This is a genomic window from Rhizobium sp. 01N424 (genome assembly GCF_056399485.1).
Window position 1 is genome coordinate 1 of record NZ_JBFTRK010000002.1, and the last position, 53,629, is coordinate 53,629.

The 53,629-nt window shown below is 59.3% G+C and carries 71 protein-coding genes; 26 read left to right on the forward strand and 45 right to left on the reverse strand.

What is annotated here, in order from left to right; genetic code table 11:
* Both AC1DNK_RS05625 and AC1DNK_RS05630 read left to right on the forward strand, forming a co-directional pair.
* On the forward strand, positions 1 to 536 hold a 536-nt coding region (locus AC1DNK_RS05625; protein ID WP_477939905.1), incomplete at its 5' end, for a hypothetical protein.
* A 274-nt stretch (positions 537 to 810) separates the two neighbouring features.
* Entirely contained in the window at positions 811 to 2,781 is a 1,971-nt protein-coding gene (locus AC1DNK_RS05630; RefSeq protein WP_477939907.1) for an acyltransferase family protein, read from the forward strand.
* A 12-nt stretch (positions 2,782 to 2,793) separates the two neighbouring features.
* Here AC1DNK_RS05630 and AC1DNK_RS05635 read toward each other — a convergent pair whose 3' ends face one another.
* The 37 genes from AC1DNK_RS05635 to AC1DNK_RS05815 form a co-directional block, all read right to left on the reverse strand.
* A complete protein-coding gene (locus AC1DNK_RS05635) occupies positions 2,794 to 3,186 on the reverse strand; it encodes a hypothetical protein (RefSeq protein WP_477939909.1) in 393 nt (130 codons plus the stop codon).
* Complete coding sequence (locus tag AC1DNK_RS05640) at positions 3,186 to 4,061, reverse strand: hypothetical protein (RefSeq protein ID WP_477939911.1); 876 nt, start codon at positions 4,059 to 4,061, stop codon at positions 3,186 to 3,188. Before AC1DNK_RS05640 ends, AC1DNK_RS05635 begins: the two co-directional genes overlap by 1 nt.
* 3 nt (positions 4,062 to 4,064) lie before the next feature.
* A complete protein-coding gene (locus AC1DNK_RS05645) occupies positions 4,065 to 4,880 on the reverse strand; it encodes a hypothetical protein (RefSeq protein WP_477939913.1) in 816 nt (271 codons plus the stop codon).
* A 14-nt stretch (positions 4,881 to 4,894) separates the two neighbouring features.
* A complete protein-coding gene (locus tag AC1DNK_RS05650) occupies positions 4,895 to 5,683 on the reverse strand; it encodes a hypothetical protein (protein ID WP_477939914.1) in 789 nt (262 codons plus the stop codon).
* A complete protein-coding gene (locus tag AC1DNK_RS05655; protein ID WP_477939916.1) occupies positions 5,676 to 6,755 on the reverse strand; it encodes a baseplate J/gp47 family protein in 1,080 nt (359 codons plus the stop codon). The genes AC1DNK_RS05650 and AC1DNK_RS05655 overlap by 8 nt, the downstream gene beginning before the upstream one ends.
* Positions 6,727 to 7,263: a phage GP46 family protein gene (locus tag AC1DNK_RS05660; protein ID WP_477939918.1), complete on the reverse strand. Its 537-nt coding sequence runs from the start codon at positions 7,261 to 7,263 to the stop codon at positions 6,727 to 6,729. Before AC1DNK_RS05660 ends, AC1DNK_RS05655 begins: the two co-directional genes overlap by 29 nt.
* A gap of 27 nt (positions 7,264 to 7,290) precedes the next feature.
* On the reverse strand, positions 7,291 to 7,734 hold the full coding sequence (locus AC1DNK_RS05665) for a phage baseplate assembly protein domain-containing protein (protein WP_477939920.1): 444 nt from the start codon (positions 7,732 to 7,734) through the stop codon (positions 7,291 to 7,293).
* On the reverse strand, positions 7,731 to 8,774 hold the full coding sequence (locus tag AC1DNK_RS05670; protein ID WP_477939922.1) for a phage baseplate assembly protein: 1,044 nt from the start codon (positions 8,772 to 8,774) through the stop codon (positions 7,731 to 7,733). The genes AC1DNK_RS05665 and AC1DNK_RS05670 overlap by 4 nt, the downstream gene beginning before the upstream one ends.
* A gap of 1 nt (position 8,775) precedes the next feature.
* Positions 8,776 to 9,399: a hypothetical protein gene (locus AC1DNK_RS05675; protein ID WP_477939923.1), complete on the reverse strand. Its 624-nt coding sequence runs from the start codon at positions 9,397 to 9,399 to the stop codon at positions 8,776 to 8,778.
* Entirely contained in the window at positions 9,399 to 9,857 is a 459-nt protein-coding gene (locus AC1DNK_RS05680; RefSeq protein WP_477939925.1) for a DNA circularization N-terminal domain-containing protein, read from the reverse strand. Before AC1DNK_RS05680 ends, AC1DNK_RS05675 begins: the two co-directional genes overlap by 1 nt.
* Positions 9,858 to 9,865: 8 nt before the next feature.
* The gene (locus AC1DNK_RS05685) at positions 9,866 to 11,755 is read right to left on the reverse strand and encodes a phage tail tape measure protein (protein WP_477939927.1); all 1,890 of its coding nucleotides are present in this window, start codon (positions 11,753 to 11,755) and stop codon (positions 9,866 to 9,868) included.
* A 59-nt stretch (positions 11,756 to 11,814) separates the two neighbouring features.
* Complete coding sequence (locus AC1DNK_RS05690) at positions 11,815 to 12,189, reverse strand: hypothetical protein (protein WP_477939930.1); 375 nt, start codon at positions 12,187 to 12,189, stop codon at positions 11,815 to 11,817.
* A gap of 2 nt (positions 12,190 to 12,191) precedes the next feature.
* Positions 12,192 to 12,563: a phage tail tube protein gene (locus AC1DNK_RS05695; protein ID WP_477939931.1), complete on the reverse strand. Its 372-nt coding sequence runs from the start codon at positions 12,561 to 12,563 to the stop codon at positions 12,192 to 12,194.
* A gap of 59 nt (positions 12,564 to 12,622) precedes the next feature.
* Positions 12,623 to 14,101 carry a hypothetical protein gene (locus AC1DNK_RS05700; protein WP_477939934.1) on the reverse strand — a complete coding sequence of 493 codons (1,479 nt, stop codon included), beginning with the start codon at positions 14,099 to 14,101 and terminating at the stop codon, positions 12,623 to 12,625.
* 4 nt (positions 14,102 to 14,105) lie between these two features.
* Positions 14,106 to 14,282 (reverse strand): hypothetical protein, encoded by a 177-nt coding sequence (locus AC1DNK_RS05705; protein WP_477939936.1) that lies wholly within the window; start codon positions 14,280 to 14,282, stop codon positions 14,106 to 14,108.
* A 45-nt stretch (positions 14,283 to 14,327) separates the two neighbouring features.
* Positions 14,328 to 15,038 carry a hypothetical protein gene (locus AC1DNK_RS05710; protein WP_477939938.1) on the reverse strand — a complete coding sequence of 237 codons (711 nt, stop codon included), beginning with the start codon at positions 15,036 to 15,038 and terminating at the stop codon, positions 14,328 to 14,330.
* A complete protein-coding gene (locus AC1DNK_RS05715) occupies positions 15,038 to 15,430 on the reverse strand; it encodes a hypothetical protein (protein WP_477939940.1) in 393 nt (130 codons plus the stop codon). Before AC1DNK_RS05715 ends, AC1DNK_RS05710 begins: the two co-directional genes overlap by 1 nt.
* A gap of 4 nt (positions 15,431 to 15,434) precedes the next feature.
* Positions 15,435 to 15,818, reverse strand: coding sequence for a hypothetical protein (locus AC1DNK_RS05720; RefSeq protein ID WP_477939942.1), 384 nt, complete (start codon positions 15,816 to 15,818; stop codon positions 15,435 to 15,437).
* A 100-nt stretch (positions 15,819 to 15,918) separates the two neighbouring features.
* On the reverse strand, positions 15,919 to 16,929 hold the full coding sequence (locus AC1DNK_RS05725) for a major capsid protein (protein WP_477939944.1): 1,011 nt from the start codon (positions 16,927 to 16,929) through the stop codon (positions 15,919 to 15,921).
* Positions 16,930 to 16,939: 10 nt separating this feature from the next.
* Positions 16,940 to 17,323: a head decoration protein gene (locus AC1DNK_RS05730; RefSeq protein WP_132668048.1), complete on the reverse strand. Its 384-nt coding sequence runs from the start codon at positions 17,321 to 17,323 to the stop codon at positions 16,940 to 16,942.
* 2 nt (positions 17,324 to 17,325) lie between these two features.
* Positions 17,326 to 17,916 carry a hypothetical protein gene (locus AC1DNK_RS05735; protein WP_477939945.1) on the reverse strand — a complete coding sequence of 197 codons (591 nt, stop codon included), beginning with the start codon at positions 17,914 to 17,916 and terminating at the stop codon, positions 17,326 to 17,328.
* Positions 17,917 to 17,931: 15 nt separating this feature from the next.
* Positions 17,932 to 18,852, reverse strand: coding sequence for a S49 family peptidase (locus AC1DNK_RS05740; protein WP_477939947.1), 921 nt, complete (start codon positions 18,850 to 18,852; stop codon positions 17,932 to 17,934).
* A 9-nt stretch (positions 18,853 to 18,861) separates the two neighbouring features.
* On the reverse strand, positions 18,862 to 19,131 hold the full coding sequence (locus AC1DNK_RS05745) for a hypothetical protein (RefSeq protein WP_477939949.1): 270 nt from the start codon (positions 19,129 to 19,131) through the stop codon (positions 18,862 to 18,864).
* A complete protein-coding gene (locus tag AC1DNK_RS05750; protein WP_477939951.1) occupies positions 19,128 to 20,750 on the reverse strand; it encodes a phage portal protein in 1,623 nt (540 codons plus the stop codon). The genes AC1DNK_RS05745 and AC1DNK_RS05750 overlap by 4 nt, the downstream gene beginning before the upstream one ends.
* Positions 20,747 to 22,735, reverse strand: a complete 1,989-nt coding sequence (locus tag AC1DNK_RS05755; protein WP_477939952.1) for a terminase gpA endonuclease subunit — start codon at positions 22,733 to 22,735, stop codon at positions 20,747 to 20,749. Before AC1DNK_RS05755 ends, AC1DNK_RS05750 begins: the two co-directional genes overlap by 4 nt.
* Positions 22,732 to 23,343, reverse strand: a complete 612-nt coding sequence (locus AC1DNK_RS05760) for a hypothetical protein (protein ID WP_477939953.1) — start codon at positions 23,341 to 23,343, stop codon at positions 22,732 to 22,734. Before AC1DNK_RS05760 ends, AC1DNK_RS05755 begins: the two co-directional genes overlap by 4 nt.
* 172 nt (positions 23,344 to 23,515) lie before the next feature.
* Entirely contained in the window at positions 23,516 to 24,175 is a 660-nt protein-coding gene (locus AC1DNK_RS05765) for a phage tail protein (RefSeq protein ID WP_477939955.1), read from the reverse strand.
* A gap of 49 nt (positions 24,176 to 24,224) precedes the next feature.
* Positions 24,225 to 25,028, reverse strand: coding sequence for a hypothetical protein (locus AC1DNK_RS05770; protein ID WP_477939957.1), 804 nt, complete (start codon positions 25,026 to 25,028; stop codon positions 24,225 to 24,227).
* Between the two features lie 310 nt (positions 25,029 to 25,338).
* Positions 25,339 to 27,162, reverse strand: a complete 1,824-nt coding sequence (locus AC1DNK_RS05775; protein ID WP_477939959.1) for a DNA primase family protein — start codon at positions 27,160 to 27,162, stop codon at positions 25,339 to 25,341.
* 5 nt (positions 27,163 to 27,167) lie between these two features.
* A complete protein-coding gene (locus AC1DNK_RS05780; RefSeq protein WP_477939961.1) occupies positions 27,168 to 28,361 on the reverse strand; it encodes a DUF7146 domain-containing protein in 1,194 nt (397 codons plus the stop codon).
* A 50-nt stretch (positions 28,362 to 28,411) separates the two neighbouring features.
* On the reverse strand, positions 28,412 to 28,747 hold the full coding sequence (locus tag AC1DNK_RS05785) for a hypothetical protein (RefSeq protein WP_477939963.1): 336 nt from the start codon (positions 28,745 to 28,747) through the stop codon (positions 28,412 to 28,414).
* Positions 28,744 to 29,241 (reverse strand): hypothetical protein, encoded by a 498-nt coding sequence (locus tag AC1DNK_RS05790; protein ID WP_477939965.1) that lies wholly within the window; start codon positions 29,239 to 29,241, stop codon positions 28,744 to 28,746. The genes AC1DNK_RS05785 and AC1DNK_RS05790 overlap by 4 nt, the downstream gene beginning before the upstream one ends.
* On the reverse strand, positions 29,241 to 29,687 hold the full coding sequence (locus AC1DNK_RS05795) for a hypothetical protein (protein WP_477939967.1): 447 nt from the start codon (positions 29,685 to 29,687) through the stop codon (positions 29,241 to 29,243). The genes AC1DNK_RS05790 and AC1DNK_RS05795 overlap by 1 nt, the downstream gene beginning before the upstream one ends.
* Complete coding sequence (locus AC1DNK_RS05800) at positions 29,684 to 30,964, reverse strand: DNA methyltransferase (protein WP_477939968.1); 1,281 nt, start codon at positions 30,962 to 30,964, stop codon at positions 29,684 to 29,686. Before AC1DNK_RS05800 ends, AC1DNK_RS05795 begins: the two co-directional genes overlap by 4 nt.
* Positions 30,964 to 31,167 carry a hypothetical protein gene (locus tag AC1DNK_RS05805; protein WP_477939969.1) on the reverse strand — a complete coding sequence of 68 codons (204 nt, stop codon included), beginning with the start codon at positions 31,165 to 31,167 and terminating at the stop codon, positions 30,964 to 30,966. The genes AC1DNK_RS05800 and AC1DNK_RS05805 overlap by 1 nt, the downstream gene beginning before the upstream one ends.
* Positions 31,164 to 31,661, reverse strand: coding sequence for a hypothetical protein (locus AC1DNK_RS05810; protein WP_477939970.1), 498 nt, complete (start codon positions 31,659 to 31,661; stop codon positions 31,164 to 31,166). The genes AC1DNK_RS05805 and AC1DNK_RS05810 overlap by 4 nt, the downstream gene beginning before the upstream one ends.
* A 127-nt stretch (positions 31,662 to 31,788) precedes the next feature.
* Positions 31,789 to 32,043 carry a hypothetical protein gene (locus tag AC1DNK_RS05815; protein ID WP_477939972.1) on the reverse strand — a complete coding sequence of 85 codons (255 nt, stop codon included), beginning with the start codon at positions 32,041 to 32,043 and terminating at the stop codon, positions 31,789 to 31,791.
* 86 nt (positions 32,044 to 32,129) lie between these two features.
* On the opposite strand from AC1DNK_RS05815, the gene AC1DNK_RS05820 reads away from it, so the two are divergent.
* From AC1DNK_RS05820 to AC1DNK_RS05910, 19 genes are all read left to right on the forward strand, one after another.
* Entirely contained in the window at positions 32,130 to 32,837 is a 708-nt protein-coding gene (locus AC1DNK_RS05820) for a S24 family peptidase (protein WP_477939973.1), read from the forward strand.
* 546 nt (positions 32,838 to 33,383) lie between these two features.
* Positions 33,384 to 33,602, forward strand: a complete 219-nt coding sequence (locus tag AC1DNK_RS05825) for a hypothetical protein (protein ID WP_477939974.1) — start codon at positions 33,384 to 33,386, stop codon at positions 33,600 to 33,602.
* Between the two features lie 63 nt (positions 33,603 to 33,665).
* Positions 33,666 to 33,881, forward strand: a complete 216-nt coding sequence (locus tag AC1DNK_RS05830) for a hypothetical protein (protein WP_477939975.1) — start codon at positions 33,666 to 33,668, stop codon at positions 33,879 to 33,881.
* A complete protein-coding gene (locus AC1DNK_RS05835; RefSeq protein ID WP_477939976.1) occupies positions 33,878 to 34,507 on the forward strand; it encodes a hypothetical protein in 630 nt (209 codons plus the stop codon). Before AC1DNK_RS05830 ends, AC1DNK_RS05835 begins: the two co-directional genes overlap by 4 nt.
* Before the next feature lie 6 nt (positions 34,508 to 34,513).
* Positions 34,514 to 34,882 carry a winged helix-turn-helix domain-containing protein gene (locus AC1DNK_RS05840; RefSeq protein WP_477939977.1) on the forward strand — a complete coding sequence of 123 codons (369 nt, stop codon included), beginning with the start codon at positions 34,514 to 34,516 and terminating at the stop codon, positions 34,880 to 34,882.
* On the forward strand, positions 34,872 to 35,126 hold the full coding sequence (locus AC1DNK_RS05845; RefSeq protein WP_477939978.1) for a hypothetical protein: 255 nt from the start codon (positions 34,872 to 34,874) through the stop codon (positions 35,124 to 35,126). Before AC1DNK_RS05840 ends, AC1DNK_RS05845 begins: the two co-directional genes overlap by 11 nt.
* Complete coding sequence (locus AC1DNK_RS05850) at positions 35,126 to 35,638, forward strand: single-stranded DNA-binding protein (RefSeq protein WP_477939979.1); 513 nt, start codon at positions 35,126 to 35,128, stop codon at positions 35,636 to 35,638. The genes AC1DNK_RS05845 and AC1DNK_RS05850 overlap by 1 nt, the downstream gene beginning before the upstream one ends.
* A 20-nt stretch (positions 35,639 to 35,658) precedes the next feature.
* Entirely contained in the window at positions 35,659 to 35,997 is a 339-nt protein-coding gene (locus AC1DNK_RS05855; RefSeq protein WP_477939980.1) for a hypothetical protein, read from the forward strand.
* A 33-nt stretch (positions 35,998 to 36,030) separates the two neighbouring features.
* The gene (locus AC1DNK_RS05860; protein WP_477939981.1) at positions 36,031 to 36,945 is read left to right on the forward strand and encodes a DUF2303 family protein; all 915 of its coding nucleotides are present in this window, start codon (positions 36,031 to 36,033) and stop codon (positions 36,943 to 36,945) included.
* Between the two features lie 55 nt (positions 36,946 to 37,000).
* Positions 37,001 to 38,131, forward strand: a complete 1,131-nt coding sequence (gene dnaN, locus AC1DNK_RS05865; RefSeq protein ID WP_477939982.1) for a DNA polymerase III subunit beta — start codon at positions 37,001 to 37,003, stop codon at positions 38,129 to 38,131.
* Between the two features lie 10 nt (positions 38,132 to 38,141).
* Positions 38,142 to 38,543, forward strand: a complete 402-nt coding sequence (locus AC1DNK_RS05870) for a hypothetical protein (protein ID WP_477939983.1) — start codon at positions 38,142 to 38,144, stop codon at positions 38,541 to 38,543.
* Complete coding sequence (locus AC1DNK_RS05875) at positions 38,540 to 39,040, forward strand: hypothetical protein (RefSeq protein WP_477939984.1); 501 nt, start codon at positions 38,540 to 38,542, stop codon at positions 39,038 to 39,040. Before AC1DNK_RS05870 ends, AC1DNK_RS05875 begins: the two co-directional genes overlap by 4 nt.
* Positions 39,037 to 39,612, forward strand: a complete 576-nt coding sequence (locus AC1DNK_RS05880; RefSeq protein ID WP_477939986.1) for a hypothetical protein — start codon at positions 39,037 to 39,039, stop codon at positions 39,610 to 39,612. The genes AC1DNK_RS05875 and AC1DNK_RS05880 overlap by 4 nt, the downstream gene beginning before the upstream one ends.
* Entirely contained in the window at positions 39,609 to 40,319 is a 711-nt protein-coding gene (locus tag AC1DNK_RS05885) for a hypothetical protein (RefSeq protein ID WP_477939987.1), read from the forward strand. Before AC1DNK_RS05880 ends, AC1DNK_RS05885 begins: the two co-directional genes overlap by 4 nt.
* Positions 40,316 to 40,684: a hypothetical protein gene (locus AC1DNK_RS05890; RefSeq protein WP_477939989.1), complete on the forward strand. Its 369-nt coding sequence runs from the start codon at positions 40,316 to 40,318 to the stop codon at positions 40,682 to 40,684. The genes AC1DNK_RS05885 and AC1DNK_RS05890 overlap by 4 nt, the downstream gene beginning before the upstream one ends.
* 2 nt (positions 40,685 to 40,686) lie before the next feature.
* Positions 40,687 to 40,971: a pyocin activator PrtN family protein gene (locus AC1DNK_RS05895; RefSeq protein WP_477939991.1), complete on the forward strand. Its 285-nt coding sequence runs from the start codon at positions 40,687 to 40,689 to the stop codon at positions 40,969 to 40,971.
* A 235-nt stretch (positions 40,972 to 41,206) separates the two neighbouring features.
* Positions 41,207 to 42,202, forward strand: coding sequence for a hypothetical protein (locus tag AC1DNK_RS05900; protein ID WP_477939993.1), 996 nt, complete (start codon positions 41,207 to 41,209; stop codon positions 42,200 to 42,202).
* Positions 42,203 to 42,211: 9 nt separating this feature from the next.
* Positions 42,212 to 42,565, forward strand: a complete 354-nt coding sequence (locus AC1DNK_RS05905; protein ID WP_477939995.1) for an STAS-like domain-containing protein — start codon at positions 42,212 to 42,214, stop codon at positions 42,563 to 42,565.
* 3 nt (positions 42,566 to 42,568) lie between these two features.
* Entirely contained in the window at positions 42,569 to 43,081 is a 513-nt protein-coding gene (locus tag AC1DNK_RS05910) for a hypothetical protein (RefSeq protein WP_477939996.1), read from the forward strand.
* Here the strand turns inward: AC1DNK_RS05910 and AC1DNK_RS05915 are convergent.
* The gene (locus AC1DNK_RS05915) at positions 43,078 to 44,202 is read right to left on the reverse strand and encodes a tyrosine-type recombinase/integrase (protein WP_477939998.1); all 1,125 of its coding nucleotides are present in this window, start codon (positions 44,200 to 44,202) and stop codon (positions 43,078 to 43,080) included. The two genes, AC1DNK_RS05910 and AC1DNK_RS05915, sit on opposite strands and share 4 nt — an antisense overlap.
* Positions 44,203 to 44,335: 133 nt before the next feature.
* Here AC1DNK_RS05915 and dusA point away from each other — a divergent pair, with 133 nt between their 5' ends.
* Positions 44,336 to 45,337: a tRNA dihydrouridine(20/20a) synthase DusA gene (gene dusA / locus AC1DNK_RS05920; RefSeq protein ID WP_477940889.1), complete on the forward strand. Its 1,002-nt coding sequence runs from the start codon at positions 44,336 to 44,338 to the stop codon at positions 45,335 to 45,337.
* A gap of 75 nt (positions 45,338 to 45,412) precedes the next feature.
* Here dusA and AC1DNK_RS05925 read toward each other — a convergent pair whose 3' ends face one another.
* The gene (locus AC1DNK_RS05925; protein ID WP_007533154.1) at positions 45,413 to 45,625 is read right to left on the reverse strand and encodes a cold-shock protein; all 213 of its coding nucleotides are present in this window, start codon (positions 45,623 to 45,625) and stop codon (positions 45,413 to 45,415) included.
* A 607-nt stretch (positions 45,626 to 46,232) separates the two neighbouring features.
* On the opposite strand from AC1DNK_RS05925, the gene AC1DNK_RS05930 reads away from it, so the two are divergent.
* Together AC1DNK_RS05930 and AC1DNK_RS05935 are read left to right on the forward strand one after the other, a co-directional pair.
* A complete protein-coding gene (locus tag AC1DNK_RS05930) occupies positions 46,233 to 46,931 on the forward strand; it encodes a fumarylacetoacetate hydrolase family protein (protein ID WP_477940000.1) in 699 nt (232 codons plus the stop codon).
* Positions 46,932 to 46,939: 8 nt separating this feature from the next.
* Positions 46,940 to 47,470 carry a gamma carbonic anhydrase family protein gene (locus AC1DNK_RS05935; RefSeq protein ID WP_477940002.1) on the forward strand — a complete coding sequence of 177 codons (531 nt, stop codon included), beginning with the start codon at positions 46,940 to 46,942 and terminating at the stop codon, positions 47,468 to 47,470.
* Here the strand turns inward: AC1DNK_RS05935 and AC1DNK_RS05940 are convergent, their stop codons facing one another.
* The 5 genes from AC1DNK_RS05940 to AC1DNK_RS05960 all read right to left on the reverse strand — a co-directional run bounded on the left by AC1DNK_RS05940 (position 47,471) and on the right by AC1DNK_RS05960 (position 50,478).
* Positions 47,471 to 47,827: a hypothetical protein gene (locus tag AC1DNK_RS05940; protein WP_477940003.1), complete on the reverse strand. Its 357-nt coding sequence runs from the start codon at positions 47,825 to 47,827 to the stop codon at positions 47,471 to 47,473.
* 13 nt (positions 47,828 to 47,840) lie between these two features.
* A complete protein-coding gene (locus AC1DNK_RS05945) occupies positions 47,841 to 48,290 on the reverse strand; it encodes a hypothetical protein (protein ID WP_477940005.1) in 450 nt (149 codons plus the stop codon).
* Positions 48,291 to 48,396: 106 nt separating this feature from the next.
* Positions 48,397 to 48,795 (reverse strand): Fur family transcriptional regulator, encoded by a 399-nt coding sequence (locus AC1DNK_RS05950; RefSeq protein ID WP_112387139.1) that lies wholly within the window; start codon positions 48,793 to 48,795, stop codon positions 48,397 to 48,399.
* The gene (gene znuB, locus AC1DNK_RS05955) at positions 48,792 to 49,604 is read right to left on the reverse strand and encodes a zinc ABC transporter permease subunit ZnuB (RefSeq protein ID WP_112387138.1); all 813 of its coding nucleotides are present in this window, start codon (positions 49,602 to 49,604) and stop codon (positions 48,792 to 48,794) included. Before znuB ends, AC1DNK_RS05950 begins: the two co-directional genes overlap by 4 nt.
* The gene (locus AC1DNK_RS05960; RefSeq protein WP_477940891.1) at positions 49,597 to 50,478 is read right to left on the reverse strand and encodes an ATP-binding cassette domain-containing protein; all 882 of its coding nucleotides are present in this window, start codon (positions 50,476 to 50,478) and stop codon (positions 49,597 to 49,599) included. The genes znuB and AC1DNK_RS05960 overlap by 8 nt, the downstream gene beginning before the upstream one ends.
* A gap of 101 nt (positions 50,479 to 50,579) precedes the next feature.
* On the opposite strand from AC1DNK_RS05960, the gene znuA reads away from it, so the two are divergent.
* Both znuA and AC1DNK_RS05970 read left to right on the forward strand, forming a co-directional pair.
* Entirely contained in the window at positions 50,580 to 51,584 is a 1,005-nt protein-coding gene (gene znuA, locus AC1DNK_RS05965; RefSeq protein ID WP_477940006.1) for a zinc ABC transporter substrate-binding protein ZnuA, read from the forward strand.
* A 95-nt stretch (positions 51,585 to 51,679) separates the two neighbouring features.
* Positions 51,680 to 52,885, forward strand: coding sequence for a GTP-binding protein (locus AC1DNK_RS05970; protein WP_477940007.1), 1,206 nt, complete (start codon positions 51,680 to 51,682; stop codon positions 52,883 to 52,885).
* 213 nt (positions 52,886 to 53,098) lie between these two features.
* Here the strand turns inward: AC1DNK_RS05970 and AC1DNK_RS05975 are convergent, their stop codons facing one another.
* Complete coding sequence (locus AC1DNK_RS05975) at positions 53,099 to 53,422, reverse strand: RcnB family protein (protein WP_477940009.1); 324 nt, start codon at positions 53,420 to 53,422, stop codon at positions 53,099 to 53,101.
* Between the last annotated feature and the right edge of the window lie 207 nt (positions 53,423 to 53,629).

The window sequence follows — 53,629 nt, forward strand, 5'->3', positions numbered from 1 at the left end:
TTGGGACGGCGGTAACGACCGTCGGGAAGGTAGTCGGTCTCGATCCTCATCTTGACCTAGGACTTATGGATTTCCGTAAACTTCGGTGTGGGTATTGCAGCGAGCGGTCACTTGCCGCCACGCATGTGCTCAACGAAAATGGCGTCAACGCAATTACCTACGGCATCATTGGACATGTCGTGACCAAAGTTACTATCGAGGGAAAGACCTATTTCACCGACCCTGATTACGGTGTCGGCCCCTATCTCGCCGACACGCCACGAGATAAAGTTCGCGATATCTATCTTCATAGCTCCGTCCCCAAACTTGCCGAAGCCGTTGCAGATATTGTCGCCGATAAGACGAACGATCAGCCTTACTTCAACCCTGAGTTTTTCGATCAAGTTCGCAAGGACCGGCGAATCCTGATCCGTGCAGCGGATGCGGCGGGCGCAATACTGGTCCTTGCTGGGCCCGCCCTTATGATCGCCGGGACTGCCAGACGGCGGCGGCCAAGCGGTCTCGAGATGGCTCTATTTGCGAGAACGCAGGCCTGAGAGCCATACTACACGGACGAATAGATGGCTCTCCGTATGTTGGGACGTTGGTGTGGAGCAGCGCGCCAGTTGCTGACGAGCATGGAAGCCTCCAATGCTATACGGGGGGTTACCGGCGCTTCAGGCCGGATTAGTCTAGCGCCTGGCCGTCGCGCCAGCATGCTGTCCCATGGTGGGCGTCCTTCTTGCCAAATGTAAAAACAGTTCGGCGGGGTCGATTGGCTAGGCAACATGAGGATGCTACTAGTCCGGCCACGAACTGCGGGTGATGCGGATGACAATGGTGCCGAGGAAATATCAGCCTCATATCGATGGGCTGCGGGCGATCGCTGTCATGGCGGTCATCGCCTTCCACTACGGTGCGACTTGGCTTCCTGGAGGTTTTACCGGGGTAGACGTATTCTTCGTTATTTCCGGATTTCTTATAACCGGGAACGTTTGGACAGCAATTCAGCAGCAGCGCTTTTCCATGACGGCTTTTTACGCGGGTCGCATTCGGAGGATTTTGCCAGCGCTATTGCTTTTGGTAATCTCTACTATGGCTGTTGCAAGTTTCGTTCTTACTCCGGGCGACATGAGCTCGCTGGCCACAAGTGCGAAGTATTCTTCCTTCGGATTCGGCAATTTCTTTTTCTACGGGAACACTGGATACTTCGATAGAGAAGCAGATCTCCAGCCCTTGTTGCACCTTTGGAGCCTTGGCGTTGAGGAGCAATTTTATCTGATCTGGCCCATCGTGCTGATCGCCTTGGGCGGATTAAGACCGACACGTCATACCGCATGCGTGTTGTTTGCAGTCCTTTCGTTCGTCGGCCTCGTTTATAGTCAGTACGCCATCGGCACCGACCCAAAAGCGGCTTTCTATCTGCCGGCGTCCAGAGCGTGGGAGCTGTTGCTCGGCGCGACAATGGCCGTGGCGCCGAAAATCACCTCACCCACAATGTCCCGTCTCGCCAACATTAGTGGCGCAGGCCTCGTGGCGACCAGCCTGCTTCTCATCTCGCACGATCAACCGTTTCCCGGTATCTTCGCTCTTCCGGCAGTCGCGGGAGCCGGCCTGCTCGTCGCGGCCAAGAGGGACGACATCTTAGCGACCTTGCTGTCCTTCGGACCACTCGTATGGGTTGGGAAGATTTCATACTCACTCTACCTATGGCATTGGCCGGTTTTGGTCGTCTTTCGCCATTACGCCAACGGAGGCGAGCCGACCAAGATTGAGGCTGCGATGCTGGTCGCGATTGCGTTTATCTGCGCGTGTGCCTCATGGGCTTTCGTCGAAACTCCCCTCCGTAGAACAACGCAGTTTAAACTGCCCTCGTTACTGCTAGGCGCGTTGGCCATGATTGTGACAAGCCTGTCGGCAAACTATGTCACGGCGGCCGTCGGTGGACTTGTCAGCGCACCCAGCGATGAGGCCCGATCAGTCGAAAGTTTAGGCGCGATGTGGGAGTGGCAATGTCCTCAGCGCGTTAGCGTACCCGGCATTAACGATCCGCAATGCGCGTTTGGTTCCAAATGGGAGACATCACCACAAAAGCTGATTTTGTGGGGCGACAGCCACGCGGACCACTTGGCACCGCTCGTCGAATCCTCGCTACCTCCGAATGTCTCGGTATTACTTGTTGATAATTGCCCTGCGGCATTGGGAGGCAGTATAACACGTCACCGCCTCGATATGCCCGACTACGAGAATGAGTGCGCTCGACGTCGCCAGGCTGTGTTCGATATCAGCGCACATGACGCCGCCGTCAAAGGGGTCATACTTGCCGGCAGTTGGGGACCTCTTTTGCCTGATCTTTCGGGTGGGCCTAGTGGGTCAACAGGGCTATCCCGTTTAGAGGTCGGTATTGAAGAAGCTGTGGCGGGAGTTCCGTCCAAAGTTGTTCTTGTTGGTCAAGTCCCGCGCACCGATCTCACGTTTGTTGAGTGCAGAATAGCAGAAGCGTTCAACCGAATTCGGCGCACTTGTCCTGATCCACAACCTGTTTTCGATGCAACACTTCGGAAGTATGGACTCGCTCTGGACTCTCTATTTCAATCGATTGCAGTCAAGAGCCCGCACAGGGTCAGCGCCATTTCCGTCAAGCAGGGACTGTGTGGCGACGGCAGATGCCTTGTGGAGATCAATGGAGAGATGATCTACCGCGATAGCATCCACCTTCGCAGGAACTTGACACAAAAAACCAAAGTGGAACTCGCCCATCGTATTGGCCTTCCGGACGCACTGGATTGGTTATTGCGTTAGCTCAGGCCGAAACTATCGGACCGATGCCGCCCGGAAAAATTCATCCACCTGCTGTTCTGCGAAGCCTAGTGCCTGAAAGCCCATGGCCATCATCGGCTCAGAACGGACAAACAAGCCAGAATATTCGTAGGCAATCTGAACTTCCCTACTCTGCTGTGACACCCATTTATCCACTTGGTCTAATATTCCAAGCGAGAGCAGTTGAAGCTTAAACTGACGAGAGGTCACGCTTGCTGGACCAGGGATTTGCTCAGCAGGAGCCTCCGGTGGCATAAACACGCTTCCACTTTTTTCAAAACCGGCAAAGATGGTGTCGGCAACCGGTACCCACCCTTCCTGATCAGATTGATCTTCGAAGGAAATCGTATCAACTTTCCCGTTGACGATGAATGCCCACTTAGTCACTAGAGCCTCCTCAATTGTACCCAGCTGTAAACATCGATGCTGCCGGAATTTGCCGTGACGCCGAGACCAGTCAATGCCTGAGCGGAGGCAGCGTAGCTTTCTAAGCGGTACGTCTTGCCAGCTGCTAACCGGCAAAAACCGTTCGAACGCGTGCTGGGAGTGTTTGTCGAGCCACCACTGCTAGCCCAAACAGCTTCGCCTACTTGGACCAAACTGCCGTCAGTGACGTTCCAGATGCGACTACTCGACTGGTTCACATTGAAGACCGGCGCGCTCCATTGGCACTCACAATCGGCGGCTAGCGTAAACTGGTTACCGGACAGCGTCACGAGACTGTCAGGATCGTAAACTTCGGTATTGAGTGCGCGGGTCTGCCACCCTGCAACACTCGCCCCACCGTTCGTTCCCGATGCCTTCTGGTCCTGCAACAGGGCTGTCGCCAGCCGAGTCGAGATATTCTGATCGTCTATGATCTGTCGAGTGACGCTCGATTTCCGGAACATCAGCCCGCCGGTCGCATCGTTTCGCCATATAGCCCCATCTACCGGGGCTGACGGGGCAACGCCACTCGGAATATTGAGCGGAGAAAAGGAAGTCGTTGAGGCGGCTAGCTTCAGAAGGCCAGTGAGAGTTCCACCGGAAAGCGCAAGCTTCTGTGCCAGCGCGGCAGTGACTGTCGCGCCGAAATTGGCGTCATCGTTGATGGCGTCAGCGAGCTCTTGAAGGGTGTCGAGAGTTCCCGGCGCACTTCCGATTAGCAGATCTAGGATCTGCCCGACCGAGAGCCTGACCGTTTGACCCGAGAGCATAGCCGGTATCACGTAGTTTCGCGCTGCGCCCGCTGACGGGTTGAGATCTTCAATCGTAATTCCCATGACTTACAAGCTCCGGCCTGCGAGCTGCGCAAGAATACTATAGCGCGGCGCCCAGTATTGATTCCCGCCGGTCAGCATCGAGCTCGTCACAACGACGCCATATCGATCCTGAGCCTGATAATTAAAGAGGGTCTCTTGACTATCCGTCGATCCTCCGGTCACGTTCTCATCAACATATTGAAGGGAATTCGAAGGCTTGCGACTGAAATTATAGATGTGTGTTTCGGTGTTTGAGAGCGCCCCACCGCCGCTACTACCAAGCAATAAGCCCGAAGATCTGCCAACCACCTTAGACGCCTTGTCAACATTTGCCAGATTGGTGATTGTTGCAACATTCGCCGCACTTGTTACCACCCTGGCGACCAGCATATCGTCGTAGCTGCTATCGAACGCCACATTCGCTTCGGGAAGCGAACCGGGATTGTAGCCGACATCTGAAAGATCTTTCAGCACGAAGCCGCCTGAGGGTACCCAACGCAGATGATAGGTTTTGCTTGCGGCCGTGGCGAAGTCGGTCTGCACGGTAGTGACCGTGAATATCCCGCGATGAAGGAAATCGACCCCGGCCGGCACACGCACCTGWCCRGYGGASGGCGAGACGACAGGAATCATTCCGTCAGTCCTGAGAACCTCAGGATAGATGGGCAGGCGCGCGCGGGCCTGCGGCATCAGCACAAAATTGCTCGTATCGCCGCCACCGGTCGCCGCGGATATCAGCTGCTGAATTGCTTGCAGAAGCTGGGCAGTTGCGCCAGGCGTACTACGATCGACGTAAGGGCCATTGGGATCAGCGCTGCCGAAGGGAGGATTGTATTGCATTGATGCCTCGATTTTTAAGGTGTGACGGTGATTAGCAGCTCGTTGCCGTATTCATCGACGATCGGCGTTCCGTCTTCGGTCACCAGATTGTCGAGGTAGATCCATGGGGAGAGGAAGGGGATCGTCCATGCCGGCATTTCGCGCCGGAAGAAGCACAGGATTTGTTCCGCCTCACCGAGCGAGAAGAGAGGATCCAGACCGCATTCGGACACACCAACCTCGAAATACGTTTCCGATGTGTCCCGCACGCGAACGATGACGTAGGCTTCTTCCGCCGCAGCGCCCGTCTCGTGGTACCCACCACATTCCGAAAAGCCGCATTCGAAGATACAAGGCTCCTCGATCTCGACGATGAAACCGAACTCGTAGGCGATCCTTACAAAATCTTCCGGGTGGTTAAGGGGCTCTGCCGCGACCTTGCGGCGAAGCGCGGTCAGGCGCTGCACCGTTGACTGCTCGCCGGTAAAGCATGTCTCCGGAAGGCCGTAATCAGCCTCCCATTCGTCGAGTGTCTCATTCACAGTTTGAGCGCTGGATTCTCCAACCAGCTGCCATGCGCAGGCATAGGCAAAGGCGAATGGCGCCAGGAGCACACGCGTGAAGCGGCCTAATAGTCCATCCAGCGACACCGCCTCGGCGTCAGGGCTTCCCCATGCTGCCCCCGTGGGCCAGAACGAGAGCCCTGCCGAAATTAGATCGTCGCTGGATGGCTGCGAAAGAACATCCGCGGGAAGAGTGAACGCCGCCTGGGATCGTGGCGTAAAGCTGTTCGTCAGCGTATGCGCATATGGTGATTTAGACATAGTCCACGGTTCCCAGGACCGGATACCGGCCGTCTGTGTAGGCGATGTCTTCGATCGGCCAGTTCAGAACGTGGCTTGCCTCACCGGCTACACCGGAGATCGCTTCAGTTATCCAGCTGCGCGAGAGCACGAAGACGTCAGCTGCAACGCCAGGCCGCGCCTTGTCGAACAGCATCTTGGTCAATGCTGCCTCGATCAACTCGCGCACGCCCTGCGTATCATTCGTAAGGTTGGCGATGATGGGGTTCAAAGCCTGCGGGGTCGGCGCTTCCGCCACACTGTCGTTGACACGGATCATTCTCCTGGCATCGACGGCAGCCTGAATAGCCACCACGTCGCCCGAGGTTGGAATGTTATCCGGCCGGTCCTTGAACAGAAAAAATACGACGATGAATGAAGGCGTGATCACGTCTCGATATGCCCACGCCTTCAGGACTCCAGGCACATCGAGGACGGCCTGCTCGTAATCCGTCAGTTTGCCGGCGCCTGGCGGGTTTGCTTTTCGGAACAGGTATCGGGCGCGGAACGCTTCGATATCCTCGATATCGGCGCCGCCACCTAAGCCCGCGTCACCGACGACAAGATCACCCCCCAATGTCGGGTAAAGGCCAGGATCGGACAACGACAATGCGCCCCCGGCATCGCGATTGGTCGCCGCCCCTTTTCCCTCAGATACTACCTCGAAACTGACAGACCCGATAGGCGTGGTCTGCGCAGGCCGCGTCGAGATATAGATCTGTGACCCCGATCCGAAACGGATACCGGCCGGATAGACCCGGTTAGGCTCGCCGCTTCCGACAATCTCACCGGACGACGATGTAGGCTGCTTCTGGAAAATGTTCACGTCGCCGGCGTGCAGCTTCAGCATTGCAAGGTTTGCCGTTCTGCCGAACAGCTGCCGAGCCAGATAGGCCAGGCGCAATTCAACTTCATGCCCGAGACCGGCAAGCACCTTCGCCACCACCGTCACGAAATTGTTCTTCAGGCTGGTATCGGTGCCAGGCGTATATTGGCGGAAGTAACCGCGCGCCCGCGACGAAAGCTCATCCAGCGAGCGGACTGTCCACGCCATCGATCTGTCTCCATAAGTTTTCGAATTTACGCTGGTAGACGCGAGCGCCGTCGCGCCCGTAAAGATTGACGACGCAATCAAGCCGATTGGCCTGCCGGTCGGCTGTCGCAATTGCCTCGATCCGCGACACGGCACCCTGATCGATCAACGGCTGGAGAGCCTCGATCGCATAGTCCTGCGCATCGATCTCGATCCCCTCATAAAGCGAGCGCTTGCGCAGCAACCACCAGCGTGAGCCGAGCGGCCCCTCGCCTTCCATCTGGTCAAAGCTGTCGCCGAACCAGCCCCGGTTTTCTTCGCCGTCACGCAGCTCGCTTTCCTCGACGCGGCGGTCTGTCATCAGATGAATGAGAACTTGTGTTGCCAGCCCCTGCTCGGCACGAAAATCGCCGGGTGCGGTAGGGTGCTCTGGCGAATTCAGCAGGAGATCGCCGACAACCCCATCCCAGCCGATATCCGGCGCGCGATAGGGTTCGGCGCTATCATCCTTGGGAATGATGCGAACCACGGATATCCTCGTTTTCGTAAATCGGGATCAGGCCCCGTTATTGCCGTCGCTGTCGGTGATCACGCCGGAGGCCGTGATGTTGCCGTTCACCTGAAGATCGCCGTTGATGGTCGCCGCGCCGTTAAGAACCCAACCACCGGCCGTCGTCGTGATCGTCCGCCCGGCAACATCGACAATGATCCCTTCCGAGACGAACTTCTGGATATTGCCGAATGCATCGTAGATGGCAGCACCACCAATCGGCAGAACCGGCCGCTTGGCTGGATGCTCGCCACCGATCGCTAACGCGAAGTCGGGCGTTCCGGGCTTGGGCAGAACGTAACCCTTGCCACCCGCTATCGGGCTTGAAGCGAAACCGTGAGGCTCTGGACGATAGATCCGCGTCCAGGCATCGCCGTAGGCGCCGCGGCCGGAGACGAACTGCTGCCCGTCCTTTTCCTCGACCCGGCCATCGAAATCGAGCCGGATCATTCTTCGCTGTACTCCGCATCAACGAGACCGGGAGCCGCGTAGTTGCTGGCATTCTTGCCGCGTGGATTGTCGCCACCCAGCGCCCGGGGATCTGCAAGAGACAGTGTCGCAACGGTCATATCCGCCTGCGAAAAGCTGATGCTTTTGATGATCATCAAACCCTCGATCCCCAGCCAGTCATCCTCGACGTGAACAAGCCAGTTCGGCTGCCAGATCATTCCAGCCTCATCGCGCCAACCGGTGACGGGAAGGTTCGCTGTCACGCTGTTTCCGGCTGCTCGTCGCGCCGACCAAGCGGCCCGCTTCTTCATGCGGTCGATCGTAGTCTCACCCTCATGCGACAGAATGAGAGGTCGGCGACGCTTCACACCCTTGTCTTGAACCGAAGTCTGCGGTCGGAGCTGCTGCTTTCCGCTGCCAATAGTCGCCTGTCCACGCACCTTGGTGTGACTGTAGCGGTTCGATTCCGTGAAGTTCGCAGTAGCCCCCGGGAGGATATTGACGCCGCGCTTCAGTGTTCCCGTATGCATCCCGCCAGGCTTGCTGGCAATCATGATCTGGCCCTTGGGCGTATCGTGGATCAGCGCACCCCGGCCACGAGCCCGACGCTCGATCGAGCTGAAAGCACTTTCGCCGAGCGCGAGCTTGTGGCGCGGCTCCTTCGGAAAGCGCGTCCCGTCTGATTTGATGCCGATACCCAGGCTATCCAGTTCCTTGGCGATCGCCACGATATCCTCGTCGAAAATCTCTCCTGTCGGATGCTCGGCTGAGCACTCGATGAAATCGACGGTCCTCGACACGAGGCTGCAGCCGAGGCTGCGATCATTAGCCTCGTAACCGGTAGCAATGTCGCGGACATAGCCCGTCAGCATCCGCGTTCCGGTGGCATCGACCGCGGCTTCCTGACCGACGGTGATGGGCAAGCCAGGCCCGCTGATCACCAGGTCGAGATTGGCAGAACGCGCCGCCTCTTCGGCGGAGACGTCAATCGTTATGGTCTTGATCGGAGGGAAGCCTGCGATCGTGATCGTCTCGAACATGTCAGCCTTCCAGGGCGTCGAAACCGACAGGCATCAGCATTGGGGTGGACGAACCGGCGATATCGACAAGGCCGCCGGCGCGTAACGCGTCGCCATAGAGTTTGTAGGCAAGGACCGTGGAAGGCATCGAGATACCAGTCGCGATCCAGACCACGGGGACCAGATCGGCAGCAACGTCAGAAATCAGACGAACCGAAAGCTGAACAAGGTTCGAAAGCCATCCATAAAGATCGGCCGCATCAGCGCCGATGGTCGAGACAACGGCGAGGGCTGCATTGCCAGCAGAGGAGACACGCTCCCTGCCTGACCGCGCCTGAGGCCGGGAGATCCACGACACCCGCGCGCCCGCGAGCGCCAGACCCGCCGCAAGTAGGATGCTTCCGGCATCCACCGTTTCGGAATGGGCAAAGACACCAGCTTTTAAGCTATCGAATTCCGCAGGCAACGAAACGCTTTCGCCGATCACCCGCATCAACGATAGGCACTCCGCAGCAAATCCGCTTGCGTCCAGTGCTGGCGCTGCATCGACCCGCGTCCGGAAGTCGGCAGCATCGTCCTCGTCGAGGACAAGGACCGTTGCCAGGTCGGCAAGCCAGGCGCAGATTGCGACGCGATCGACGCCCATCAGAACAACCTCGAAAATCCGGACACAGCTCCGGCAAGCGCATTAACGAAAGCGATTGTCACGTCACCAACCCGAAGGATGGTGCCAGCCTCATTGCTGAGCGGAATTGCCGACAGGTCGAAGGCGATATAGCCCTGCCGATCCTTCTCGCGGGACCGGCGGAAATTCTCCACGTAAGCCATGAACCCGCCATCGATCGGCAAGACGAGACGGCCAGGTCCAATCGCGAGGCAAACCGTCGCGAGGGACAGTGCCTGCCGATCGCTTTCATTGCCGAGCAGATAGGCCGTGACATCGTAGTTCGCCGTCGCAAGTCCCGCCTCTTCAAGGATCGTCCGGCGGCCACCCGCATATTCATGCCGAGCAATTCGCTTGCCAGCGGCGAGAGTTTCCTGATCAACCCAGAAGCGCTCGCCGCGGAAACTCGCCGGCCGCAGATCTCGTGCCCAGTTGCGCATCTCGCTCCCTACTCCATCCCGGCATTCATCGGCCGATTGATCGAAGGCGACATCGAGCGGCCGGTGTCGGCGTTAACGCGGCCAGGGCCTGCAGCACCAAACGATCCACCCCATCGGCTTGCCGCAGCTGCCAGTTCTTTTGCCGCGTTCGAGATCGCTGTACTGACGTCGTAGCCCGCCACCTTAATGAATGCCGCGGAGTCTTCGATATGCTTCCCGGCTTCCTTCCCGCCGTCCGCAACCTTTTGCGCCGCCTCATCCCCGCCGAGATCGATCTTCAGGGCATCCTTGAATTCGTCTTTCGAGGGCATCCGGAAGAGGTCGGACGAGATACCAGGAGCACCGGGCATGCCCGCAGCCTTGGCCTTCTCCAGCGATATCTGGTTTCCGCTGGTCCGGCTATCGGCGTATTGTCCATAGATCTGTGCGAGGCTTGCCCGCGGAGCGCTGACTGCACTCGGCCGGGAACTTGGAGTTGGAACACCGCCACCCGGCAACTTGCGTGGATCGATGTGACTGTCACCACCCGGAAACTCGGGGAGCTGCGGTCCCTGCGGCATGTTCGGACCCTGGCGCATGCGCTTGATGAGTTCAGGGTCGCGATAGCCGCCGGCGAGAGCGAGCTTGTCCGCTTCATCGCTATGCGAAAACGAACCAAACGGCAGGTTCTTCGCCATCCAGGTCTCTGTCGCCCAATATCCGTTGCCCTGCTTGCCGAGCGCGTCCCTGATAGCGCTGCCGTAATCGACGTCTTTCGAGATCGCATCCATGACCGGCACGGCAGGAACGGCTACACCACGGCCGATGCTGTTCATCAGCTTGTCAAAGCTGCTCGACAACCGGTCAACGCTCGCCTGCGTGTCACCAGTCACCCGAGCGAGGTCGCGGAAAACCGTTCCATCGACGTCTGTTTCATTGACCGTCTTCAGGAACTTTTCATAGCTGTCCGCGCTGGTCATCAGCGACTGCATGCCGAGGCGGAACTGCTCGTCTGTGAACAGCAACGGCAGCTTGCTAAGGTCGCCCTTCACCGCCTCTTTCGAGATCCGAACGAATGCAGAAACGGTATCCTCGCCGCTCTTGCGGGCAGCATCCATCTCCTTGCGCAGATCGATGCCCATCTTCGAAAACTTCGTCGCAGTGTCGGCAGAGTAGATCTTGCCGAACACATTCTGCGCATAGGTCGCAGCAGAGGATGCCGAACCGGTGTCTTCGCGGATGGTCTGCAGAATTGCCACCAGCTTTTTGAGACCATCCTCGCCAGTGTACCCGAGCGACGAAAAAGAGTTCGCCAGATCGGGAATATAGGTTGCCATGTCCTTTAGCTCGAACTGACCAGCCTTGCCCCCGGCGACCATGATGTCGAAGGCATGCTGCATCTGGCTGGTTTCCAGCTTCAGCGCCGAAGCCGCCTTGATCGCTGTGTTGGCGATATCGTCGGTGGCAGCGCCAGAAGCCTGCGCCGTGGCTAGAACGGACGGCAGGAAAGCCATAGCCTCCTTCAGGTCCATGCCTGAGGCAACCAACGTATCGAGCGCAGTGACGCCGTCGCCGACGCCCATGGCGAGCTGCTTCGTGACATTCTGGATGTCACCGAAGGCCTCCTTCGTCTCAGCAGCGCTGGCGTTCGCCGTGATGCCAATCCGGTTCATTTCGCGCTCTATCGCCGCAAAGTCCTTGAGGGCCTTGGCTGCTCCGAAAGCCAGAGCCGCGGGTGCCGCGTACCGAGCCATTGCGCCGAAGGCCGCCTGACTTCCTTTCGCCAACATCCCTTGCGATCGGTTGAGTGCCGTCGCACGCTTGTTGATGTCCGCCATCTTGTCGGAGACACCCTTCAGCACACGGCCGGTCTTGTCGACCGCCGAGATCTTCAAGCGTGCTTCGACTTCGCGCGTCATGGCTTACCCTTTCGCAAAGATCATCGCGCGGCGGACCCACCACGCAAGTTCCGATAGCGTCATCCGTTGGACTGATGCGGCATCCCATCGGAGAATGAAGACGAGCTGGTCTGCGGCGCTGGCGAAGCTGCCGACGCCGCCGGCAGGAAAAAATCGCAGATGGCATCCTGCAGTGCCTTTGTATCGGCAAAGTTCAGAGCGGTGAGATCCTTGTATTCCGGACGCCGCACGAGCCGTTGGGCATACTCGTCGATGATTGGCCAGAAGGTGAGGATCACTTTCCCGCCATGGCCGTTCGGTTGGGCTTCCTGCGGGAACCCAAGGCCGGACATGACGATGTCCTGATAGTTCGGCTCGCGAAGCGTGATGCTATCGAAAGGCGTTTCACCGGGCGGCTCATATCGCTGCGAGAGCTTTATCGTCTTGTCAGCCATGATCAGCCGCCCGTCTTACGATAGGCTTCGCCGACGATCGTCAGGCCGGACGCTTCACCGTTCATCCGGTTAGCCTCGTGAGTACCAGTGAAGGCTGCATCAATGAAGTGATGCGTAACGCCGGTGTGCTCCTCGTTGATGACGATGTTCTGCCGAGGAGCTTCCAGCAGCTCGTCAGCGTCGACATCATCGCGGAAGGTGACGGTTGCGCTGGGTGACCGCGGCGTGAACACACGATCCATCGAGCCATCCTGGTTGGTGGTGGCCTCCGACGACGATCGGCCTGCCGACGTCGTGAAAGTGCCACGCAGAGCAAGCATCTTGCCGCTCGCAAGGCGGACATTCATCCGTCCGCCGAAATCCTTACCAGCCATCGCTGTTTCTCCTGAAGACTATAAGAGGTGAAGTAGGCGCCGAACGGCACCCACTTTTGTTATGCGCGGACGCGCGCTAGGCCGGCGAAGATGTCGAGCGGATTGGCCCGGTCGATCGGAAGGACGATGTTCACCCGGTTGCGATTGTCGAGATCCCGTGTAACGGCGATCTCATCGAGCAGAGCTTGCGAGGCCTCGACAACACCACGCGTCTGAAGCTGAACCGTAGAATTCACCAGCGTCGCCTTGATGTCCCGCACCGTGCGAAGGTTCGGATTGCTTGCCGGATTGTCATCGACGATCGCCTTGTTCGAATGCTCGTTCGCCAGCGCCGCTCGGTGGAACTTCAAGCTATAGGTCAGCTGGTAGACCGCCTGAATATCCCGGAAGACGGTGTCCGGAACGCCATTGGTTGTTTGCTGCTGTGTGATGACCTTGTCGATCAGCACGTCCCCGCTGCTGTTGACCTTCCACGCCGAGACGCCGTTCTTCAGAAGAACGTCGCGGGTCGTGTAGCCCGGCCAGTAATTCCGGTCGCGAGGCGCCAGGACGCCCTCAACCTTGAGACCAGACTGGTTCACCGAAACGCGGCCATCGCTGCCGCCACCCAAGAAGGGAGCGATCCGGGCAACGCAAGCCGCGAGAAACTCATAATCGGGCGTGGCCATGCCGGCGTTGCTGAACATCGGCCACATGGAGAGATGCCACGTATCCTTCGCCAGGGCCGAAGCCGTGAGCTCGGAAGTCGTTCCCGTCTTCGGATAGAAAACATGACCGTAGAGCTGCTGGGCATAGGACCAGCGGCCCGACGTGTTGTTGTGGAAATCGTCGAGTTTCGTGCGATTGCTATCGTCCCCGAACGCCGACGTGACGATCTCGAACGGGTTATCCCCCATCGCAGCAAGGATGATCGCAACATCAGGCACGCCTGCACCAGGCGTGCTGGTCGCGAAGGTCAGAATGTTGGCGAAGGCATTACCACCGTCGATAACAGGCACGTTGATGTCGAGCTTCGACGCGTAGATACCTTTGTGGCGCGCGGTAATGGTCACGACATTGGTAGCCGCCGTCGCTGTGAAAGGCAGGCTCTTTTTGGTCGCGGCGTTGAAATAAGCGTTGATCGCCGCTGCGAGGGCAGTGGCTACGGCATTTGCCGAGGTGCCTGCCGCGATGTCTATCGAGACATCCTCGCCGGCGATGGACAGGACGCCCTGCCCCCCGTTGGCCGGAATAGCACCAACAGTCACCGTGCGGATCTCGGCCGTGCCCGTGTCGGCAACGCGGCCCAGATAGAGTTCCTGCGTCGGTGCATTCTGGAAGGTGCGGATCGCCATGCTTTCCAGCATAGAACCGCGGCCAGCCAGAAGACGGGCTTCGTTGACGCTGGAGCAGAGCGCGATCCCGCCCTCAGCAAGCGTACCGGCCGGCAAGCCGTGTCCGAGAAGAATTTCCTTCGTCTCAGAAGAAAACTGGCCAGCCGATTCGACATCGAAGGCAAGGAGCGGTGCGACGATGTCGCTGGGGATGTTGGCTACCATGTCGTCAGTCCTTCTTCTTCGCGGCCTTGTCGGCCTGCTCGTCCGCAGCCTTCGCATCGATCAGGTCGCCATCTCTCACGAGATTGCGTTCGAACTGATCGAGTTCGTTGATCGGCCGACCGTCCTCGGGCCAGCCGCCAGGGATCACGCGGCCGGGAGCCGCGATGTAAGTCTTCTTCATTGGAGGATCTCCGGGTTCTAAGGTCGGACGGCCCGACCCGTGCGGTCAAGTAAGGTCGACGACAGCGCCGGGTATGTCCCCGTCGGCTGCGATGATAAGCCTTTCGAGCGCAGGCGGTGGAACCTGCTGGAAGTGAGCGACAAGCGCGGACAGCGTCGCCTTGGCATAGGACTGAGCTGGCAAACGCGCGAACACCGTTGCAAGCGGCTCCGGCAGGCCGGGAGCGCTGAAGTCGTCATCCCTGATCCCACAATGGAACCGCATCCTGACACGCTGCCAGCGAAGCCCCAGTTCGGGAACGGCGAAGGTCTGCTCTTCGTATTTCACGTCCCGCACGATGTGACGCCACAGCGAGCCGCTCTCGCTGTATTCGAGGACATACCGCACCTGAGAACACAGGGCGGCGAGCACGATGCGCGCCTGCGGATCGGTGGAGGCGATAGCGTCGACGAACGTACCGTCGTCATCGTTGGCCGCAACTGCAAGCTCCGCGACAATATCGAGCGCCGCGTCCGCAACCGTATCGTCGACCGCAGCGGCCGATGCTCTCAGCGAGTATCCAGCCTCCGGCGTGTAGAGCGAGAGAACTGGCGTGTAGCCCTCGGGCGCATCGCGATCGAGATCCTCAAGCGCCGCGGCGCGGCTGTCGAACACCCGTGCCTTGGCGAGCGTTGGGAACCCCTCACCTGACAGTGCAGCTGCGGTCGGGCAAAGCGCCTCGACAGCAGCCAGCCTCAGTGCCTCGGAAGAAAGCATCAGGTTTTCACTCGCGAAAGATACCAGGCAGGACGAAGGCCACCGTCCTCCTCCTTCGCCTCGATTTTCCATGTCTTGCCGGCCGCAACGACGAAGTCTCCGCGGCGCGGCAGATACGGCCAGTCCGCAACATGTGCGGTCAGCACCGCATCATAGGAAACCGTGCCGTTTCGAATTCCAGTGTCAGACGACAGGTGACGTGGGATCCTGTCCGCCGGCGGCTCCAGATCAATCGATCCGGTGAAGTCGAATGCTTCCCGTCCGGGATCGTCAGCGGTCGCGTGATTGACGGTGACTCCGGATATTCTCGGCTGCAACCGGCATCCCGTGTAGTCGAAGATCTCGGCGCACGCCTCCTGAGTGAAGATACGCGCCGTTTCCCAGTCGACCACCGCGTTAGCCCCTCAGTTTCTTCAGCATGTTCTTTGCAGCGGCGATTTCCTTGCCGGCGGCCGCCTTGGCGACAGTATCGTCACCTGCCGCGGCGAGCTTATCGTTTGCCTCCTGAAGCGAACGCTCAGCCGCAGCGATCTGCGCGGTGAGCTCCGCATCACCGGCCGACTGGCCCTGACCGCTGCCAGCCGCCGTGTCCTTCTTCGCCTTCGGTGCCTTTTCGACATCCTTCGCATAGGCGAATTTGTCGTCGATGAGGTGCTGGCCATAGTCGGCAGGAACTTCTATCGCCTCATGCGCCGCCACCGACACATCCTTGTCCCTCTTCAGGACAGATGCTGGGATAATGCCGCCATGGCGAAAGGCGATACCGATTTTCGTTGCCATTGTAGGAACTCCCTTCCTGTTGCCGGAAACCTGCTCGCCAGGCATCGGGAAACAGGAAGCCGGCTGAAGCCGGCTTCCTTTCATCGTATGAACGGCCCCGTTAGGTGAGGGTAAGTTTGCGCAGAACCTCAGGACGCGTGCAGAGCGAGATGGGGTTCGACTGGACTTCCAGGTCGTAGCCCTTTCTGTTGAGCTTCTCGATCATCTGGGCGTAGAGCGGCAGGCCCGGTGTGTTCACCGTGTCGTTGTAGTCGGCAGGTGCGAAGCGCGTGATGTAGAGGTCATCCACACCGGTGATCGCGACACGCGCTTCGTTGGCGGCAATGTAGGGGGCGCCGAGATCTGCGGTCGCTTTCGCGCCGGTCTTGTAGCGCTCCCAAGTCGCGCCGCCCCATTCGAAGACATCCGGAACGTCCTGACGAAGCACGACGGCGGTTGTACCGTAGAGGAACGTTTCGCGTACCGATTTGTGCTGCCAGAGCGCCTTGTGGAAATCGCGACCGGTGAAGCAATGGATGCCACCATAGGGCTCGTCCAGAGAATCTTCGATCGAGTAAACGACATCCTGCCAAAGACCGGTAACAAGGGTGGTATCGACATCGAGTTCCAGCGAGATGGCCGCCGGAACTGCAATGCTGAACGCGCTGTAGAGATCGACGAGGGTCTTTCCGGACTTCGCCGTGACAATGCCCTTCAGAGCACCGACACGCTGGTGTTCCAGCGTCATCTGCAGGTCCTGGCCGTGCCGGGCGGCTTTTCGGTTGACGCGTCCCACTACGGTTTCCAAGGAGCTTTCAGTGCCGAACTCCCTGACGTTCTGAACTTCGTCCGCGATGACGCTGTCGTTGCGCTGGTAGTGCGGGACGTTGATAGGGACTTTTACACGATCATCATCACCGGTCGTTTCGCCGGGACCGCCGCGCTCGGTCGGCTCCACCAGGCCGAGCTTGCCGTTGCGGCGCTCGATCGAGATCATCGTGGTTGAAACGCTGTCTTCCTGGAAAATGCCGCTGGCGCTCACCTGGCCAGGACGATAGGGAACGGCGTTGACGGCCGCCGTCAGGCTTTCAAGACTGAACGGGTCGGAGGTATGAACATTAGGTGCGGTCACGGTCGTTCTCCTATCGTGCCTTGATGGTGACGGCGCGCAGCTGCGCCAGCTTGGTCGTGCGCTTGGCCGCGTCGTTCACCGTTGCTTCGAAGATCAGCATCGGCAACTTGACTTCTGCGTCATTCGTTACGCAGACGGCAGGCACATCGGCAGAAGTGGCATCGACCTCGTAGCCAAGGATCGCAACTCCGGTCTCTGCGCCCTCTTTTCCGGCGACACTGGCGTTCGGCGATGGAACATACTTTCCATCTGCGGTGACTTTACCGAGAACGGTTCCGGCCAACACCTTTCCGGACCCGGACTTGATGGTGAGCACTTCTCGCGACACCATGCCGTTGCCCTCAGAGAGGATGAAGGCGAGGTCTCGCGGCGTTTCAGTGAAGCTCGTCGCCATGATCATGCTCCTTTCGGGGTTACGCGACGCGCGGCGAAGATGGCGTCACGATTGATGGCAGCGCCGGCCTTCGGGCCGGCGCCGGATGCGCCTGGCATCGCGAGGTTGGCGGCAGCAAGGCGCTGCGCCTCGTAGGCCGAGGCCGCAGAAGCTGGCGATGCAGAGTCCTCCGGCTTGGCGGCCACTGTTGATGCCTCGGCGGCGGGAACGTTGGCGACGACGAACGAGACGACTGCATCTGCCGACATGTCCGGCGACGCTGTCGAGAGATCAAGCGCCGCGCTCATTCGCTTGGCGTCGCCCTTAACGCCTTCGGCACCGAGAATGGCAGTCATGCGGTCGGTAGCCGCCTTGAAACCGTCGCTGCCCCCAGAGGCGGCAGCAGCGGCGGCGGTTGCAAGTTGGGCAACAGCTGACGCTGCGCTTGCTCCAGTCTGGCTATCAGACATGTTCGCTCCGGTTGTTGTTGCCTCTGCGGGAGGCGCTTCAGGAATGGACGCGGTTGCATCCGGGTCACCCTCGTCAAAAACAAGGGTATGAGGAACCGTTCCGGGGCGCACAGCGGCCCGGATGGCGGCAATCAAGCTGGTCATGATGATCTCCTGGGATCAGCCCCGGTTAACTTCCTTCACGAAGGCGTCGAACGCCTCGATCGGATCAGCCACAGCGTCGGCAAGGCCCATGGCCACGGCTTCAGCCGCATCGAACACGCCGGCTTCGGTGGCAAGCGCCTTTGCCTTGGTGATGCGCCCGCGCCGGCCCGTGGCAACGACCTGGGCAAAGTCCTGACGCATGCCCTCCGCTTCAGCCTGCCACTTTTCGGCGAGGCTGGCATTGAGCGGTTCGTAAGGATTTCCATCGGCCTTCTTCTTGCCGGCGCGAATAATCGTCAGACGGATACCCTCGTCCTCGAGCGCCTGCGAATAGTCCGCATGGATCATGATCACACCGATCGATCCGGCGCCACCGTAGCGAGGAATGATAATCTGGCGCGCCTGCGACGCCAGCAGATAGCCGGCGGAATAGGCATAGTCGGTCAGGATCGCAATCGTCGGCTTCTCTTTCGAAAGCTGGGCCATCGCAGCCGCGGTCTCAAACCCGCCATTCACCATTCCGCCATAGCTGTCGTATTCGAAAGCGACGCCGCGGACCAAGTTCGACCGGCGAGCCATCGAAATCTGCGCCTGCAGACCCTGATAAGATGTCTCGCCGGAATTGGAACCGACCCAGCCGCCCTTGTGGACCAGGCTGCCTTCGATCGGGATGATCGCGACATTCTCCACCATGTCGAACGGCAGGACATTGGCGCGGTTATAGGCTCGCTCTATACGTCCGCCGACCTTGCCGGCCAACGGCCGGCCATTGCCGCCGCCGATATGATCGATGGCACCTTCCGGGTTGCTGATCACCACGGTGTCGCCGGCGATACGGCTGCCAAGCCCCTGCAGGAATGCCTCGGCCTTGCGAGGATCATACATCAGCGGCGTATTGAAAACGCGCTGTGCGATCTGTGCATAACGAAAGCTCATGACATCACCTCAGAAACGCAACCGCATGCGCCGCGTCGGGCGGCAACCGGTCGTCTTCGCCTGACAGGCTGCCCGCAGCCTGACCAGTTCCTTATCGATATCGGCGATGCTCGACGATGCGATCCTGATCCGCTGATGCATGACCGGGGACCGGATCTCGGATTCCTCGATCTGCTCGCCGGCAAGACGTTTAGTACGCGCCGCAGCGAGAACTGCGTAGAGCGCGCAGGGATCTTCGACATCGACCATGATGCCGCCGATTTTCACCGCGTTCGTCATGCGTCCACCTTGCTTTTGCCTGCAGGCTCCTCGCCCGCCCCGCTTGGATCACTCGGCAGGCCGCGTTCGAACGGCGACTTCATGCCTGCGTCGATATAGCGTTTGTGCCAGTAGAGCCGGTTTTCGAATACCTCTTCCGGATCTCCACCATCCTCGCTGATTTCCTGCTCGAGCGTGCCTGTGCCGTTGATGATGCGCTCGCTTGCGCCTTTCGCCTTCTTGACGTCATCGGCGGTTGGCTTGCTCGGACCGGTGCAGATCGCCCACAAGATCGCCTCGCGGTTGGCACGATAGACCTCGATCCCGCCCTTGAAAGGGGTCAGGCCGGTCTCTATCCGCTCGTCCACAAAGCTTGCGTAAGGGATCAGTACGTGCGGTGATGCGATGCGATCGGTTCGCCGGCGCGCGATCGGCCAGGTCGAGGCGTTCTCCATCTGGGTACTGGCATAGGTCGCCTGGGTAAAGTCCAGCGTGTACCCACCGTAAGTGATGCCGAGAGCGCGGGCCGTTTCCCGGTTAAACGTGCCGATCACATCCTTATGGTTCGGCCCCGGGGCCGTGATGCTCTTGAACTCCATGTCTTCGCCGGGCGCAAGATGCGAAACCCCTGCGCCCGGGCCAAGCCGAATTTCCGATTCCGCCGCCCGATCGAGCTGCGCCTTGAAGTAGTTCACGAAGTCGGAAGCAATGTCGGCTGCGCCGTCTCCGCCGGCTTCCTTCATCATGTCAAGCGCCTCGAACGCTTCGGCGCTCGGTTTGTCGCTTTTCAGGATCGCCGCGTAGATCGTCTGCAGGAACATCAGCTGCGCTGTCGCATCGTCGACGTTCTCGGCCATCAGATACTTCCGGAAGGTCGTTACCAGCGGCGAGATCCCGCGCACGTCGTCGCTCGAAAACGGATCGTAGGCGTGCATGACCATCTGCCGGCCATCGCTGTCGCGCGCTGCGTAATCCTTCTTCTGTCGGAACCCGTCCCGCTTCTCCTCGAAGCGATAGGCGATCGGGCGGCCGTAGCTGTCGTGCACGACGCCCTGATAAAGACCCTCGACGTCATTGGTGTCCTGCACCAACTGCTGCGGCGAAAGCAGGAGGAATTTCGTCCCGGTCTTCGTGCCAGCAAGACGCTGCGACCGCGGAAGATATTGGCAGACCCCGACACTTTCCCCGAACGCCAGCCAGTGACGAACACCGATATCGGTCATCTGCGCGATGGTCCACTTGGCGCGAAAGTCGCATTCAAGCGGGTTCCATGCCCAGACTTTCCACGCTGCCTTCAACTCCCGGATCCATACCGTGGTCTCTTCCGGGCTATAGCCGAACCTGGTCAGATCAGGACGCGGGTTAAGCTGCAGCTCGATGCCGACAGTGTCAGCGATGATCTGATCCGCCGCGCCACGAAGCTTGCCGCTGTTCTGCAACAAATCCATGGCGAGCCCTGCCGCGCGCGTCCAAACCCTGCGGATTTCGTCACGATGCTCGCGAAGCGAAGCCGGCCTCGCAGCGATGACACCCGACTGGGTGTCACGCATATAGCTAGCGCGCACCCTGCCGGGACCAGGAGCAACAGACGGAGCATCACTACGAACGCCGGTCGCCTTGACCTTGTGTCTCGGTTTCACCTGCGTCGTTTCCATCGATTCTCTGGCTCTGGCTTGTTCACCACCGGCGACGCCGGCTGAGGTTCTGGCTCGTGTTCTACAGTTTGCTGCGCGACGATGATCGACGTGGGTGACAGAAGGTCGGGATGCACGATCGGATCGTGCTTAGCCCTGAGTGCTGACCACTGACTTTTTGTCATCCGCGACAAGCCGAGATGTTCGGCCATCGCCATGGCGTAGATCCTGCAATCGAGAAAGTGATTGTCAGGTCGCCGCGTAAGCCATTCCTCGTGAAGCTTGCCTTTGATCAGCTTTTGCGAAAAGTATTCCGCCGTCAGCTGCTGGAAGTATTCCTCGCCGAGCTCCATGTGGAAATGGCAGTAACCGGGCGGATCAGCAGCCTCGCCCGACCGCAATCCAACCTTGTGCAGATTACCGTAGAGCTCGGCCTTGAGCGACCATGTGCCCACCGGCCACGCCATCGACGATCCGAACCGTCGGCGCTTACCGCCTTTCTGGATCGACTTCTTCTGAGGCGCGCTTATCGCCGGTACACCTCGGCCAGGCATGCCCTTGATAGCATATGTATTGGGGTGGCGACGGCACCACTCCAGAACCTGGTTGGTGCGATACCCACTGTCGACGCCTAGCGCCTCGATCTTTCTCAACACCCCGTTCGCATCAGGAAACTCCTGCTGATACCACTTTCCCAACAGCAGCCAGGCGCCCGCCTGGGGATTGTCGGTCGCACCCTCGAAGAACTCGGCAAAGACGTTCCAGCTCTGCCGATCTTCCGCGAAGACGACCGCTTCGCAGTAAATCCCGTAGGACTGAACGTCGGCGCCGGCGACAAACAGAAGGCCGCCCGATGGGATAGTGCCGACTTCGTAACCCTCGCGTCTTTCCATGAGCCGCTGGTGATCCGGCGCATTCCCTTTCATCTGGTAAGGCAGGGCCTTGACCAGATTGCTATAGTCCTTTGCTCCGGCCTCGCCCTTGGCCTCGTAGGTGATCTTGTCTTCCGCGATGGCCTCATAGGACATCATCAGCGACATGAAAGCGTCGACGTGAAAGCCAGGATGCCTGTCAGGCTCATCCTTGGTGGCTATGTAACGTCCCTGGCGAACACCAAGTACGCGTTCCATCTCCGAAATATGATGACCGCAATCGCAGACCATTACAGTTTTGTGCGGATGTGCTCGGTCGATACGCAATTTAGCGTCGACCTGCACCATCTCCTGCTGGCACTCGGGGCAACGGATAAACCAGAACCGCTGGTCCGACCGACGAAAGCTGCGGTCGATCCGGCAGTGTCCCGGCCCTTCACCAAGAGCGTCTCCACTGTCCAACTCCGGCGTCGACAGTTCGAAGATCTTGTAGGTCTTCTGCCTGCGAAACGCGGTGAAACGGCCGAAGAACAGGTTCTCGGGATCCGCACCATTGGTCAGCGTCTGCCATTTGGAGACTTCGTCCTTAACGCCGAATCTCGTCGTCTTGGAGGACAGGTCCATGACAGTGTTGGCGTTCGCGAGAAAGATCGATCCGCCCGGAAACTTCTTTTCGTAGGTTGTCGATCCCACACCTGAGCGGCTGGTTGTCGGCTGAATGATCAACTTCTCTGTTTTTTCCTGCCATCTGTCGATGAGAGGCTGCAGCTTCGCCGAATTGATGTCCTGCAGCGCGTCGATGCCCGGGACGCCGTAGAGCGCATTGTCAGGGCTGTTCTCCGCGATGTACATCATCCAGGCGAGAGCGAGGATTGTGACGCCCGTCTGCTGCGCCTTTCGCACCGTGACCAGATTGCAGGGATGCTCCTGACTGAGGCAGTCTGCGATATCCACCAGATACGGCGCGTCTTCCGCCGACCACAACTCTCCTTTTCGCGGTCCATCCACAAGGACGACGTTCTGTGGGAGCCAGACCGGAAACGATACTGGTGGCTGCGGGCGGATCGCGCGCTCGAGAACTGATGCGACCGATCGCAAAGCGCCAGGATGTACCGTCACGCTTCTTCATCCTCGATCAGCGGATCGTGCTCCGGTGCAGACGCTGCGATCACCGCCAGTTTGTCGGCAATTTCCGTGCCGATGGCGAAGGCGATCTGGCGCAGCAAGACGCGAACGCCGTGCACTCCCTCTTTTGAGACGGCCATCGCGACCTCGTCCGCCCTGTTCGGCAAACGCCTCAGGATGGCCTGTATCTCCCCGCCGATGATGGCCAAGGCCTCGTCGTTTCGATCCTTGCGGATCAGCTGATCGCAATCTTCCTGATGACGAATCTTTTCACGCCCAACCTTCAGCCACTCCGACTGCCGGCGAGCCTCTTCAAAGCTCTCCTCATCGCGCGGCGGCGGCCGGGTTGTTCCTTGGTGCTCGCCTTGCGGCAGATCTTCCATGCTCCTGATTGGCGCTGTCGCCTTGGCTGGGTTCGTGAACCGCTGACGAAACTCGTCATAGTGAGCGAGCGAGACCCGCATCACTTGCCCTTGAGAGCCGCGCTCGACCGGCGTATCTCGCCAGTCCTCCAGCATCTTCTTGACGGCTTTAGAAACAGCCGCCTTGGAAATCAGATCACGCGCCGCGATCTGCGCGATCGACCACATCACAGTGCTCATCGTTAACCTGCTCGTTAACTACCGCGTTAACGCCGTTAACCCCGTTAACCCAAATTTTCGAAGCTAAAGACTGAACGGCATTCGGGGTCGCCCCGGCCCGCAGGCGGTCAGATCGTTTGTACGGTCCCTTGACCGGGGGGTGCCCCCGGCCGGCCTCACCGGCCTTCGAGGGTCACCGGGGCAAGAGCCGATCCAGTTCATGAAGAACACGAGGCGCCAGGCTATCCTCAATTAGTTCGGCAAGCACCTTCACGAACTCATCCGGATTGTTTGTGACATCATGCGCCGGGTTCGGCCCGAACAACTCCCGGATCGGAAGCCGCGACTTGCCCGAGCGCTTCATCACGCCCCGATGTCCGCTTTTCATCTGTGCGATGAACGCCGATCGATACGATCCGCGCCCGCGGACCCGAACGCCTTTTGAATTTTGGCTCGCACCAAGATCGTAGAGCGAGATCCAACCTGACTTCTCAACAATTTCGATCGAGTTGCTGCCGGCATTGAAGAATGCCTTGGTCAGCGCCAGCACTTTCCGAACCGGAAGGTCGGTTCGCTCAGCACTGCGACGAACGATGCGCGTGCGCGCCATGTCTCGCATACGCCGCATCGCACTGGCCATCGCCTTTGTCTTGATTTGACCAGGCAGGTTAGCGATAGCGCGGGACAACTGCTCGAACTCACCCGCATCGAAGTGAAGCTCGGCTGTCATAGAGAAAATCCAATCAATGGCGCCATTACAGCGCCGGGTTTCATGGCCGCCTCCATCGTCTGGAAACGAAAAACCCGCCGGGCGATTGCCTAGCGGGTTATCTACCTTTTTTACTGTCTTCAATGTATGTCAACCGACTGCCGCGCCGCAATGCCCACTTATGAAAATAACATCAGTCCTTTTCAATAACTTGCGACGAGCCCGTGGTAGAATTGAATTTGGCCCAAGGCGCCCTTAGAGGACGGAACGGCAGCAAATCATTGGCCACAAGCCGTCCAGAAAGCGAATTATGGAGCGTTGCGAGCGCATCCTGCCAAAGCTGCCACTCCAATCTGGACAGGATCGCACCGCGCAACGGAGCATCAAGCTCATATTTCTGGTAGGCGCCCTTCAAAGGCTTCTGCTTTCGCCTGTCAAATCCATCGGCCTCGTATGTGTACGAACGCCGAAGGCTGTCGCGACCCTTGGTGATGAGGAACCAAGCCGGCTTGCCGTTGATGGTCACAACGTGCTCGCCAGGCCTTTCCGCCTTCCAATCTGGGCCGGCGCCGAGAATGGCGCGGCTGATCACCAGATTGACGACGTGCTTGCCGTGAAGGACATCGCGCTTGGTCCGGACCATTTCGAGAAAAGCAGCGACTTCTTTGGCAATCAGACCGCGCTCGTCATCCCATTCCGGGAATGGGTTCCACCCTTCGCCGATCTCGAACCCGCCCCGATCAGCTAGTTCGCGCACAGCATTGCCCGCTTCCACCGCATCTGGATTGGGATCTGACTGCGCCATGATGAAATCAGGGATGACACCAAAATGGTTGGGCGAGCGATCGATCATCGTACCAAGGGCCGAATACTCGCTGATCATTTGCCAGGAAGAACCGCTCACAAAGCTGCCACCACCACTACCCGAACCGATCTTGCAGAGTTCCTGCGTAAAGGCCCAAGTCAGGAACTGCTCAATCGATACCTTCTTTGTCATTTCAATCCCTCAGAGATAGTTGCGATAGTTTTGCGATAGTTCTAGAGATAGTTTTATTTAATGATTTCAATTAGTTCGATAGTTGCGATAGTTTCCTCGTATTACATAGGCAGATTTTTCACACCCCTTCCCCCGCCGTTTTTTTCATACGTATAGGCGAGGAAACTATCGCAACTATCGCAACACATTGATTTTACTCACCCCACACCCCGCCGAACTGTCGCAAAACTACCGCTGGAACTATCGCAACTATCGCAACTCAAGCCGCAGGTTAGCGACAGATTGGGAGGTGTCGGGTGGGGTTTCGGGGTCATGGAAACTCCTCTGGGAACGGCACTTCATCATCGAAGCGGCCTGCCGGCGGTGCGGGCGTGTCCCCATGCCCTTCTGGAACGTCGCGCAGGCGGACACCAAGGTAGTAGTGAAGCCTCTGGGACGTATCCTTCTTGAATTTCTTGGACATCGCTCGCCCGAATGCTGTGACATTCATCGGCTTTCCGCCCTCATCTTCCGTGAAGCGGCAATATGCGGAGTATAGGAACTTGGCCTGTAGCGGGTCCGCCTGCTCATCCCTGACCACACAGCGAGCGACGAAGGCGGATGTTCTGTCCATATCGTCACGGTATTCTTGCGTCGCGCTGCGCACCGCGTCAGGGATCACCAGTCCCTCCTTGAGGTAGATCTTCACTCCCTCGATCAACCAGTTCAGAATGCCGGGATATTCGGACCGGAAGTACGCGAGCATCTCCTCGAACTCCCGCCGCTCGGCCTCGGGCACCTTCACCGGCCAGTGAACGACGGCCATGCGTCGCCAGATGCCATCATCGTTCCCTGATATCTTCGGATAGCCATTGCCACTCATCTGCACGACGAAGATCGGGTCGAAATCCATATATCCAGCGAAGAGGTCGCGTGCGGTGATCGTCTCGCCTCCGGTCAGCTCCTTGACGAGATTCTCCTTGAGGTCCTCGCCCTCCGGCAATTCCTTGACGCGCAGCAGCCTGCGGCCAAGTAGGCGCGCAAGGTCAGGCGACGCACCTCCAGATGATCCGCTCTCGCCGATCAAGCTGGTTGCAGGCAACGTCACCGCCATCTCGCCCAGCAACCGGCTGAGCGTCTCCATGTAGACGGACTTGCCGTTAGCGCCGTCGCCGTAATGGAAAAACAGGAATTGCACTGTGATGCCGACAAGGCCTAAGCCTGACGACACCTGGACAAGCCGGCGAACAGCAGCATCCGGCAGCATAGTTTCGAGAAACCTGACCCAACGCGGGCACTCGGCCTTCGGCTCGAACCGGACCGGAGCGATATGCGTGATCAGATCTTCACGTACATGGCCTTTCGTCACTTTCACAGCCGCCTCGATGCAGACATCGATGGTCTCAGGCACGTTGGGCGTTTCTTCCCGGCTCACGAATTTCTCGTTCTTCTTGCGCTGCATTTTACGTTCGAACCGAAGGGTAGCGTTCTGCACCGCGAAGCGCATTCTATCTGCATTCAGTTCGTCTGGAGCTTTGATGATATGCGGCGCCGAGCAGGCTAGCGCCGCGTTCATGCGGGCGATGTTCTTGGAGGAAACCGCATGATCCATGCGCCTCTTGACGCGCTTACCGAAAGCATCAAGTGCCTTTTCGCGGGCAGCGATGAGCCGTCTGCCGCTGACATCGACGTCCTCGCCGCGTTGGTCCATCTCGGCCGCAGCCTTGCCCGCTTCGATCTTCTCCTGCTCCGACTGCGTCGGCTTGATCCAATGCCGCTCCTGGGCAATCCGGTCACCGAGCTGCTGCGCAATCGCGAGTGCCTTCGGTCCGCCGTTGGCAATATCCCAGTGGGTTCCGGTCCACACGCCGAACAGCGCCTGCTTTGCCTTCTCCTGAGCAACAACGAGCAGATCCTGCCCGAAATGCTTCAACAATCGTTTGCCGTTGTCGGTATCGGAGTGATCGAGGCCGGCGCAATATTCGAGAATGGCGCGAAGATCGTCGTCAGACGGCGGCGGAGCCATATCATCGAGAGTTTCGTCAGAATCGTCTGAGACGGGTGGGGTTTCGGGGTCAACGCCCCTCTGCATCATCGCGTCCTGCACGATCTCCTTGAGACCGGCAGGCATCGCCGCCGAAAGTTCGTCCTGCATTCCCCTCATGCCCTTTCGCAAAGTAAGCTGGCGAAATCCGCGCCCTGCGGAGGCCACCAGATATGGATGTCACGACCGGGCACCGAGAGCCGAGCCTTGGCTCGGGCCATCGCGGCGGCCGTGAAGTAGAATTCGCTGTCACCATCGGCCAGCAGCACCAGCGCGCTCACGTGCTCTGGCAGCTGGATAGCCTCGTCTTTCGACTGGTCTGGTTTGGGATGCGGCCAAAACGACACCTTTCGGCCGCCAATCTGATAGCTTTCGCTGCGCCCCTTTCCGCGATCGGCCGGACCGGAAAGATTGCCGAGGTCTCCAGCCGCGAAATAAAATGTATCGGTTCTGAAACCCTCGAAGCCAGCAACCGCCAAGACGGTCTCAATCCCCTCACCGCCCATCCAGCGCCGAGACGTCATTTCGCCGAGGATAGGAACGAGCGATCCCTTCTTGATGCCGCGCATCTTCTTTGTCGTAAGGCGATCACCCTTGGCATTGAGGCCGAGGTCTGGCCGAAACTTCGGTCCGTTTTTCAGGTCGATCCACGTCTCGTGGCATCCGGTCACTTGACCGTCGAGCGTCACAAATGGCGCAATCATCGCCGGTCCGGAATGAATGGACAGCGGCCGGCCAAACTCGTCGTTCCCGTCCCAATAGCTGTGTCGTCCATCGAAACGAAGATTGAAGAAGGTCTCCATCGGCACGATGTATCCGGTGCGGCGGCGCAGGTAGGCCCGGATATAGCGGGCACCATCTGTCGTTTCGTCCGCGCATTCCTGTGCGTTGAAATAGATGCCGCGAGCCTTCTTGATTTCGCGTTCGCGGAAATCGTTCTGCTGGCGATCACGATCGGCCCGCTCTTTCTGCAGCTTACATTCGCTTTCGTCGCGCCGGCGCTCTCGCTCTGCCCGCTCGTCATCGGTCTCGCGCTCGCCACCAGCCGGGATTTCTTCTCCCAGCACAGCAGCGCAGGCACCGAGAAATCCGGACTTTAATTTGGTGTCGTGGTGCAACAGGAAGGCAGCCAGGCTGATACCGTCACGTCCGCCAATCTCGCAATTGCGGCAGTTCCAGACCTGCTTTGAACCATTGATTGAGAAGCGGTCATTGCCGAAACAGCGCGGGCAAGGCTGGCCGGAATCGCCTGACCAATCGTTGCGCCGCTTAGGAAATGGAACACCAAGCCTCAAGGCAGCGTCGGTCACAGACACCGCCTTTGCCCGGAAAACGAAGTCGTCGAGTGCGGGGTTGCTCACTATGCGAATGCCCTCTGCGGCATACGCACGACAGCCGCCTCAGGCTTTCCCAACGGGCACCCGCGCAACGGGTCGAGATCCCGGTCGTTGGCAATGCGAAGCTGACCGGTCATCGTCAGCGCATGCAGCGCCATATCCAGAGGCTCCGGCCAGCGTGCACGGTTCAGCGCGATGAATGGTGTGCCGCGCGACCAGCCCCTCAGATGATAAGGGTTGCTGATGCAGCGCATTTCCCCGACATGCAGCATGTCGAGCTCGAACTCTTTTGCCGTCTTATAGCACTCGGTGATGGACGGCGCGACGATGAGGAGAATACGGGTGCGACGCTCCCTCATTTCAAACCCTCCCAAATCTTGAGCTGGGCCAAACCGGCAGACGTGATCTTCCATTCGGATGGTTTTCCAGTGCGCGGCACATGAAGCCGCTCGATAAGCCCCATCTCGCGCATACGGGTGATGGCACTATCGACGGATGCGAGAAGGCAGCCGCACGCTTCACTCATTGCCTGCCGACTAATCATCAGCGCGCCGTCGTCGGCATCAGCGATCAGTCGCAACACTTTTGTGGAAACCGCTGGTGGCCTGCCATTGGAGCCTGTTACCGGCTTTTCCTCAGGACTCTCATGAACGACCGGCAGGTTGTAAAGGTGCCGTTCCGAGGCCAGATCGGCGAGCGCCCGCCCGCTGATATCGAGCGCCCGCCGGATTTCGGAGGCAGAGACGCCGCGTTCAAGGCACAAGCGAACCGCCAGGGACCGGTCATGCGGTCGCATGGCGGAAAAGCTCTGTGGCGACACGTCGAACAACTGAAACGCAGAAAGAACAGCCATCAGCTCCACCTCGTCTTCTTCGGGATTACGGAAACCGTTTCGGATTCGACCGCGCGGGATGCGGCCTGAGCATTCGCGAACTCTTCAAAGGTCATAACCGGGGCATCTCGACGTTCAGCCAAGGCCTCTTCCAGGATCTTCGCTTCCGCCGCGGCACGCCTAGCCTTCCAGTCATCGAGCTTTTGAAAAAAGGCTTGCGAAACGCCCTCAAGTCCACCCTCGCTGCGGCGATCCTCCCAGGCGAGCTGAGCCTCGTCGTGTTCACGAGCACCCCAAGCGAACCACCAGCCAAGGCAGCGAACTCCCTCGGGAAGCCGTCTGATCTCCTCGGCCTCTGTTACGATGCGTACAAAGCTCGGAAGATCATGGAGGTTGACGCCAACCACATCAAAGCAGGCGCGCTCCGCATTATCTGTAATGATGAAGAGATGAATGGCCTCGCTCATGCAGCACCTCCGAACAGAGGGCCAGCGTCATGCTCTGTTAGGCCGCGCCGCTTGATGATCTCGCGCTTCTTTTCGCCCGGTCCCGCCAAGCAAAGGCGCATGCGCTCGGCGATATCCTTCTGGTACTCAAGCTCGCGCTCGATGAGGATGGCATTGAAGCCCTCCCGCCACGCCGCTTCGCCTGTCGTTCCGGTACCGGCAAAGCAGTCCAGCACCGCGCCGCGCGGAGGCGTTACAAGCCGAACCAGATAGCGCATGAGGTCTATAGGCTTCACGGTCGGATGCTTTGATCCTATCCGATCATCAGCATCGGCCTTGGCAGAGTAGAAGAAGCGGGCTGCAGAGCCACTGTCGCCGCGAGGCGCTCGAGTGTCATGTGTCCCGCCCAAGCCAGTCAAAATTGCTCTTCGTTCCGAGCTTGGCTCGTCCCCGGTCACCGCCGCCATCTGCCCCGGCGCTTCAGGGAAAGCCTCGAAAACTTCGGCGCTACCATCGTGGATGAGGTTTGCAGGCCAACGCCCGTCTGGCGAACCGCCGCGCGGCCCCGGTTTGGCGGCAAAGTTTGTGCTGCCGCTATTCTGGTATCGACGCTCGGCGCTAGCTTCTCCATCGCGATAATGCGACCAGAGCTTCCCGGCGCCTGCGCTCATCTGCTCATCGGTACCGATGCGGCATCCATCGATATTGACGGCGCCGGTACCGTGGCGAAGAATATTTAGCGTGCCGTTTTCCTCGCTGAAGGGCTTCTGACCCATGTAGATCGGCTCGATCGCGGGTTTGAGCGCCTGTCCACCGTAACGCCAGCCATCCACGTCTATGCCCGCGAACGGGCCATCAACGGCGCAGGCTTTGATACGGGTTGCCTTCGGCATGCCGGCGGCGAAGATCCAGGCGATGAACGGGTGATTGATGAAGCCAGCATCCTCGATCGCCACCGACATACGGCCGAAGCCTCGCGTCGACGCGAAGGCAAGCAGATAACCGCCGGGCTTGAGAACGCGTAGAACCGCGCGCCATGTCTCTACCTGAAAGGCAATGTCGCCGCCGTCCCACTGTTTGCCCATGAACCCGGCGGAAGCACGCTTGAATGCGCCGGTCTCTCCCGACTTTGCCTCAGCCGATCCATCTTTCCCAAAGCGCTCGACGATGCTCGCCAAATGATACGGCGGGTCCATCACAGCGCTATCGACGCTGTTCTCGGGCATCGACGCGAGGACCTCGCGGCAATCCCCAAGGTGAAGCGTAACGCGACCATCGAGGTACTGGGCCGTCGTCATCAATCTCGAACCTCTTGAGGCGCGATATCACCGCATTCGGCACAATATTTCTCGATGATCTCTGCAAACGAGAGCGCCCGAAAGCACACTGGACAGGCGTAGTGAGTCGACCGCTCCGGGCGCCTCTGGGAAACGCCGGTACCGCTCGCGAGCCGCGCGATCTGATCCCGATCGAGGTTGAGCCGGTTGAACGCGCCGCTCATTCGTTATCTCCAACGACGCGCAAACCTGCCTTTTGCCCACCGCCGGCGATGACGACAGCCAGGGACTGACGGAAAGGCGGCAACGCCCGCTCGATCGACGCCGCTTCCCGGTCCATCGCCCGCGCCTCGGTATTTGAGACAAATCCGTCAGCCAAGGCTGCTGCAGCGGTCGACATCAGGGTGGCGTACTGCTGCATCACGTTCGAATAGGACGTCAGAACATCGATGTTCGCCTTGTGCTCCGCATCCGGGTCTGTGAGCCTGCGTCCGCTCAGCTCCGCCATGGCCTGTGTTACGACAGGCACACCGCACTCCGTCTCCAGTGCGTAGACAACGGACAGCGGCATGAGATCGGTATCGCGTGCATTGTTCATCCGACCGATATGGCTGTCGGACACCGACGAGATTTCCGCCGCGCGCTGGATGCCGCCGACCAGCTTGATGAGGTCGCGCTGCGCTGCCTTGACCCTGTGAAACCATGCTTCTGAAGACATGACAAATCCTTTCCCGCGCCGGGAAATCCGGTCGGTTTTTCCCGTTTTGGGAAACGATTAAAACTGTGACAACTCAGTCCGTTAACGGGTCACGGAGGACCACATGGAAAACAGGAAAGACAACAACTCATTCAGCCGTCTCCCTCACCGAGAGGGGACGGGGAACATCCTTCGGCCAGCCCTGGCCCTCTGGCCAATGGGTGGAAAACCAGCCGACGACATCGTCGTACTTTTTGGCAGTAAAGGTCTTTCCTTCTCGAATGCGCGGAAAAAAACGACCGTCTGCCGCACAGTGCCGCCCAACAGTCGCCTCACCCAATTGTCGGGCTTCCGCGAAGCTGTCGCAAAGTACCAGGAGGTGGCGTGCAAGTTCGGTTTCCATACCTCACCAATAGTAGGATGTTTCCAACTTTGCAATGGGAAAGTTCCTATTCGCCAAGTGAGGGGGAAATTTCCTATTTTGGAGGCATGAACAAATTGCAAGAGTTAGTCAAAAATCGGCTGGAAGAATTGGGGTTGAGCCCCATCGCGGCCGCCCAGTCCGTAGACTTGGAACGGAGCTTCATCCGCGATATCGTTTTTGGGAAGAAGCAGACGGTCAAGGCAGACAAGATCGCACAGCTAGCAAAGGCGCTACGGCTAGATCCGGAAGCGCTCGCCAGAGCCGAGGCTGTGCCTGTACAAACTGTTGAGGTAAGTAGTTCGCCGGCACGCCCAGCGCCCAACGCCAGCTTTCCCCCTCAATTTCAGCAGTTCAACACGACGAAACGTATCCCCCTGATGGGGCAATCGGAAGCAGGCCCTAACGGTCGCTTCATTATGAACGGCCAGAAGATAGCGGACGTGTTCTGCCCGCCAGGCTTGGAGAATGTTCCTGATGCCTACGCCGTACGGGTGTATGGTACCAGCATGGAACCGAGATACCGCGCCGGCGAGACCGTGTGGCTGAATCCACAGCTGCCGGTCCGGGCGGGAGACGACGTCGTCGTTCAGCTCAAGGCGACGGCAGACGGCGATGATATGGCAAGCTATATCAAGGAGTTCCGTTCTCGCTCCTCGAAGGTTCTTCGACTCTGGCAATACAACCCAGAAGAGGGCGAAGATTCTGAGATTCTTATCGACAACGGCGAAGTGTTCTCCGTGCACGTGGTAGTTTATTCTACGCGATACTCTTAGTGAAACGCCATATCGGGTGCAGCCTCAACCTACGCCACTGCCGCGGCATTGAGGGGCACTCCGAACAACTCAGACGTTCGCGCAAGAGGCGAAAATTGTAGGCGCCGGCGAAACTTGCCCGAGACAGCTCCGCGAACCCAAGACACCGGTCTCTGCCGCAATCTTCGCAAGCTACGCGGAGGCTCACAAGCTCGCTTAGCATCCGGTTCTCGTCGATATGTTCGCAAGACCCCCGCATTTGTTTCCTCGGATGTTCCTGTTGTGTTCACCGTAAAAAATCAGGACTCTTGCCGAGAGTCGATAGGCAAAATGCCTGCGCGTTAGAGCGTCCGGTTAAGCTATTGACGTTGCCTGTATTTTTCTTGGCGAGAAAACGAATCGTTTCGAACTCATCAAACCCTTCTGCTTTTCCTTGGCAATCGAAGTCCGTCCAACATCCTACAAACCGTTGGATGCATCCTACTTTTGTTGTTGCATAGTTGGAAACTTCCTACTATAACGATTTCCACGCCATTCTTGTCGGGCTGATTGAAAGAGGAAATCGTCATGTTGAACGCGCAGTCCAATCCCCTATCAAAGACCCCCGCACCCGTTCACGGGGCAATCGCCCGCGACGTCGCCCTCGAAATGGCCAACTGGATGCTGTCGCACCCCGGCTGCAGCCGCGACGAGCTGCGCGAAGAGTTCACCGATCGCCAGATCACTCGCTACGCCCTCGAAGCCAAAGGCATCGCTGACCGGCGTCGCGTGCGCCGCCTCGCCTGACGATCGGTTTTGGCATGGCCGCCTTAGCTGCGGCCATATCCGAACCGAAGCGAGGGCGTTTCCATGGACGACAATTATTTCACACCTTTTGGTGCACGCGTCGAAGCGCCCCCGGTCATCCCGATCGAGCGCAAGCCGGCTATCTCCTACAGGGCTATGGCGCTTATCTGCTCCTTGTCCTACGCGGCCGTCATTCTGTCGGCCGGTCACCTGGTCTATCAGACGTACTACGGCATTAAGTCCTATGATCAGCAGATCGCCTGGGATGATCGCCGATGACCATGGCAGTTCGTCTCACCGAAAAACCGATCTTTGCCCTCTGCGGCAATAACCTGCGCATCAACATCGGCGCGCCGGACCCCACGGTCATTGATTTCCGGCTGATGGCTATCGCGCTTTCGAAGCAGGCACGTTTCGACGGCCGCGACGAGGCGGGATTTGCGTTTTCGGCTGCACAGCATGCCGTCCAGGGCGCCCAGGCCATCCTGAACGAAACACGTGACCAGTTGTCGGCTGCCCTGTTTCTACTTCGCGACGGCCACCAGTGGCTGCTTGGCGATCGCAGTACCCCGGCGCAGCGCCTGCTATCGCTGAAGAGCGGTATAGATCTCGATCGCATCGACGACGAGATCAAGGCGGCCTGGAGCGAAGCAATATACGAGGCCGCCGGCCTTCTCCCGCCGAGCCGTTGGACGGCGAAGCAGCGTCAGATCGTCGAGATGATGGACGATCGCATGGCTCGCGCGGAAGCGATTTCGCTTTTCGGACCCAAGGCCGCAACCGACTTTCCGAAACTGGCCGACCCGAAGCTCACGGGCGCCCTGCACCCTTGGGGGTCGGCGAAGGCAGAAACTGCCTGGCGCGAATTCCTCATGCGCGTCTCCAGCCGCGCCCGCGTGAATTAAGGGGCCATGATGACGGACGCCGCCCATCTCTGCACCATCTGCGGTCACGCGATCGGCTTGGCTCCGGCCACCGATTTTCCAGATGCCGATGAGATGAATCTTCCGCGGCGGGAACGGCAAATATTGAACCTTTTGCTTCGAGCGAAAGGCCGGTCGGTGTTCTCGGTAAAGCTTGTCGACGAACTCTATGGCGACGATCCCGATGGTGGTCCCGACAACGCAGAGGGATGCGTTCAGTCGCATATCAGCAAGCTACGCCGCAAGCTTCGTCCGCGAGGCTGGCTGATCGATAGTCGCCGTTTCGACGGATACCGGCTCGTCCGAGATCCAACTTTTATGAAATCCAACGCAAAGGCGTCGACGCATGCCCACTGAAAATAACGACAAGCCCGTGCTGGACGCCATCGCGGGAGCGATCGACGACGTGCTGAACGGCCCCAAGATCGACGGACGCCGTCTAGGAAACACGTGTTTCGCAATCATCATCTTCGAGAAGGATGGCGAAGACGCTTCCCTGGCCAGCTTCGTTTCGAATGGCGACCGGGACGATATCCACATCGCCCTGAAAACCATGGTCGCCCGCTTCGACGGTCAGGCCGAGCTGCGAGGTCACGCCTGATGGCCGGCTCAGTCAACAAGGTTATTCTGATCGGCAATGTTGGCGCCGATCCTGAGATCCGGCGCACCCAGGACGGCCGCCCGATTGCCTCCATTCGCCTCGCGACGTCCGAGACCTGGCGAGACAAAACTTCTGGAGATCGCCGCGAAAAGACCGAATGGCACAGCATCGTGGTCTTCGCCGAGCCGCTCTGCAAAGTCGTCGAACAGTACGTGAAGAAGGGCTCGAAGCTTTACATCGAGGGGCAGCTGCAGACCCGCAAATGGCAGGACCAGCAGGGTCAGGACCGCTATTCGACAGAGGTCGTTCTGCAGGGCTTCGGCTCGACGATCACAATGCTGGATAAGCGCGAGGGTTCCGGGTACCGCGCCGGCGGGGAGGGTCCGGGAGATTACGGCCTCGACGAGGATCGCGCTTCCAGGAGCCAGTCGCACGGCGGCTCCAGCGGCCAGCCAGCTAACTTCTCCCGCGATCTCGACGACGACATCCCATTCGCGCCCGAGTGGCGCTGATAACCCGAGAGGACATCATCATGAAGCTTATCCAGAACGGTCAGGCACTCATCGGCATGCTCGAGTCTGGCGAGTTGAACGAGCGCCTGACCGAGACCTGCGATGCCACCTTCAGCGAGTTGCTCGACATGAGCAACGAGAACCCGAAGGTCAAATTCAAGGGCGAGATCAGCCTCAAGCTGAAGCTCGAGGTCGCCAACGGCATGATCACCATTAACGCCGATGTGGCCGCCAAGACCCCGAAGCGCAGCTATCGCTCGTCTGCCTACTGGATCACCGAAGGCGGCAAGCTTTCGACGGAACATCCCCAGCAGCACGACATGTTCAGCGGCCCGCGCGAAGCACGCGACCGCGCCTGACCTTTTCACTCCAACCCATAGAGGGGCAATATCATGGATCAAATGACCGCACCTGCCGTCCGGGAAATCGCCGATCTGGCGCGCGACGGCAAGTTTCAGATTTTCTCGATCGCGACACCGAGCCAGGCCAAGGGCCTGCCAAGCTCTTTCCCGGTCCTGCTGGACCCGAAGACCGGCAAGGCCGCCAGTATCAAAGCTCTCGCCGACGAATGGCGCCTGACCCCCGATCGCAAGCGCGGTAGCGCCGAAGTCACCACGCTCGAAAGCTTCATCAACCTGGTGGAACGGCACAAGACCGAGAACTCGGTGATCTTTGCCGACACGGATTGGAGAAACCCGTCCCTGACGGCGGTGATCGACTATCATCCCAGGGACGCGACTGACGCCGATAACGGCAAGCACCGCATCCACTACGAGTTTCCGCTGTCCGATAGCTGGAAGGCATGGAACGAGATCAACGGCACCCCCCTGCCGCAGGTGCAGTTCGCCGAGTTTATCGAAGACCGGATCATGGACCTCGCTGCGCCGGATACGCTCGAGGAAGAAGACTGGCGCCACAAGTTTTCGTTCCGCGTCGCCTTCCCGAATGAGCTCGTCGCGCTGTCCAAGGGATTGCAGATCAACTCCGAGGCCAAGGTCAAGAACGCAGTCTCGCTTCAGTCCGGCGAAGCTCAGATCGTCTTCGAAGAAGAGCACCGGGACGCAGCCGGTAACAAGATCGACGTGCCCGGCATGTTCATTCTCTCGGTCCCGCCCTTCTATCGCGGCGACGTTGCTCGCATCCCGGTTCGGCTTCGCTACCGCCTCGCCGGCGGCCAGTTGAAGTGGATCTGCCAGCTCTACCGGCCGGACATCTACATCACCGAGCAGGTAATCCGCGACATGGAACGCGCCGGTGCTGACACCGGACTTCCTGTCTATTCCGGCGCTCCCGAGATGCCAGCCTAACCGATCGGCGGGCGGCGCCGACGTCGCCCGCCTACCCTTCCCAGGAGATTTGCAGATGTTTACGGCTGAAAAGTCCGCTCTCATGGCCGCCCTCGCACTGACCGCTAGTGTGGTCGAGCGCCGCAACACGATTCCGATTTTGCAAAACGTCCTGATCGAGAAGAGCGCCATGTCGGGACATCTGAATGCCCGTCTGTCGAACCTCGATATCGAGGCATCCACACCGTTCAAGGCTGACGCCGCGATCGACTTCGAGCCTTTTACCGTTCCCGCTGGCCTCTTGGCCGATATCGTCCGCAAGCTTCCCGATGGCTGCAATGTCGAGGTCACCCGCCGCAGCGGCGCGCTCGACGGCATCACCATCAAGGCCGGCAAGTTCAAATCCAGCCTGCAGGTTCTCCCAGCAAGCGACTTCCCTGCCATGCGGGAAGCGAACGGCGAGCTTCCGCACAAGCTCACCATCCCGGCCGCTGATCTCGCCGCGGCGCTGTCTGCCTGCGGCTTCGCAATGTCGACGGAAGAGACCCGCTACTACCTCAACGGCATTTATCTGCATCCAACATCGGCCGACACCGAGCATCAGGGTGTCATCCTTGTTGCCACCGATGGTCATCGCCTGTCGAAGCGCTTCGTCGCAGCCGAGAGCAACCCGGAGATGCCCGGCATCATCATCCCCCGCCAGTCGGTGAAAGTCATCGAGAAGGTGATCCCGAAAACCGGCGATGCCAGCATCGAATATTCGGAGAGCCTGGTGCGCGTCGCCTATGGCGCCGGCGTCATCACCTCGAAGCTGGTCGACGGCACCTTCCCTGATTATCGCCGGGTTGTTCCGCAGGAGGGACCGATGGCAGTCACCATCGCCGCCGGCTCCCTGACGGCTTCCGTCGATCGTGTTTCGACGGTCAGCGGCGACAAGGGCCGAGGCGTCAAATTCAACTTCGCTGGCGGCCAGCTGCAGCTGCAGGTCATCAATCCCGACGCAGGCGAAGCCAACGACGAACTCTCCTACGAAGGCGATGCTGAAATCGAGATCGGCTTCAACGCAAAGTACGTCAACGAGATCCTAGCCAACCTGGCAGGCGACAACGTGCTGATGAACCTGACCGATTCAGGCAGTCCGACTGTGCTCCGCAACCCCGGAGCCCACCCCGAAAACCTGATCGTGCTTATGCCGATGCGCGTGTGAGGACATAACCATGAACGACATGTCTGAATTTCAGTTTCGTGTTCACGCCTGGATGCTTGAGTGCTTCGGCTCTGAGGTTGCTGCCGACCGCCGCGAGCGCGGCCACCGGTTCCTTGAAGAGTCGCTCGAGCTTTCGCAGGCTATCGGCTGCACCCGCGAAGAAGCACACCAGCTCGTCGAGTACGTCTTCAACCGGCCGGCCGGAGACCCCGGCCAGGAGGTCGGCGGCGTCATGCTGACGCTGGCAGCACTCTGCACCGCGACGCCGGCCAGCATGCTGACCGAGGGCGAGATCGAGCTGCGGCGCGTCAACACGCCGGAGATGAACGCCAAGATCCGCGCCAACCACATGAGCAAGCCGATCCGCTCGCCCCTGCCTGGCTATAGCGAGCCCGCAGAGGTGCAGGCATGAGCGGCATGGCAAAGCTCGTTACGAAGATCCTCGCTCCGCGGTTGGTCGCCATCGCCGACCGGCGCGATGCAGACCTCTATATCGGAGGAAGGGACGACACATATCTCGCCAGATGGTGGCTGATCCCCCGCAATAAGTGGTTCAACATCTACCTCCATCACTTCCAGCGATCCGATGACGACCGGGCTCTTCACGATCATCCGTGGTGGAACCTGTCGATCCTGCTGCGTGGCACCTATACCGAGCACACAATCGACGCTGGCGGCATCAACGTGCGGACCGTTCGCCACGCTGGTCAGATGAAGTTCCGCTACGCCTCGGACGCCCATCGCATCGAACTTCATGACGGCCCGTGCTGGACCGTCTTCATCACTGGCCCTAGAATTCGTGAGTGGGGTTTTCACTGCCCGCGGGGTTGGCGGCATTGGAAATTGTTCACCGCCGGAAAGAACGGCGAGACGATTGGCGCTGGTTGTGGGGAGGACGATACCCCATGACCCTCACCGCCTCTCTCCGCTACCGTCCAAACAAGTTCGACGACTGGGGCATCATCCGCGATAGCGACGGCAAGCTTTTCGCATCGGTTCGACGACCGGCATCGGAAGAAGAGCTTGCGGCTCATCGCGAGGCGGGCACAGACCCATTCGAGGATCTTGCTCGACGTCTGATTGACTCCTACTCCTCCCCAGCGCCCCAGCCACTTTTGGTGGGGTCTCAGATCGCTACCGCCGTCGCCCTGAAGCTGGCAATCGAGCACATCGAGCACATGGCCGCCTTCATCGGGTCGAAGCAGCTTGGCTATTCGTTCGAAAGCCTTGGCGAGGACATGCCTGGCATGAAATCAGCCTTGGCCGACAACCCACCCGTCGATTTCCCTTACCAGCAGACGTTCAACGCAATCGCTGCCGCCACGTCCCTTGGCGCCAAGGGCATAACCTCCATCAACATTTCGGTGCAAGCATTCCAAGACGCATGGAATGCTGCCGCTCGCTCCGCAATGGATGGTACAAAGTCTGGGTATAAAAGCGATTTGCACCCCGGATATGAACCAGCGGGAGACGCCGAATGAAGGTGCTCATCGGCTGCGAAACCTCCGGCATGATGCGGCGCGCCTTCGATCGGCTCGGCCATGATGTGTGGTCTTGCGATCTACTGCCGGCCGATGACGGCAGCAACAGGCACATCGTCTGCGACGTCCGCGACCTGCTTAATGACGGCTGGGACTTGCTCGCTGTCATGCACCCGCCCTGCACCAGGCTATGCAATAGCGGTGTCCGGTGGCTTTCCGAGCCGCCGACGAAGCTGAACGAAACATATACCCCAGAGCAGCAGGAGACCTATCGTCTTTGGACGCGGGCCGAAAAGCTGGCCTTCATGTGGCATTCGCTTGATGAAGGCGCGGCACTGTTCTCCGACTGCTGGAACGCACCGATCGAGCGCGTTGCAATTGAGAACCCGGTGATGCACCGGCATGCGAAAGAACGCATCCGAAACTACCAGCCGCCGGCGCAGACCGTGCAGCCGTGGTGGTTCGGCGACGAAGCGTTCAAGGGAACTTCGTTCTTCCTTCGCGAACTGCCGAAGCTGGTTCCAACCAACCGCCTGACACCGCCGAAGGCCGGGACCGACGAACACAAGGCGTGGTCCAAGATCCACCGCGCCCCGCCGGGCGTCGATCGCTGGAAGATCAGATCCCAAACATTCCCCGGCATAGCCGACGCTGCAGCGCTCCAGTGGGGCGGCCATGCGGCTGAACAGATGAGGACAGCAGCATGACCAACCAGACCGAAGACGACTTCCTTGACGGCCTGGAAGATGAGCCTGTGTTCATCTGCAGCCAGTTGCGGGTCGGCGAAACGCTGACGCAACGCGAGATCGATGCAATTCAGGCACTCCTCTCCGAGAACGATAAGCTTGAGAACACTGCTACCGACGTCTTTCACGAAGGCCGTATCTGCGGCATTCGAGAGGTCGGTGGCGATGATCTCGTCGCAGCCGTAGCGCGGAAGGACGAAGCCTACATCACCAAAACCGTCCGCGAGACCATGATCAAGATGGATGCCAAGACGCGGGAACTTCAAGCAGCCACCCCGCCACTGCCCGTAGAGAGGATGGAGAAAGCAGTCGAGGTGAGCCAATGAGGGTGAACGCCACTACAGACCAACACTTTTCGACGGCCTTCCTGCTCTTCGCTCAGTACGGCGGACGAGCCGTCATTCCTGTCGACGAAGTCTGCCGCGACTACTTCAATCACCTGACCCCGGCAAAGTTTCTGCGGAAGGTAACGGAGGGCGAAATCGCAATACCGGTCGTTCGCGCTGAAACCTCACAGAAGTGCCAGAAGGGTGTGTATCTGCAGGATCTCGCCAACTACCTCGATAATCGGCGCGAGGCTGCGCTGAAGGAATTTCGGCAATTGCATCGATAGCCGCAAGCGATCCGAGCTTGACATTCAGCTCGCGCTGTAGTTGAGAGCGCACGAATATATTGGTTTCGACGTGCGAAAACTTTCAACAAAACAGAAATCTCACCTTATCAGACGCGCTCGGAGACTTCACCGTCGCGCAGTCGCCCATAAGCTATGGCAAAAGGCGAAGCACCGAGGTCCCGGTGCTCAGTACGTCCTCGCGCATCGCGATGGAAGCAATATCAGAGCCAGGGCATTGTCATCAGTCAAGATGCCGGCGGTGTTCTGTCTTGATGAAAATACTGAGGAAACCCTCAAGTTTTTACAGGAAGTCAGTGGCGATATTTTGAAAAGAACCCCGCGGCGATCGCTCGTCCGAAGAGGAAAGTCAGAGCCACCGACCATTAAGCGCTATCTCGACTTTACGACGATGGAGACTATTGGGCCGTCCGCCGCTTTGATACTTGCAGCGCTTTTCCAGCGGGCGAAGAATGCCAACGGGTACAAGTTATCCACGATCGATGAGCATAGGTGGCATCCGAATGTCGCTGCAATCCTCCGTGCGTTGGGCTTCCACGAGCTTCTCGACATGCGCCCGCTACGAAACTGGGATTTTGATAGCGCTCGTTTGAAGATTTTGAAGTTCCAGTCCGGGCGCGATGCAGCGGGAGAGCCTCCCGGAAAGTTGCAAGAAAAACTTACGGAATTGCTTCCCGAAAGGCTCAAGGAGAATTTATTAACAGCCGAACCTTATGGTGGTATGTTTGAGGCAATCCTCAATTCTAATAATTGGGCATACCCCGATGGTCATGAATGGGATTTCCCCGTTCTACCCAATTGGTGGATCACCGGGGCGGTTGATGTGGGTACTAATGAGGTAACTGTGTGCGCCTTTGATCAGGGCATTACGATACCCGTTAGTCTTCCTCGATGGACCCATTGGGGGCCGTTGGAACTTCGGGGGCGCAGGATCGTTGAGCGGCTGAAGTTGGGAAAGCCGATTGATGATCCCTCAAATGACGGAATTGCAATTCAGCTGGCTATGAAAATTGCTCGAACGAATACCTATCTACCTCAGCATGGTAAAGGCCTCCATACCATGGTCGAGGTTGCCGAAAGAGCTAGACACGGCAAGCTTAGGATCATAAGTCGCAACGGCGAATTTGTATGGGAAACTGGAAAGAAACCAAGAAGCAGAAATCACGAGTACTCAATACAGGGAACTCTCGTGGAATGGCAGCTTCAGCTTTAGGTTCTTAAGATGGAAAACGAGATCTCAGTCGCACAGGACTTCACGAAGTACCCGGGCCCCCGATATCGCAAGTCGGGGCCGTACAGCGGTGAGCAATTCCGTGAGGACATTCTGGCCCCAAAATTGCGGGAAGCGATCGATCGCGACATGGTTCTGGTGGTCTTGCTGGACGATGTTGCGGGTTACGGCTCGTCTTTTTTGGACGAGGCGTTTGCGGGCTTGATACGGGCCGGCTTCACCCATGACGAGCTTGAGGCTCATCTGAGGATCGAGGCAAGAACGACCCGCTTCCGACATCATGTCGTGCGTGCATTGGAGTACATTGAGGAAGAGGCCGCCCGCAGCGCGGCTTTGACCCACTAACGCATGTTTGTACTCTCTGGGATTATCGGCGCCCTGGTCGGCGCGATGATGACATTCGGCTTCAACATGTGGAAATTTCATCGGGACGAGCGGAATGCTCGTCTCGATGAGCTCTGCAAGGCGATTTGGGATGCCGGCGTGCTCGCCGCCGCTTATTGGGCGACAGCTTTCACCGACGCAGACAAGCAGGCGATTGAGGAGGCGAAAATTGTTGCGTCTCAAACCCTGATCGATGGCCTTTACGCCGATTTTGGCGAATACGGCCTTACAACCACCGAGTTGGATAAGCAGTTCTCCGATCTGCTTGATGCGCTGACCGGCGGGACGTTCACCGACGAGCATCGACCTATCGACATCGGGAGAACCTCTCGCGCTCCTCGCGTCGCCGGGCTGACCATTGTCGCACTGAGACGGAATTATCGCCAGTCCATCCCCTTTCACAGACTAGGAAAGACAATCCGCGAGAACCGCCGGCGCGCTCTAGATATGCCGACTCCCAAGTGCGAACTTCGCTAGGGAAGCCATTTCCACCCTGCGTACTTGTCGCCGGTCTGCCGGATATGGGTGTACCGCTTCAAGCTGTTCCATGAACGATGTGCCGACACTGTTGACGCCCTGGGGATATCCCAGCCGATCTCGAAAAGTCGGGAGATTCCGTCATGGCGGAGATCGTGGAAATGCAGATCCTCGATCCCCAGCAGCTTGCAGGCGTCGGTGAAATTCTTGGAAATCGTTCCTGAGTTATAAGGGAAAATCCGCTCGTCAGTTTTCGGCATGGCTTTGATCAACGCGATAGCCTCGGGCGTCAGAGTACACCAGGTATTGTTGCCGACCTTCTCCCCAGGATGCTTCATGTCGCGGACCAGCACTCGCTTATGATCGTCCTCGAAATCATCCCAACGGATAGACGTAATCTCTTCCTGCCGGCGGGTCGAAAAGATCGCGAACAGGATCACCTTGTCCATTGGCAACGCCTGTGGCGCCTTGATCCTCTTCTCGGTGAAGTAGTCGAGCAGCCGGTCGAGATCGGCGATTGTCGGCCGCTTGTCGCGCTCCTTGCTTCGACTGGTCACACCGAGACGCTTCGTCACCGTAACCGCATCCTCGAAGGCACCCTTATCCAGCTGGAAACCCCACATCGGCCGCGCGACAGCGAAGATTGAGCCGAGATGCGCCATGTAATTGCCGACCGTCTGCGGCTGCCGCAGCTTCACCTGATGTTCCCGATCTTCCTCGATATCGGAATCATCCTCTCCTTCCGGCAGCCAGCCATCCTTCAATTCGGTCGCGAACCGGCCGATATCGACGCTCGTGATCTGGCTGCACCGCATCGCTGCCAGCGGATGCTTTTTGATGAGCCTCAGGCACTGAGCCTTCGTCTTGCCGATTTTCTTGACCGACACCTCGATGTATTTGTCGATCGCCTGCCCAAGTGTCACGTCAGGATTTTTCAGCCGATCGATCGCGCCTGGCTGGTCCAGCTCCGTTTCGCGTCTCTTGAGCCAGGACTTGGCAGCCGGCCGCCGCTCGAAAGTCTGCGCTTCGGTGTGAACCAACACGCCATCTCGCTTTATCCGGATCTGTGCTGTATAAGCCTTCGTTCCGTTCCGGCGCGTTCGCTCTGATATCGTCCCCATGAAGTGCTACACGGCCTCCTGCAGATGCTACGCTGTAGCATTAGCATCGCAGAAACGGGCAGAAAAGCGATAAAACGAGAGAAAACGAGACAACATGAAAGTGGCCGAAACCACTGCGCAGCAAGGAAAGTCGCTGTATTCCAAGGGTCCCGTATTTGCGGTTGCACCCATGATCGACTGGACCGATCGTCATTGCCGCTATTTTCACCGCCAAATCAGCCGCAACGCCCTGCTCTATACCGAGATGGTGGTGGCCGATGCGATAATCCATGGCCCGCGCGAGCGGCTGCTGTCCTTCGACGCGGCGGAACATCCTGTCGCGCTGCAACTCGGCGGCTCCGATCCGGCCAAGCTTGCCGAGGCCGTCAGGATCGCCGCGCCCTATGGCTATGACGAGATCAATCTCAATGTCGGCTGTCCCTCCGACCGCGTGCAATCAGGAACCTTCGGCGCCTGCCTGATGCTGACGCCCGAGGTGGTGGCCGATTGCGTGCGTGCCATGAAGGCGGTGTCGGCGGTGCCAGTGACCGTGAAATGCCGCATCGGCGTCGATGAGCAGGAACCCGCGGCCGCCCTGCCCGATCTGATCACCCGCGTTCTCGATGCCGGAGCTGACGCGATCTGGATCCATGCCCGCAAGGCCTGGCTGAAGGGTCTGAGCCCGAAGGAAAACCGCGAGATCCCGCCGCTCGATTACGAGATGGTCTATCGCATGAAGCAGCGCTGGCCCGATGTCTTCATCGGCATCAACGGCGGCATCCACACGCTGGATGAGGCGCAGGCGCATCTCGGGCATGTCGATGGCGTCATGCTCGGCCGCGCCGCCTATCAGAATGCCGCCATTCTCGCCGACGTCGACCAGCGTTTCTATGGCGCCCCGGCCCGCGAGATGGATTGGGATCACCTGCGCGACCGGATGATGGCCTATGCGCAGGCGCATATCGACAAGGGCGGCCGTGTCCAGCATATCGCCCGCCACATGGTCGGCCTGTTCACCGGCCTGCCCGGCGCCCGCCGATACCGGCAGATCCTCTCGACCGATGCCACCAAGCCCGGCGCCGGTCCGGAGGTGATCGCCGCCGCCTTCGCAGCGGTGGATCTCAGCGCGGCGCCGGCCGAAGCGCTCAGCGCCTGAGCGCAGCAATGCGCACAAACGAAAAACGGCGCCCGAAGGCGCCGTTCTCATTCCTGCCGGAAGGCAGAAACTGAATTAGTTGGCCGAGATGTTGACGGCCTTCGGGCCCTTGCCCATGCGATCCGGCTCGGTGTCGAACGTGACCTGCTGGCCTTCGCGCAGCGACTGGATGCCCGAAGCCTGGAGAGCGGAGATGTGGACGAATACGTCCTTAGCGCCGCCTTCCGGAGTGATGAAACCAAAACCCTTGTCCTGGTTGAAGAATTTTACGGTGCCCTTGGTGGCCATGTGGGATAGTCCTTTTCCCTTAGTCTTGTCTTAGTATCCGCCCCCTCGAGAGGAAGCGGACGGCTTTAGCTTTCGTCCCGCGAACCGGGCGCGAAGGGTCAGTCGGAGAAGTCACGTACGGGGAAAGAACGTCTACGAAGCGGTTTTGCCGCTCTGCCACCCTTGCGGGAGAGCTACCAATCTGTCCAGTCACCGGCATGCTAATGCCCGAGTACTGCATGACGTGACAGCATTCGGAATAAAAAGCAAGCGGCAATATTGTGGCATGCTCATGAGTGAGCCCGGAAATGCCAAAGATTCAGATACTTGACCAAATGTGACAACCCACAGATTCGGCTGTCCCATTTCGGGACTCCGTGCCGGAACGGGACCGTTATACAACCTGCAGAGATATATCAGGTCGCAATCAACAGCATCACATGGGCGATTACAGTCACCATTGATCCGTGGAGGCAAGCGTCATGCGACGGTACTTGCCGCGGGCGATCGCAATCGCTTCGTTGCCGGTGTTCGCTGGACGGCACGCGACCGATAATCGCGCCCGCGTCCTTTCATTGCCTGCCGCTTTGCGTCTAAGATCGCCGGACCGCAACAGCAAGAGCATGCCATGTCCTCCGCCATCAACACCGTCATTCCTGTTCCGCAGCCCGTTCTCATGCCGGTCGAAGGCAGCGCAGCGTTTTTCCCTGTGCGCCGCGTCTATTGCGTCGGGCGCAACTATGCGGACCACGCGATCGAGATGGGCCATGATCCGAGCCGCGAGCCGCCCTTCTTCTTCCAGAAGAACGCGGACAATCTTCTGCCAGCCGGCCGGCCCTTCCCCTACCCGCCGCTCTCCGAGGACGTGCATTACGAAGCCGAATGCGTGATCTTCCTGAAAGAGGGTGGCGAGAATATTGCGGTCGAAAGGGCGCTCGGCTGCATCTACGGCTACGCCATCGGCATCGATTTCACCCGCCGCGATCTGCAGGCGGTTGCCAAGAAGATGGGCCGTCCGTGGGAGGTGGCCAAGGCCTTCGAATATTCGGCACCCGTCTCGCCGATCGTCCCCGCCGACGAGCTCGGTCATCCCGAAAGCGGCCGGATCTGGCTCGATCACAACGGCAAGCGCGTTCAGGAAGGCGATCTGAACCAGATGATCTGGAAAGTGCCGGAGATCATCACCGAACTCTCCAAGCTCTTCATCCTCGCCCCCGGCGACGTCATCATGACAGGCACGCCGGCCGGTGTCGGCGCTGTCAAGAAGGGCGACACGGTCGAGTGCGGCATCGACGGCATCGCCACCCTTACCGTTACCGTCAGCTGAGGCGCGCCATGCCCATCTATGCACTTGCAGGATTGAGGCCGAGGCTGCCGGCAGACGGCCTCTATTGGATCGCCCCGGATGCTCATGTGATCGGCGACGTCGCGCTCGGCGAAGGCGTTGGCATCTGGTTCGGCGCGGTGCTGCGCGGCGACAATGAGCCGATCACCATCAGCCGCAACACCAATATCCAGGAAGGCGCCATGCTGCATACCGATCCGGGCGCCCCGGTGACGATCGGCGAAGGCTGCACCATCGGACACCACGCCATCGTCCACGGCTGCACCATCGGCGACAATTCGTTGATCGGCATGGGCGCAACGGTGCTGAACGGCGCGAAGATCGGCAACAACTGCCTGGTGGGCGCCAATGCGCTGGTCACCGAAGGCAAGGAATTTCCAGACGGCTCCCTGATCGTCGGCTCCCCCGCGCGCGCCATCCGCACGCTGGATGAAAAGGCGATCGAGGGGCTGAGGCGCTCGGCGGAGAAATACGTGTCGAACTGGCAGCGGTTTGCGCGGGATTTGAAGCGGCTGGATTGATCAGAACAGAAGAGTGACGCCGGTGACGTTTTTCACCGCCACCTTGATAAGGCCGAACACCGCGGACAGGATCTTCTGGGCGGCGTTGTAGAGAAGGAATTCGAACTCCGTCAGAGCGCTGTTGAGATTGATCTCAAGCAGATGAAGCGTCAGGTCGGCGTTCTTGTCGCTAACTTCCCCGGTAGCAAGCTGCGCGATGACCTTGGCGGTTTTCTGGGCGATGAATTCAAGCTGGAAGGTCATCTCCTGCTTGATACCGCTCCATTGGTCTTTTGCCTTGACGATCGCCACCTCGAGGAGACCTTCGAGAAGCTCCGTGGCAGACCCCGGCGCGAAATTCGCAGTATCGATCGGCATGAACAACCCCCTATTATTTCAAGGCGCCTTCCATCGTCTTCGGAATGGCGCAGACGTTTCGAACAACGGAAATATTGTCGGCCTCGTTAGGCGCCTGGCCGTCGGCCTTGAATGCTGCGCGCGAAGCCTCGAGCGCCCGGCGGCAATTATCGATATTATCGACAAGAAGCTGTGCGGCATTGGCCGCCGGCCGCCCGCGGAGGTAGGCCGGCCGCTTGCCGGCAATGTCCGCAGCCTCCTTCACACCCGCCAAGGCGTCGATGTAATAGGGCTCCACCTTGCCATAGGGCACACGCGATGGGCTGCTTGCCTCGATAGAGGTTTCGATCTTGGTGAGACTGGCATGCGCGCCGTCCAGCTTCGCATAGATCGCCTCATTGTAACTGGGCGCGAAAATGGTACAGCCGCCGAGCAGCAGCGGTAGCGGTAGCGTCAAGCCCATCAGTTTGCGGATAAGACCCATAGGATGCCCTCCATTCACGGACATCCTAGCGCGTGCAAAATCAAGTGCAATCTTAAATTACATACAAAATAAAATACACCAAATAGATGCATTCGATTGCATGACGTCAGGCCGCGCAGCTCTCGCAAACGCCGCGGATCTCGATCGTCGTCTTCTCCGCCTTGAACTTCTTGCTGCGCATCCAGTTCATCAGCTGATGATCGACAGCGTGGTCGTGGAACTCGATGACCTGGCCGCAGCTTTCGCAGATGGCGAAGGCGACGGTGCCGTGGCTATGGCAATTCTCATCCGGATGGGCGCAGACGACGAAGGAGTTGATGCTCTCCAGCCGGTGCACGACGCCATATTCCAAAAGCTTCTCCAGCGCCCGGTACACCTGCAACGGCGCCCGGAACCCATGATCGCGCAATTTGTCGAGGATCGTGTAGGCGCTGAGCGGGCCCTCCGCCTTTTCCAGGACATCGAAGACGAGCGCCTGGTTCTTGGTCAGCTGTGGCGTGTTCATGTGCCTTGTCCTTGCGGTTCCTTGCGCCCCAGCCGCGGCAGCAGGCTGAGGATGAAGAGAATGAGGGCTGCGACGACGATCGACGGGCCTGACGGCGTGTCATAGGTGAGCGAGCCGAAGAGACCGCCGACGACGGCAACGGCGCCGATCAGCGATGCCAGCACAGCCATGATCTCGGGCGTCGGTGAAAAGCGGCGCGCCGCAGCGGCCGGAATGATCAGCAGCGATGTGATCAGCATAATGCCGACGATCTTCATGGCAATGGCGATGACAACCGCCATCAGCAGCATGAAGAACAGCCGCGCCCGCTCGGGCTGCAGGCCTTCGGCTTCGGCAAGCTCCGGATTGACGGTCGAGGCCAGCAGTGGCCGCCAGAGCCAGGCGATCGCCGCGACGACGAACAGCCCGCCGCCCCAGATCATCGCGATATCGGTCTTGGATACGGCAAGGATGTCGCCGAACAGGAAGGCAATCAGATCGATCCGCACCCAGCTCATGAAGGCGACCATGACGAGGCCGATCGCGAGCGTGGCATGCGAGAGAATGCCGAGCAGCGCATCGGCCGAAAGCGCCTGACGCTTCTGCAGAAACAGCAGCAGGATCGACACCGTGGCGGCAACGCCGAAGACCGCGAGCGTCAAATTGAGCTGAAAGAGCAGCGACAACGCCACCCCGAGCAGCGCCGAATGGGCGATCGTATCGCCGAAATAGGCCATCCGCCGCCAGATGATGAAGCAGCCGAGCGGCCCTGTCGTCAGCGCCAGACCGACGCCGGCGAGAACGGCACGGACGAAGAAATCGTCAAGCATGGCGCTCTCCCGCATGGTGATGGTGATCGTGAGCACTATGATCGTGCCCGTCCCCATGATCGTGATCGTGGTGATGGCCGTCTTCTGGATGGCAGTGATCGGTCACCGATCCGTCTGAATGCAGGACGCGCCCATCCGGCAGATGCGTATGGTCATGGTGGTGGCTGTAGACGGCAAGCGTCTGCGCCGCCCGGCTGCCGAACAGCCGCACATATTCGGGGCTCTGGCTGACGGCCTGCGGCGTACCGCGGCAGCAGACATGGCCGTTCAGGCAGATGACAGTATCGGTCTCGGCCATCACGACATGCAGGTCATGGGAAATCAGCAGAATGCCGCAGCCGGTTTCGTTGCGGATCTGCTTGATCAGGTCGTAGAGCGCGATCTCGCCGGAAAAATCGACGCCCTGCACAGGCTCGTCGAGAACCAGCAGATCGGGCTTGCGGGCAATGGCGCGCGCCATCAAGGCGCGCTGGAATTCTCCGCCGGAGAGATGCTGAACTTCGGCATTCAGCATATGCGCCATGCCGGCAGACTCGAGCGCGGCCATCATTTCCTTTTCGGCGAGCGGGCCGGTTAACGTCATCAGCCGGCGCACAGTCAGCGGCAATGTCCAATCGACTGCAAGCTTCTGCGGCACATAGCCGACCTTCAGCCCAGGCAGCCGTTCGACGCTGCCCTCGTCAGGCTTGAGCACGCCGATGGCAGCCTTGGCGCTTGTCGATTTTCCGGAGCCGTTCGGCCCGATCAGCGTCACGATCTCGCCGCGCGAAACGGAAAAATCGACGCCGCGCACCAGCCAGCGGCCATTGCGGCGGATACCGGCATTATTGAGGGAAACCAGTGGCTTCACCCCGGAATTGGCGGGAGATAACATCATTTTTCCTGATGTGCTGTTGCGTCCTGCTATCGCACACGTTATAGCATTACGCAATTGATGTAATAACATAACAAACGCAATTCAAGCGGAGCGTGCACATGAAACTGGCTGCCGGCCTATCCCTCGCCCTTCCGGCTCTGATGCTGGCAGGAGCCGCCAAGGCTGCCGATGCGCCTGTTGTCGTCACCTCGATCAAGCCCGTCCATTCGCTGGTCGCCTCGATCATGCAGGGCGTCGGTACGCCAGAGCTGATCGTCGATGGCGCCGCCTCCCCGCATACCTACAATCTGAAACCATCCAACGCGCGGGCGCTGCAGGATGCAAAGGTGATCTTCTGGGTCGGCGCCGGGCTGGAAGCATTTCTGCAGAAGCCCCTAGAGGCGCTGGGCACCGATGCCAGCATTGCCGAGCTCGACAATGCGCCCGGCCTCACCAAGCTGAAATTCCGCGAAGGCGGCGCTTTCGAGCCGCATGATGACGGCGACGAGGCCGAAGGCCACGATCATGACCACGATCACCAGGCTGCGGAGGCCACCGGTCACGATGGCGGGCACGACAATGACCACGATCACGGGCATGGCGAATTCGATACGCATCTCTGGCTGGACCCGATGAACGCCAAGGCAATGGCCGCCGAAATCACCACCACGCTGGTCGCCGCCGACCCGGCGAACGCCCTGACCTACCAGGCCAATGCCAAGACGCTCGATGACAAGCTCGATGCGCTTGACAAGGAACTGGCGGCGACAGTCGCTCCGGTCAAGGACAAGCCTTTCATCGTCTTCCACGACGCCTACCAGTATTTCGAACATCGCTACGGCATCAAGGTGGCCGGATCGATCACCGTCAGCCCCGAAACCATTCCCGGCGCCGAGCGAGTGTCCGAGATCCACCAGAAGGTCGGCGAACTCGGCGCCACCTGCGTCTTCGCCGAACCGCAATTCGAACCGCGCCTCGTCGACGTCGTCATCGAAGGCACCAAGGCCAAGTCGGGCGTGCTCGATCCAGAAGCTGCAACGCTGAAGGCCGGCCCCGATCTCTATTTCACCCTGATGCGCGGAATCGCCTCCAGCATGAAGGATTGCCTCAGCCGCGATAGCTGAGCGCGTTCGAGCACCGGCCAGAGAAGGCGAGCGCTTCTGCTCGCCTTTTTTAGGTCATCATATGTAATGGTATAACATTTAAAATGGAGATATCCATGGACAGCAGACTTCCGGTCACGGTTCTCTCGGGCTTTCTCGGCGCGGGCAAGACGACACTTCTCAATCATGTCCTCTCCAACCGGCAGGCAATGCGCGTGGCGGTGATTGTCAACGATATGAGCGAGGTCAATATTGATGCGGCGCTGATCCGCGACGGCGGCGCCAATCTTTCGCGCACGGAGGAGCAGCTGGTCGAAATGACCAATGGCTGCATCTGCTGCACTCTTCGCGACGATCTGCTGAGCGAAGTCCGTAAGCTCGCCGCCCAAGGCCGGTTCGACTATCTGCTGATCGAATCGACCGGAATTGCCGAACCCCTGCCCGTCGCCACCACCTTCGAATTCCGCGACGAGGAGGGTGAGAGCCTCTCCGATATCGCCCGGCTGGATACGATGGTCACTGTGGTTGATGCCGCAAACCTCCTGGCCGACTATGGCTCGACCGATTTTCTCGCCGACCGCGGCGAAACGGCAGGCGATGGCGACAACAGGACGATCGTCGACCTCCTCGTCGAACAGATCGAATTCGCTGACGTCGTCGTGCTGAACAAGAGCGGGACCGCAACGCCGGAACAACGCCATGCGGCCCGCACCATCATCACCGGGCTGAACCCGGACGCACGGCTGATCGAAACCGATTTCGGCCGTGTGGACCTCGGCGACGTCCTCGGTACCGGCCGCTTCGATATCGACAAGGCCGAGACCCATCCCCTCTGGTACAAGGAGCTCCACGGCTTCCGCGATCATGTCCCGGAGACTGAGGAGTATGGTATCCGCTCCTTCGTCTATCGCGAGAAGCGTCCCTTTAATCCCGCCAGGCTGCAGGCCTTTCTCGATCAGTCATGGCCGGGCGTGGTGCGTGCCAAGGGCTTCTTTTGGCTGGCCACCCGGCCTCACTATGTCGGGGAGATCAGCCAGGCTGGCGCAATCGTGCGGACCAGTAAGATGGGATTGTGGTGGGCAGCCGTGCCGAACGAACAATGGCCCCGTGATCCGGGCTTTACGGCAGCACTCGCGCCCTATCTCGACCCCATCTGGGGCGACCGGCGTCAGGAGATCGTCTTCATCGGCGCCGATCCGATGAACGAAGCAGCAATCCGCGCCGGCCTCGATGCATGTCTTGTCGAAGCCGACGATTTCACACCGGACCAATGGCGCCACCTGCCGGATCCCTTCGCCAGCTGGGCGCTGCGTGCCGCATGACCGCAAGGCCGATCAAGCCGTTCCGCTGCGTCTGCGAGGAATGCGAACCGCTGCCGCCGATCCCGGGCCTCAGCGCTCCGGCAGAAGAGAAGAGCAAGCCAGCAGCGCTCGGAGCGGCACTCCTCACTGCCGCTATCTGGCGCCGTCCATCCGGCACCAGGAACAAATGAAAAGGGCGGCATCGCTGCCGCCCTTCTCATCGATCCCGGCTGCTTAGCGGCCGGAAATGATGCTGGAGATGATGCCGCTTGCCACGCCAACCAGCAGGAAGTCGTTATCGACCTTCACCCAATGGTAGCCACGCGGCGGAGCCGACAGGCGGTAGCGGCGGTAGTCGCCAACGTCAGACATGCGGCGGCGTTCCGCAGCACTGACGCGGTGACCCTTGGTCCAGCGGTACTTCTTGACGATGACCTGCTTGTGCACGTCCCGCTCGACGACACCGGGACGGCGGTAATCGTTGGCGCTGGCTTCCGAAGCAACGATCGGCGACAGCAGGAAAGAGGCGGAGAGCAGAGCGGCGAAGATCTTTTTCATTGGGGTTTCCTCGTGTTGAACACGCCCCGAAATTACGTCTGTAAAGATGAACCGAATCTGAAACTTAAATTAAACTTTCGTAATCAAATCTGCATGATAAAGGGAGAAGTTTATAATTTAGTTTTATCTTATTAGCGATTATTACCTTGCATCTCTGGTGGCCAACCTCGTCCTTCGAGGCCCCTGCGGGGCACCTCAGGATGAGGT

Bases quoted from the DNA above. Each gene is read 5' to 3' on its own strand.
- AC1DNK_RS05630 (WP_477939907.1), top strand. From the start codon at position 811: ATGACAATGGTGCCGAGGAAATATCAGCCTCATATCGATGGGCTGCGG.
- AC1DNK_RS05640 (WP_477939911.1), bottom strand. From the start codon at position 4,061: ATGGGAATTACGATTGAAGATCTCAACCCGTCAGCGGGCGCAGCGCGA.
- AC1DNK_RS05650 (WP_477939914.1), bottom strand. From the start codon at position 5,683: ATGTCTAAATCACCATATGCGCATACGCTGACGAACAGCTTTACGCCA.
- AC1DNK_RS05655 (WP_477939916.1), bottom strand. From the start codon at position 6,755: ATGGCGTGGACAGTCCGCTCGCTGGATGAGCTTTCGTCGCGGGCGCGC.
- AC1DNK_RS05665 (WP_477939920.1), bottom strand. From the start codon at position 7,734: ATGATCCGGCTCGATTTCGATGGCCGGGTCGAGGAAAAGGACGGGCAG.
- AC1DNK_RS05670 (WP_477939922.1), bottom strand. From the start codon at position 8,774: ATGTTCGAGACGATCACGATCGCAGGCTTCCCTCCGATCAAGACCATA.
- AC1DNK_RS05675 (WP_477939923.1), bottom strand. From the start codon at position 9,399: ATGGGCGTCGATCGCGTCGCAATCTGCGCCTGGCTTGCCGACCTGGCA.
- AC1DNK_RS05680 (WP_477939925.1), bottom strand. From the start codon at position 9,857: ATGCGCAACTGGGCACGAGATCTGCGGCCGGCGAGTTTCCGCGGCGAG.
- AC1DNK_RS05685 (WP_477939927.1), bottom strand. From the start codon at position 11,755: ATGACGCGCGAAGTCGAAGCACGCTTGAAGATCTCGGCGGTCGACAAG.
- AC1DNK_RS05690 (WP_477939930.1), bottom strand. From the start codon at position 12,189: ATGGCTGACAAGACGATAAAGCTCTCGCAGCGATATGAGCCGCCCGGT.
- AC1DNK_RS05695 (WP_477939931.1), bottom strand. From the start codon at position 12,563: ATGGCTGGTAAGGATTTCGGCGGACGGATGAATGTCCGCCTTGCGAGC.
- AC1DNK_RS05700 (WP_477939934.1), bottom strand. From the start codon at position 14,101: ATGGTAGCCAACATCCCCAGCGACATCGTCGCACCGCTCCTTGCCTTC.
- AC1DNK_RS05705 (WP_477939936.1), bottom strand. From the start codon at position 14,282: ATGAAGAAGACTTACATCGCGGCTCCCGGCCGCGTGATCCCTGGCGGC.
- AC1DNK_RS05710 (WP_477939938.1), bottom strand. From the start codon at position 15,038: ATGCTTTCTTCCGAGGCACTGAGGCTGGCTGCTGTCGAGGCGCTTTGC.
- AC1DNK_RS05720 (WP_477939942.1), bottom strand. From the start codon at position 15,818: ATGGCAACGAAAATCGGTATCGCCTTTCGCCATGGCGGCATTATCCCA.
- AC1DNK_RS05730 (WP_132668048.1), bottom strand. From the start codon at position 17,323: ATGGCGACGAGCTTCACTGAAACGCCGCGAGACCTCGCCTTCATCCTC.
- AC1DNK_RS05735 (WP_477939945.1), bottom strand. From the start codon at position 17,916: ATGACCAGCTTGATTGCCGCCATCCGGGCCGCTGTGCGCCCCGGAACG.
- AC1DNK_RS05740 (WP_477939947.1), bottom strand. From the start codon at position 18,852: ATGAGCTTTCGTTATGCACAGATCGCACAGCGCGTTTTCAATACGCCG.
- AC1DNK_RS05745 (WP_477939949.1), bottom strand. From the start codon at position 19,131: ATGACGAACGCGGTGAAAATCGGCGGCATCATGGTCGATGTCGAAGAT.
- AC1DNK_RS05760 (WP_477939953.1), bottom strand. From the start codon at position 23,343: ATGAGCACTGTGATGTGGTCGATCGCGCAGATCGCGGCGCGTGATCTG.
- AC1DNK_RS05770 (WP_477939957.1), bottom strand. From the start codon at position 25,028: ATGACAAAGAAGGTATCGATTGAGCAGTTCCTGACTTGGGCCTTTACG.
- AC1DNK_RS05775 (WP_477939959.1), bottom strand. From the start codon at position 27,162: ATGCAGGACGAACTTTCGGCGGCGATGCCTGCCGGTCTCAAGGAGATC.
- AC1DNK_RS05785 (WP_477939963.1), bottom strand. From the start codon at position 28,747: ATGAGGGAGCGTCGCACCCGTATTCTCCTCATCGTCGCGCCGTCCATC.
- AC1DNK_RS05790 (WP_477939965.1), bottom strand. From the start codon at position 29,241: ATGGCTGTTCTTTCTGCGTTTCAGTTGTTCGACGTGTCGCCACAGAGC.
- AC1DNK_RS05795 (WP_477939967.1), bottom strand. From the start codon at position 29,687: ATGAGCGAGGCCATTCATCTCTTCATCATTACAGATAATGCGGAGCGC.
- AC1DNK_RS05800 (WP_477939968.1), bottom strand. From the start codon at position 30,964: ATGACGACGGCCCAGTACCTCGATGGTCGCGTTACGCTTCACCTTGGG.
- AC1DNK_RS05805 (WP_477939969.1), bottom strand. From the start codon at position 31,167: ATGAGCGGCGCGTTCAACCGGCTCAACCTCGATCGGGATCAGATCGCG.
- AC1DNK_RS05810 (WP_477939970.1), bottom strand. From the start codon at position 31,661: ATGTCTTCAGAAGCATGGTTTCACAGGGTCAAGGCAGCGCAGCGCGAC.
- AC1DNK_RS05815 (WP_477939972.1), bottom strand. From the start codon at position 32,043: ATGGAAACCGAACTTGCACGCCACCTCCTGGTACTTTGCGACAGCTTC.
- AC1DNK_RS05820 (WP_477939973.1), top strand. From the start codon at position 32,130: ATGAACAAATTGCAAGAGTTAGTCAAAAATCGGCTGGAAGAATTGGGG.
- AC1DNK_RS05825 (WP_477939974.1), top strand. From the start codon at position 33,384: ATGTTGAACGCGCAGTCCAATCCCCTATCAAAGACCCCCGCACCCGTT.
- AC1DNK_RS05830 (WP_477939975.1), top strand. From the start codon at position 33,666: ATGGACGACAATTATTTCACACCTTTTGGTGCACGCGTCGAAGCGCCC.
- AC1DNK_RS05835 (WP_477939976.1), top strand. From the start codon at position 33,878: ATGACCATGGCAGTTCGTCTCACCGAAAAACCGATCTTTGCCCTCTGC.
- AC1DNK_RS05840 (WP_477939977.1), top strand. From the start codon at position 34,514: ATGATGACGGACGCCGCCCATCTCTGCACCATCTGCGGTCACGCGATC.
- AC1DNK_RS05845 (WP_477939978.1), top strand. From the start codon at position 34,872: ATGCCCACTGAAAATAACGACAAGCCCGTGCTGGACGCCATCGCGGGA.
- AC1DNK_RS05850 (WP_477939979.1), top strand. From the start codon at position 35,126: ATGGCCGGCTCAGTCAACAAGGTTATTCTGATCGGCAATGTTGGCGCC.
- AC1DNK_RS05855 (WP_477939980.1), top strand. From the start codon at position 35,659: ATGAAGCTTATCCAGAACGGTCAGGCACTCATCGGCATGCTCGAGTCT.
- AC1DNK_RS05860 (WP_477939981.1), top strand. From the start codon at position 36,031: ATGGATCAAATGACCGCACCTGCCGTCCGGGAAATCGCCGATCTGGCG.
- dnaN (WP_477939982.1), top strand. From the start codon at position 37,001: ATGTTTACGGCTGAAAAGTCCGCTCTCATGGCCGCCCTCGCACTGACC.
- AC1DNK_RS05870 (WP_477939983.1), top strand. From the start codon at position 38,142: ATGAACGACATGTCTGAATTTCAGTTTCGTGTTCACGCCTGGATGCTT.
- AC1DNK_RS05875 (WP_477939984.1), top strand. From the start codon at position 38,540: ATGAGCGGCATGGCAAAGCTCGTTACGAAGATCCTCGCTCCGCGGTTG.
- AC1DNK_RS05880 (WP_477939986.1), top strand. From the start codon at position 39,037: ATGACCCTCACCGCCTCTCTCCGCTACCGTCCAAACAAGTTCGACGAC.
- AC1DNK_RS05885 (WP_477939987.1), top strand. From the start codon at position 39,609: ATGAAGGTGCTCATCGGCTGCGAAACCTCCGGCATGATGCGGCGCGCC.
- AC1DNK_RS05890 (WP_477939989.1), top strand. From the start codon at position 40,316: ATGACCAACCAGACCGAAGACGACTTCCTTGACGGCCTGGAAGATGAG.
- AC1DNK_RS05905 (WP_477939995.1), top strand. From the start codon at position 42,212: ATGGAAAACGAGATCTCAGTCGCACAGGACTTCACGAAGTACCCGGGC.
- AC1DNK_RS05910 (WP_477939996.1), top strand. From the start codon at position 42,569: ATGTTTGTACTCTCTGGGATTATCGGCGCCCTGGTCGGCGCGATGATG.
- AC1DNK_RS05915 (WP_477939998.1), bottom strand. From the start codon at position 44,202: ATGGGGACGATATCAGAGCGAACGCGCCGGAACGGAACGAAGGCTTAT.
- AC1DNK_RS05925 (WP_007533154.1), bottom strand. From the start codon at position 45,625: ATGGCCACCAAGGGCACCGTAAAATTCTTCAACCAGGACAAGGGTTTT.
- AC1DNK_RS05930 (WP_477940000.1), top strand. From the start codon at position 46,233: ATGTCCTCCGCCATCAACACCGTCATTCCTGTTCCGCAGCCCGTTCTC.
- AC1DNK_RS05935 (WP_477940002.1), top strand. From the start codon at position 46,940: ATGCCCATCTATGCACTTGCAGGATTGAGGCCGAGGCTGCCGGCAGAC.
- AC1DNK_RS05940 (WP_477940003.1), bottom strand. From the start codon at position 47,827: ATGCCGATCGATACTGCGAATTTCGCGCCGGGGTCTGCCACGGAGCTT.
- AC1DNK_RS05945 (WP_477940005.1), bottom strand. From the start codon at position 48,290: ATGGGTCTTATCCGCAAACTGATGGGCTTGACGCTACCGCTACCGCTG.
- AC1DNK_RS05950 (WP_112387139.1), bottom strand. From the start codon at position 48,795: ATGAACACGCCACAGCTGACCAAGAACCAGGCGCTCGTCTTCGATGTC.
- znuB (WP_112387138.1), bottom strand. From the start codon at position 49,604: ATGCTTGACGATTTCTTCGTCCGTGCCGTTCTCGCCGGCGTCGGTCTG.
- AC1DNK_RS05960 (WP_477940891.1), bottom strand. From the start codon at position 50,478: ATGTTATCTCCCGCCAATTCCGGGGTGAAGCCACTGGTTTCCCTCAAT.
- znuA (WP_477940006.1), top strand. From the start codon at position 50,580: ATGAAACTGGCTGCCGGCCTATCCCTCGCCCTTCCGGCTCTGATGCTG.
- AC1DNK_RS05970 (WP_477940007.1), top strand. From the start codon at position 51,680: ATGGACAGCAGACTTCCGGTCACGGTTCTCTCGGGCTTTCTCGGCGCG.
- AC1DNK_RS05975 (WP_477940009.1), bottom strand. From the start codon at position 53,422: ATGAAAAAGATCTTCGCCGCTCTGCTCTCCGCCTCTTTCCTGCTGTCG.